Genomic DNA, 55,888 nt, shown 5'->3' with positions numbered 1-55,888 from the left:
GTCCTGGCCGGGTTATCAGAAATGAGGTCCAACAATGACAATGGCAGCATATCGTCGTGCCCAGAAATTGGCAGCGGCAAAGAGGGCTGGGTCTGAAGCGCTGGCGACAGAACAGATGGTCCAAGCACGGGAGTGGATTGCGCCGAGCGACTTCAATGAAGAGCCGGACTTTGCGCGATCTGCACATCTGACGTACCGATACATGAGTGCGTACGAGCGCACGCAGAGCTTCTATGAAGCGTATCGAAAACACTACGTCCATCGCTTCTTGCGACGTAAGGGACGCGAGCCGCAGGGGTTCCCGAGCCGTATTAGTGGCCTTGAGGCAGGTGACTTCACTAGCATCTGGCGGGCGCGCCAGCGCGCGGATGCGATGGGGGTCCCCTATGAGCGGTATGTCATTGAGCTGATGCTAGATGCTGACGCTAATGGGACGCGACAGCTGCCCCGACCGAATCAGCTTTGTAGTGACTCCAAACTCCCCATGCTGCTCGAGCGTCTGGAGGAGAAGCGGGCCGAAGGGTTCTTCGATCCCTTTGCGGGGGACTTCGATCCGCGCTTCTATGCCGTCAACTTCGTCGACGACCAGCAGCAGCTGGATACATTGGCATGGATCGAGGAGCAGATTGCTAAGGCCGGACGTGCTCGCAAACCGGTGTTGCTTCGCCGCTTCATGTGCATTGAGCAGGTGATTTCGGAAGCAGAGGCTACGCGCCGGTTTGGGCAGGAGCTCGTCGATGAGGCTAAGGCCCACCGAGGGGGTTACACGTCGCGCACTCCGGTGGTGCTTGATGCCCCCGGGCCCTCCGATCCAGCCTGCTTTGGTATGCGCACCGAAGGGCATGCAATCTGCAGCCAATGTCCGGTAGCCCAGCGTTGCACTGAATTTCGTGCCGAAGTCGAGGAAAGGGTCCAGGAGCGATTCGGGGTGCTGAACGTTCCGAAGGAGCGTGAGCGCGTTGCGGTCCGAGACCGCAAGCGTCGACAGCGCGAGCGAGAGCGCAGTGGGGCTGCCATGACGGATCAGGAGCTTCACCGGGTGCTGAAGGAGGCAGGGGATCCCAAGGTGATCCAGAGGCGCGAGAAGGACAAGCAGCGCCGGGATAGGAAGAAACCCAAGAGCCAGGAGTAGGCAAGGGTCCCGGTACTGGGCGAGATGTCACGCTTCCCTATATCTATTAGCTCTTACTTATAAGCTTTAACATATATAGGGAAGCGTGACATCGAGACCTCCCAGCCCGGAGATCCTAGCGCTCAAGAGGGCGGCTTCCGGCAGGCGCTGCCGTCCCGACGCCCCCCGAGAGGGTGTATCTCCTGACGAGTTCTCCCTCGGCTGGATCCCTCGTAGCCAATCCTCTGGTCTTCGCGTCCGTCAGGACCCTGTCTCGGGAGCTCTGCATGCCCTTGCGGCCTCTGCCATGTATGAAACCCTGCTTCCGATCCGCGTCATACCGAGCCTGTGCAACGTGATCATTAGCCGGAGATCTGGGTGATGCAGTTGTGGTTCAAGCACTGATAGCGCAAGTCTGTCTCTACCGGCCGGGTGCCGGTGCGGGCAGGGCTGACCGTCACTTTCGCGAGCGCGAGGAATGCTGCCGTTTGCCCCATGCTAAGCGCTACTAAAGCGCATGCTGCCTGAGTTCAGCACGCAGGACGCGGGCGGCGGTGTATGAGTCGATGCCTGCACTCGCAAGACATGGGGGCCATGTATGAAGCGTACGGTGGTGTTTGGCCTTGTAAGGGCGGTTAAAAATGTGTGCCCTTCAAGTCTCATCCCCTGCGACCGATATGCTCAAGGATGCATAAAACAATCACCGGGACGGCTACATGGATCGTTGGACGTGGATGATGGTAAGGATGTATGTGCCCGCACTTGGGGTCTTGGCGCTAGGGTTGCTACTGATGCTGCCTTTGGGAACGCTCCGGGAGAGTCCGGTGCTTGCAGGGGTGTATGCGATGGTGCGATGGCTCCCGGCGTTGGCTATCGCGGTATCGGTCACCCTTGCACTTATCGCTACTCTAAGGCTTTGGCGCTGGGATCAAGGGCGCAGCGCTTTGGTTTGCGAATGCGGTGGCTTGCTGGGACGGGAGCGTCCTGGGCGTTTCGGTGCATATCGAAAGTGTCTCGCCTGCAATCGCAACATCAATGAGAAGTACTACACGTAGGTTCGGTTCCGGGTCCGTACACCACAAGCCGCTGTCCGCCTTGAAAGCAGGCATGAGCCCCATCTGGCTTTCCCTTGGGGTTTCACGGGCCCGAATTAGCTCAAAGTGACGGCTCCCCGGCTTACAAGGCACTTATCGGCACCCTGGCGGCCAGTTGAGGTTGGCTAAGTCGTTGTTCCCAAAGGACATTAGGCTATCTCTGGTGCCATGAGTAACTGCATCAGTACTGCAAGGCTCCTTGAATTGGTTGCCCAGCATTCGATGTGAAGGTATCTTCACGAACACGCCCTGTCTTGGGCTCGGCTCAACTTTGATGCTGCGGTTCTGAGGATTACACCGGTTTCTGCTGGACGGACCGCTGAGGGGAAGGGGCGCTAGATGCGCTGGCCTGTATTTGATGGCTATGTTCAAAAATATCAAGGAATGAAATGTCTGCGTATGCTTTCTGGAACAACAAAGGTGGGGTCGGGAAGAGTTTTCTCTGCTTTTTGGCTGCTTGCGAGTACGCGCATAGAAATCCGAGCGCTGACGTCTATGTGATTGACCTGTGTCCGCAGGCAAATGTCTCCGAGATGATTCTCGGAGGGCAGGATAAAGGTGGTGCGGCGCTGCGGGGACACCTCGCTAATCCGGCATACAGGCGGAGCGTAGGCGGTTACCTTGAGCAGAGATTGAACTCGCCATTTCAACCGACCGGGGATGCTCATAAGTACGTCGTGAAGGCGCACGAGCACAACGCTAAAATTCCGAAGAACCTAGGGCTGGTGTGCGGAGATAATTTGGTTGAGGTGCTCGGGGAGGCAGTAAGGCAAACATCTCAATTGTCCGTCCCATTTGATGCGTGGCGTAAAGTTATCGGGTGGATCGATGATCTGAAGAATGAGATCGCCGAGAACAGTTTAGGTGACGCAGTTTTCTTCATTGATTGCAATCCTAGTTTTGCTGTCTATACCCAGCTTGCCATTGCCGCATCTGACTACCTTATTGTTCCGTTCACTGCGGATGAAAGTTCCCGGCGTGGAATGGAGAATATTATCGCTCTGCTGTATGGGCAGGGGGATGATTACCTGGCAAACTTCTCGAGACTAAGCTTCTTCAAAAGAGCGAAGGAGGAGGGGGTCTCCTTGCCAAAGCTCCATACGTTCATATCGAACAAGGGGATCGTTTTTGATGGGAAGCCAAGTAAGGCTTCTAAGGCGGCAAACACCGCAATCATCAAGACAGTTGAATCAGTGAGGTTGAAGCACCGTTCAGTATTCGCCTATCCTGGCGTTTCTGCGAAGGGGCGTTTTGTCGACTTCCCTGACTATCATGCAGCGGCAATTGTGTCTTCTCTGAGTGGTCTGCCAATGCATCAGCTGAAGGCTGGTCCAAAGGTCATCAATGGTCAGCGGATTCAGGTAAACCCTAGCCCTCTTGCCAAGTACAACGCTGCGCTGGAAGCGCTTGTTGAGGAGCTCTAAATGCCCTCGGCTTCTAAGGTGGAGTACGACGCACATCGTCGGCGTGCTGATCTAATCGTAAAACACGCTGGATCTCTCGTAAAAGCCTCGATGGCGGAGGACAAGGCCATCCTTTTACATGCTGCGCTTGCGGCTCATGTCGCAGCTTGGGACGCTTATATAAAAGCCGTGGTCATGAAGAAGTATCATAGTGTCGGCCGCGACCAAGATGCGGGATACGCTCAGCTGCGTTCGATCGCGGAAGATCGTGCGAAGGAGGCTGCGAAGAAGTTAAATACGCCTAACGCGGATAACGTAAGGGGATTTTTTCTTCAGTGTTCGCAATTCGATCCTTGGCCAAACTGGGCGAACATCAAATTCGGATCTGAGGTTCTGTCCTCTTCACTTAACGTGCGAGAGCGGGTTGATCAGGTCTTGAAGGTGCGCCACAGCTTCTCGCACGGATTTCCCATGCCTGTGTTCGAATGGAATCAGGGGCAGGACGGTGCGACAAAGCTTAACGTCGCAATCTTGAAAAGTGTCTCCGGGTTCTTCGCTGCATTGGTTGACAGGACCGATGTTGCCTACTCGAACCACATATCTACAACTTTCGCGATTCAGCGGCCGTGGTAGAGCTTCGTTGCATGGACTGGCTGCTTTGATGCGCTCTTTGGACGAAGGTTTGTTCGCTTGGCGCATGTTTCGGGGGGGGGGGGCAATTGGAAGTTGTGTCTGTCGCGAGCTTGCTGTAAGCGGCGCTTTGTCTTCGATCAGTCGATGTGGTGTGCTTGATGATCTCAAGCCCGGCATTCCGCGATTTATCTGCCCGGCTTAGGCCGCACTTACGGCCGACTCTTTAGGTTCGGCCGTGATGCTGGGATACGTCCGGTCACTCGTTCGAAAAGCTGTTGCCTGTGCTCTGCAAGCTTTGGTGCAGGACGGTGTGGTACTTGTCGTTTCTGTGCGCTACCGGAATTACCCTGGTTGACGTTGTCGCGTGAGGTAGAGCGGCGCATTCGTAATGCGTAGGTCGCAGGTTCGACTCCTGTTTCCGGCACCAGTTGTAGAAAAGCCCCGGCCTTGGTCGCGGCTTTTTTTATGCTCTGGTAGTGCCGGCCGCTGGCCGGCAACCCCAGGAGTGCCAGCCCATGGCTGGCACTCCGCGATTTCTGAGTCTCGCGATCTACCCGCCCCTCCGGCTTCCCAGGCGCTTGGCTCCTTGCACAGTTCCTGACCTGGCAACTGCAGCCGGTCATTCCTGTGCTATGAATACCCAGCCTTGCTTCAAGGCTCTTTCAGAGATTGGAAGGATGCGCAGGTTCGGGGGAACTGCAGGCGGCGTGTTTACCCGCTTCAGGAGATGTGGAGATCGAATTCGCAAGCTGGGGGCAACAGGCGCCTGGCTGTCCTGCGTGCTGCTGATCGGCCTTGGCCTGTCGCCATCCGCAATCGCCCAGACGACAGTCACCTACATCCACACGGACGCCTTGGGCTCGGTCGTGGCTGAGAGCGATGCCAACGGCAATGTGATCAAGCGCTATGACTACGAGCCCTACGGGGCCGTGGTCGGTGGTCAGGTCACGGACGGGCCGGGGTATACCGGGCATGTGAGCGACTCGGCAACGGGCCTGATCTACATGCAGCAGCGCTACATGGATCCGCAGTTGGGTGTGTTCCTGTCGGTTGATCCGGTCACGGCGTATGAGCAGCCGGTGGGGCAGTTCAACCGGTATAGGTATGCGAACGGGAATCCTTACAGGTTCACGGATCCAGATGGGCGAATCGTCAAGTACGCATTTGAAGGCGGAGCGACGCTGCGTGATGGTGCTGCCGTGCTCAACCATTGGATGAAGTCAGAAACCATCAGCTCTGAACTGAAGCAGATTCTCCTATCCGATGAGACCTACACCATACAGTTCAATCGCAATGGTGATTTTGGATATGACGAGAACAAAAGAATCATCAGCATTGATGTCACCTCTGGACTTCGCGTCAAATCCTCCGGGGAGATCCAGTCTCCTGCTCTGGGGGGCGGTCACGAGGTGAGCCATGCTGCCCAGCATGATCGGGTTGGATTGTCCGCTTTCCAGGCTTCGCTTGTTGCGCCACAGTCCAACTCGGAGAGCAACGGCGTGATGCAGATCCGAGTCGGCGTATCTTCGGAGGAGGCGCGGGCTACGGGGGTGGAGACCCGGGCCGCGCGTGAGCTGGGGGAGCCTGCCCGGAAGAGCTACAGCGACACGAACGGCACGGTTAATGTCTGCTCCCCCACCAGCAATCGGGAGTGTTGAATGAACCGCGTTCTGATGCTTGCGTTGGCCTTGTCCAGTGCCTCATGTCGCGCCGGTGAGGAGCTCCCTGGGCCTTGCCAGGCGGCAAGCAGTCCGGTGGAGTCCATTGCGCCGGTCGTTCCCGCCGCGACTGAGATGCAGGTGCGTGGCTCTGTCGTGGCGACCGTCGTCGTTGAAGAGGATGGGCGGGTGACAAATCCCGTCATCACGCGGTCACAGTTTGAAGCGCTGGACCGGGGGAGGGTCGACAATGCTGCTTATGAGCGCGCAGCCTTGGTTGCCGTGGCGAAGTGGCGTTTCCCTCCGGTCCCATCCCGCTGCACCAGGAAGGTCACATTCGATTTCCAACGTCTGGATTGAATGAGCCCGGTCAACCTGCTGAAACAGCAACGGCAGCGAGCAGGTGTTGAAGACCCTCATCGAGGACGACAAGAGGAAATGATCATGCGGATTGCTTCTTCAGTCGTCATTCTGGCCGCCTCGCTGCCGGCTGCAGCATCCGCTGCGCCACCTGTCTCTGTGCCGCAGGCCTGCGCGCCGACCTACTGCATTGAGGTCGGAGCCACGTTGCCCGACCGGCCGGTGACGATCCGGGTTGAATCGACGGTTCCCGCAGACGCCTCGACGACAACGGTGGACATGGGGCGTGGATTTTCAATTGGCTTCCATTCCCGGTATGTCGAATGGAAAGCCGGGCGAATGGGCCTTCCGCCCGCGCGATGGACACCAGGCAAAGCCAAGGCGAGCGCGGCAGCTTGCCTGAAGTGTGGCGCGCCGGGCTGGAATGAAGTCATGGGCATTGCCATGACCGGCATCCCCGAAGACTATGGCAATGACCTTTCCGGTATCAGTGTCTGCTTTTGGCCGCTTGATCGTTCATCGGCAGGGCACGGGGACGGCAAGTCCCTGCGCCTTGGGGAGAAGGTCTGCATCGCAGATCCGGCCCCGAGGCGCTGAGCAGCACGTCTGCGCGGAGTGCTGTCTCAATAGGCAAGGTCGAAATAGTAGATCTTCTTTGCTCCGAACACGCCGCAACCTTCGCTGGTGAGTGCGTGGAAGCCGATCGGTGTCCGCGATGACGCCGCCGACAGGATGGCCGCGTACTTTTCCCGTCCGGATTTGTCGCTGGCAAGATCGATTGTCCAGCGCCCGTCGGAAGCACACTCGTTGTTGGTGGGCTGGCCTTCCAGCCACACGGAAACGAACGTGGATTCGACAACCAGTTTGGTGATTTTTCCGGTCTGGTGTGTATCGGCCCATGCGCTGCCGGACAGCAGCAGTGCACCGAGTGTGATAGCGAGCTGTTTCATGTCTTCCCTGCAGGCCCGGGGCATCAAGCCCTATATATAGCGCAGCAGGTGCCGGATCTGATGAGCACGAGCATCACCAGTTGCCGCAGATAGCCGCCGATCACCCCGGCCAGCACCCCGGCCGCGATCCGCATGGCCAGCCGGAACCATCGCCCGGCGCGTTCCCGCAGCCAGGGCAGTACCACCGTTACCTGTGCAGCCAGCAGCAACATCACCACATCCATCCCCAGTGCATCGATCAGCGACAGCAGCGGCAGCAGGTCGGGATTGCAGGCCAGTACAAGCAACAACACGCTGCACAGCAGCGCGAAGGCGCGGCGCCCGGTGGGCAGGGTGGTCCAGCGCAGTAAACGATCAATCAGGGGCATGAATCTTCTGCTCCTTGTCAGAGCGGTGCTCGCAGGCGGTCATTCCGCGCGGACGGGCTGCCGCAGCACGGTCTTCAACCGCGCCGCGTCGGTCCTGCGCGGGTCGCTCAGGTAGATCTCATGATGGGGGCCGGCAAAGGTGTAACCCAGTGCGGGCATCAGTTCGTCGTGCAGATGGGCCAGGGCCGGACCCTCGTCATCGTAGGCGCCTACATGCAGCGTCTGCAGGCAGAGGCCTTCTTCGAGAATTTCGTGGCGAAGGCTGGCTGGAACGTCGCCCAGTTTCTTCGCCGCCTTGGCAATGGCAGCCTCCAACTGCGCTGGACTGATCCCATCCGGCGTGCGGATCATCGCCGTCCACCTCCACTCATCCTTGCGGCGTGCCACAAAGCTCGACGGATCCTCGGCGGTCCAAAGCGCTTCCAGCGGTGGCACCACGTAGTCCTGGCCCCCGGCCTTCAGGGCGAACTTCAATGCATAGCTCACCGAGTACAGCCATTGCACCGCCTGCAGGTAGGCCGGGGCGGTGTTCGGGTCGCCGCGGCCATCGACCATCAGGTAGGGCAGGGGCGGTACATCGACCGGTACGAACTGGCCGGTGGGCGGGTGATAGAGTGCCCGGTCGCGCTTCTTGAAGTCGATCTTGTCCATCGGGGTCTTCCTCCTGTGCCGAGCATCCCATGCTAGGCACCCGTCAGCACGCCTGAACCGATTCAGGTGACTTTGCCGAACGAGGGCGAACGGCCCGCGAACGTCCAGGGCCGGAATGCCGCCCTGGGTCATGCGCCCCGTCATGCCCGCGCGGTGCGACAACGTGTCGCAGCCAGAATCGGGCCTTTCCTGCGCTCGATCAATGTCAATGCCTTTCTTAAATGGTGGGTGACGGCCTAAAATTGAAAGGCTGACTCGACCCACCTCCCTACCTGTCTTCCGGACCGGTGGGACCGGCTTTGGCCGGAACAGGCAGGACGGGGAACGGCATTCCCTCGCAATTGGATCGACCGATGATTCCGTTGAAAACCCTTGGGCGCTGGTTGCGCCCGGGCCTGCTGCTGTCGTTGCTGGTGATGCTCACCGGCTGCGATGCCGTGGCCATCCTCAGTCCGAAGGGCCAGATCGGCCAGGATGAGAAGACCCTGCTGATCACGGCCACCGTGCTCATGCTGCTGGTCGTCATCCCGGTCATCATCATGACCCTGACCTTCGCGTGGAAGTATCGCGCCTCCAACACCAAGGCCCGTTACGAGCCGAAGTGGTCCCACTCGACGGCGATCGAGGTGGTGGTGTGGTCCATTCCCTGCATGATCGTGCTGGTGCTGGCGGTCCTGACCTGGCGTTCGTCGCACGCGCTGGACCCGTATCGTCCGCTGGAATCGGACGTCAAGCCGGTCACCATCGAGGCGATCTCGCTGGACTGGAAGTGGCTGTTCATCTATCCGGAAGAGAAGGTGGCGGTCGTCAACGAAATCAAGTTCCCGGTCAACACGCCGCTGAACTTCAAGATCACGTCCGATTCGGTGATGAATGCCTTCTTCATCCCGCACCTGGGCAGCATGATCTACTCGATGGCTGCGATGGAGACCAAGCTCCACCTGATCGCCAACGAGACCGGTGAATTCCCGGGCATGTCCTCGCACTACAGTGGCGCAGGCTTCGCCAAGATGCACTTCACCGCCTACTCGGTCACCGATGCCGAATACCGCCAGTGGCTGGACCAGGTCCGTGCCGGTGAGCAGACCCTGGACAAGGCCTCGTTCAAGGCCCTGGGTGAAGCACGCAACGCCGAGTGGTATCCGGTCACCTACTTCGGCAAGACCGAAGAAGGCCTGTTCGACTGGGTCATCGCCAAGCACATGGGCGACAACAAGCATTACGGCATGAAGCACTCGCACGCCGGTGCCGCCGCTGCCGATGCCGCCAGCCATGAAGCGCACGAGGGGCATGCCCCCAGTGACGCGCATGATTCCAAGGAATCGGGTGAAAACCTGGATGCCACCGAACACGAACACGCTGGCCATGCTGGCCACGCGGGTTCGGGAGAATGAACATGTTGGGAAAACTCTCTCTTGAGTCGATCCCCCACGATCCGATCGTGCTGACCACCCTGGTCGGCGCGGTGCTGGGTGGCCTGGGCGTCATGGCCCTGATCACCAAGTTCAAGCTGTGGGGCTATCTGTGGAAGGAGTGGTTCACCTCGGTGGATCACAAGAAGATCGGCGTGATGTACCTCATCGTCGCCTTCATCATGCTGCTGCGCGGCTTCTCCGACGCGATCATGATGCGTACCCAGCAGGCGCTTGCCGTCGGCGGGTCCGAGGGTTACCTGCCGCCGCACCACTACGACCAGATCTTCACCGCCCACGGCGTGATCATGATCTTCTTCGTGGCGATGCCGCTGATCACCGGCCTGATGAACCTGGCCGTGCCGCTGCAGATCGGTGCGCGCGACGTCGCGTTCCCGTTCGTCAACTCGCTCAGCTTCTGGCTGTTCGTGTCGGGCGCTGTGCTGATCATGCTGTCGCTGTGGATCGGTGAGTTCGCTGCCACCGGCTGGCTGGCGTTCCCGCCGTTGTCGGGCATCGAATACAGTCCAAGCGTCGGCATGGACTACTACATCTGGGGTCTACAGGTCGCAGGCCTGGGTACCACGCTGAGCGGTATCAACTTCTTCATCACCATCCTGAAGATGCGTACCCCCAGCATGAAGCTGATGCAGATGCCGGTGTTCACCTGGACCGCCCTGGTGACCAACGTGCTGATCGTCGCTGCCTTCCCGGTGCTGACCATCACCCTGGTGCTGCTGACCCTGGATCGTTACCTGGGTACGCACTTCTTCACCAATGACGGTGGCGGCAACGCCATGCTGTACATCAACCTGATCTGGATCTGGGGTCACCCGGAGGTGTACATCCTGGTCCTGCCGGCGTTCGGTGTGTTCTCCGAAGTCATCGCGACCTTCTCGCGCAAGGCGCTGTTCGGCTACAAGGGCATGGTCTACGCCACCGCCTGCATCGGCGTGCTGTCGTTCATCGTGTGGCTGCACCACTTCTTCACCATGGGCTCGGGTGCCAACGTCAATGCCTTCTTCGGCATCACGACGATGATCATCTCGATCCCGACCGGCGTGAAGATCTTCAACTGGCTGTTCACCATGTTCCGCGGCCGCGTGCACTTCACCACCCCGGTGCTGTGGACCATCGGCTTCATGGTCACCTTCGTCATCGGCGGCATGACCGGCGTGATGCTGGCGATCCCGGCCATCGACTTCGTGCTGCACAACAGCCTGTTCCTGATCGCCCACTTCCACAACGTCATCATCGGCGGCGTGGTGTTCGGCATGTTCGCCGGCATCACCTACTGGTGGCCGAAGATGTTCGGCTTCCGCCTCAATGAGTTCTGGGGCAAGTGCGCGTTCTGGTGCTGGTTCATCGGCTTCTACGTGACCTTCATGCCGATGTACGTGCTGGGCTTCATGGGCATGACCCGTCGCCTGCAGAGCACCGTCAACCCGGCCTACGAGCCGCTGCTGCTGATCGCCGCCGCAGGTGCCTTCATCGTGGGTGCCGGCATCCTGTGCCAGATCATCCAGGTGGCCGTGTCGATCCGCGACCGCAAGAAGACCGTCGACCTGACCGGCGACCCGTGGGATGCCCGTACGCTGGAGTGGGAAACCTCTTCGCCGCCGGCCTTCTACAACTTCGGCACCCTGCCGGAAGTCACCGAACTGGACGATTTCTGGGAGCGCAAGCAGCGTGGTGAAGCCTGGCCGAAGCCGGCCAAGTACACCGACATCCACATGCCGCGCAACACCGGCACGGGCGTTGTCATCGGTGCCTTCAGCCTGGTGTTCGGCTTCGCGATGATCTGGCACATCTGGTGGCTGGCCATCGTCGGCTTCGTCGGCATGATCGCCACGTTCATCTACCGCACCTTCGACCAGGACGTGGACTACTGGGTCCCGGCCGCCGAGGTGGAACGCATCGAGAACGAACACCGCAAGCACCTGGAAGCCCAGGGCTTGGTGAAGTCGGAGCTGAAGGCATGAGCACCAATACCTCGACCCTGAGCCACGGGCACGCCGCGCATGCGGCGGCCCATGGCCATGACGACCACGAGCACCACGACACCGGCGGCAACACCGTCTTCGGTTTCTGGGTGTACCTGATGAGCGACTGCCTCATCTTCGCCTCGCTGTTCGCCACCTACGTGGTGCTGGCAGGCGGCACCGATGGTGGCCCCACCGCGAAGGACCTGTTCGAACTGCCGTTCGTGGCATGGGAAACCGCGCTGCTGCTGACCTCGTCGCTGACCTTCGGCCTGGGCATGATCGCCATGCACCGCAAGCAGATGGGCCAGATGTACCTGTGGCTGGGCATCACCTGGCTGCTGGGCTTCGGCTTCATGTGCATGGAAGTGTGGGAGTTCCAGCACCTGATCCACCAGGGCTACGGTCCGGACCGCAGTGCCTTCCTGTCGGCGTTCTTCGCCCTGGTCGGTACCCACGGCCTGCACGTCAGCGCCGGCCTGCTGTGGCTGCTGGTGATGTTCGTGCAGCTGAAGAAGTACGGCCTGACCCCGACCAACAAGACCCGCATGGCGTGCCTGAGCCTGTTCTGGCACTTCCTGGACCTGATCTGGATCGGCGTGTTCTCCGTCGTCTACCTCAATGGAGCGCTGTAATGGCACATGACAACCATGCACACGACCACGGCACCGGCGGCGAAAGCCATGGCACCGTGAAGTCGTACCTGATCGGCTTCGTGCTGGCGGTGGTGCTGACCGTCATCCCGTTCTGGATGGTGATGTCGGGCGATTTCTCGCGCACCGTCAACGGTGTGGTCATCGCCATCACCGCGGTGCTGCAGATGCTGGTCCATCTGGTGTTCTTCCTGCACCTGGACCGCTCTTCGGAAAGCCGCTGGAACGTCAACGCTGCGGCCTTCACCGTGGTGGTGATCGGCATCATCGTGGTCGGTACCCTGTGGGTCATGCACAACATGAACGTGCACATGATGCACTGACGTCCGCGCGACGTTGCCACGCAGAAAGGCCGCCCTCGGGCGGCCTTTTTGTTTGTCGCGCCCACCGGGAATGGCACGCGCGGTGGTAGTGCCGGCCGCCGGCCGGCAATTACGGGAAGCCGGCCAGCGGCCGGCTCTAACATGAGATCCACGCTGTACGGGGATGGGGTCAGAGCCCTTGCCTGCGGCAAGGGATCCGACCCCAAAGCCATCGGCCTCATCCCACCCGGCATGGCCGGCACAGGGGGGTAGTGCCGGCCGCTGGCCGGCAGTTGCGGGAAGCCGGCCAGCGGCCGGCTCTACCAGGATCCACGCCATGCGTGGACGGGGTCAGAGCCCTTGCCTGCAGCAAGGGATCCGACCCCAAAGCCATCGGCCTCATCCCGCCTGGCATGGCCGGCACAGGGTGGTAGTGCCGGCCGCTGGCCGGCAATTGCGGGAAGGCGGCCAGCGGCCGGCTCTACCAGGAGATCCACGCCATGCGTGGATGGGGTCTCACCCCACCCGGCGCAGGAATTCCTCGGCGTCCATCGGTCGGCCCAGGTGGTAACCCTGCAATTGATCACACCCCAGTTCGCTCAGGTACTCGCGCTGTGCCTGCGTCTCCACACCCTCTGCCACCACCTGCAACTGCAGGGTGCGCCCCAGCGCGATGATCGACGAGACGATGGCGGCATCCTCTTCATTGCATTCCAGATCGTGCACGAACGCGCGGTCGATCTTCAGTTCGGTGGCAGGCATGCGCTTCAGGTAGAGCAGGCTGGAATAGCCCGTGCCGAAGTCGTCGATGGCAATGTGCACGCCCATCGCGGTCAGGTCGTTGAGAATCGCCAGGCTGGCGTCCACGTCCTTCATCGCCGTGGTCTCGGTGATCTCCAGGGTCAGGCACGCCGGCTCGATGCGGTGCCGTTGCAGCACCTCGCGCACACTGTCCAGCAGCGCCGGCGAGGCGAACTGCAACGGTGACAGGTTCACCGCCATCGACCATTCGGAATGTCCGGCATCGTGCCACGCGCGCAGCTGTGCACAGGCACGGTCCAGTACCCAGTCACCGATCGGCAGGATCAGACCGCTGCGTTCGGCGATGGGAATGAACACATCCGGCGCCAGCAGGCCCAGCTCGGGATGCTGCCAGCGCAGCAGCGCTTCGGCGCCGGTGGCCGGTGCGCCGGCGGCAGGGAACTTGGGCTGGTAGTGCAGCACCAGCTCGTCGCGGGCGATGGCCTTGCGCAGGTCCTGCAGCAGGCGCAGCTGGCGGTTGGCACTGAGCTGCATCGAGGGGGTGAAGAACGTATAGCCGTTCCGGCCGGTCTCCTTGGTGTGGTACATCGCGGCATCGGCGTGTGCCATCAGCTCGCGCTCGTTGCCGGCATCAGCCGGATACAGGGCGATGCCCAGGCTGGCGCTGACCTGCAGCTCGGCTGCATCCAGCAGAAATGGTTCGCCTGCCGCCGCGATGATCCGCTCGGCGACCACCACTGCATCGTCGGGAACATCGATGGCCAGCACGATCACGAACTCGTCGCCGCCGAGGCGGGCGAAGGTGTCCTGCGGCCGCAGCAGGCCGCCGATGCGCTGCGCCACTGCCACCAGCAAACGGTCGCCGAGCTGGTGGCCATAGGCATCATTGACCGCCTTGAAGCCGTCCAGGTCGCAGAACATCACCGCCACCGCCTGGTTGCGCCGCCGCGCCTTCTCGATGGCCTGCTCGATGCGGTCCTGCAGCAGCATGCGGTTGGGCAGCTGGGTCAGCGGGTCGTGCAGGGCGGCCTGGATCAGCCTGTCGTTGGCGTGTGCCAGTGAATCGGCCAGCAGCCCGGTGCGCACGCGCATCTGCCGGTCGAACAGCGAGGCCACCAGGGCGATGCCCAGGGTCGCCACCGTGGTGACGATCACCAGCACCGCCAGCCAACGCGTGTCGATGCCGCCGCTGCCGACCGCGCCGCAGATGCTGCCCTCCGGGAAGCGCGCCGCGGCCATGCCGGTGTAGTGCATGCCGACGATGGCCAGGCCCATCACCAGTGAGGCGAGCAGGCGCAGGCGCGTGGTGTTGCGCTGCTCGGCACGCAGGCGGAAGGCAATCCACAGCGCCGCACCGGCGGCGCCGATGGCAACCGCGATGGAGGCAGCGAACCAGCCCGGGTGATAGTCGATGCCCGGCTGCATGCGCATCGCGGCCATGCCCAGGTAGTGCATGGTGGCAATGCCCAGGCCCATCAGCACGGCGCCGGCCAGCAGACGTCGCCAGGGCAGGCTGGACCGCGACACCAGCCACAGCGCATAGGCCGAGGCGCCGATCGACACGGCCAGCGAGTACAGGGTGATGCCGAGGTCGTAGCCGACCGGAATCGGCAGGTCGAAGGCCAGCATGCCGATGAAATGCATCGACCAGATACCCAGGCCCATCGCCGCCGCGCCGCCGGCCAGCCACCAGCGGGCCACGCGGCCCTCGGCGGTGGCCAGGCGGCCGGCCATGTCCAGCGCCGTGTACGAAGCAAGAATGGCCACCAGCAGGGAGATGGCGACCAGGCTCTGACTGTAACTGCCAGTCATGTTGAATCCAGAGGGGGAGGGAGGGGGCGCCCGCAAGGCGCACGCCCGCGACAGCTATCGGCGCGGGCAGGCGGGACTTGAGCGGTCGCAGCACCTGCGACCCGGCTCGGCTATCCTGCCACGCCTGTTCCCGTTGCTGGAAATCATCCGATGGCCAAAGCCCGCACCGCCTACGTCTGCAATGAATGCGGCGCCGAATTCAGCAAGTGGCAGGGCCAGTGCACCGAGTGCAACGCCTGGAACTCGCTGTCGGAAATCGTGCTGGAGAGCGCGGCGGCGGCCAAGGCGCCGGCGTCGCGCCGGGCGGGTTGGGCGGGCAAGATCGATCCGGCGAAGATCACTGCGCTGAAGGACGTGGAGCAGACCGAGCACCGCCGGGTCAGCACCGGCATCGGCGAGTTCGACCGTGTGCTCGGCGGTGGCCTGGTCGAGGGCGCGGTGGTGCTGGTCGGCGGTGACCCGGGCATCGGCAAGTCGACCCTGCTGCTGCAGGCAGTGGCAAAGATGGCGGCCGAACTGCCGGTGCTGTACGTCACCGGCGAGGAGTCGCTGGCGCAGGTGGCCGGTCGTGCGCACCGGCTGGAACTGCCACTGGATGGGGTCAACGCGCTGGCCGAGACCGGCGTCGAGTCGATCCTGCAGCATGCCTCCAGGGCGGGCCCGCGGCTGATCGTGGCCGATTCGGTGCAGACCCTGTGGACCGAGAGCCTGACCGCCGCGCCGGGTTCGGTCAGCCAGGTGCGCGAGAGCGCGGCGCGGCTGGTGCGTTTCGCCAAGGAGACCGGCACCGCGGTGTTCCTGGTCGGCCACGTGACCAAGGAGGGCGGCATCGCCGGCCCGCGCGTGCTCGAACATATGGTCGATGCGGTGCTGTACTTCGAAGGCGAGAGCGGCAGCCGCTTCCGTTTGCTGCGCGCGTTCAAGAACCGCTTCGGTGCGGTCAACGAACTGGGCGTGTTCGCGATGGGGGACAAGGGCCTGAAGGAAGTCTCCAATCCATCGGCCATCTTCCTGTCCGGCGGCAGCACCCATCAGCCGGGCAGCTGCGTGATGGTCACCCGCGAGGGCACGAGGCCCCTGCTGGTGGAGGTGCAGGCACTGGTCGATGCATCGCCGTTGTCGAACCCGCGCCGTGTCGCGGTCGGCCTGGAGCAGAACCGCCTGGCCATGTTGCTGGCCGTGCTGCACCGTCACGGCGGCGTGCTGGTCGGCGACCAGGACGTGTTCGTCAATGTGGTCGGGGGTATCCGCGTACAGGAGACCGCGGCCGACCTGCCTGTGCTGCTGGCGGTGCTGTCCTCGCTGCAGGACCGGCCGCTGGCGGAAAAGACGATTGCCTTTGGCGAGGTTGGCCTGTCCGGCGAGATCCGCCCGGTGCCCAACGGCGAGGACCGCCTGCGCGAGGCGGCCACCCATGGTTTCAAGCGCGCCATCGTGCCCAAGGCCAACGCGCCCAAGGGCGGTTCGGTGAAGGGCATGGAAGTGATCGCGGTGGAGCGCCTGTCCGAGGCCATCGACGCGGCGTGATGCGCGGGGCTCTGCCTCTACAAGCGTCGTATACGGCAACGGTCAGCCTGCCTGTGCTAGTTTTTCCCGCTCGACGAAGGCGCCCTCTGGCGTCTTTCCGTGCCCAGGAGTAAACGATTACATGCAGGACACCACGCTCACCGCCCCCAACGCCGAAATCCGTCGCGCAGGGGTCGATCTCAATGGATTGATGACGGTGCTGGGCAAGCACCTGTATTCCACCCCGGTGGTGGCGCTGCGTGAGCTGGTGCAGAACGCGCATGACTCGATCATCCGTCGCCGCATCGAGCAGCCTGGCATCGAAGTGCCGTCGCGCATCTCGGTGCAGGTCGATGCCGCTGCCGGCGTGCTGCGCATCACCGATACCGGTGCCGGCCTGACCCGCCAGGAAATCCATGACTACCTGGCTACCGTGGGCGTCGGCTACACCCGGGGCCTGCGCCAGGGCGGGGAGGACGATGAAGGCCTGATCGGCATGTTCGGCCTCGGGTTCCTGTCGGCCTTCGTGCTGGCGCGCAGGGTCAGCGTGCGTACCACCTCGTACCAGACGCCGGAACTGGGTCATCTGTACGTGTCCAGCAATGCCGAGCAGTACACCGTCAGCGAAATGCCGGCGCGCGCGGTTGGCACCGAGGTGGAACTGGAGCTGCATCCGGATTTCCTGCCGCTGGCCAACGAGGCGCGCCTGCACGAGGTGCTGGGCCGCTATTGCGCGCTGCTGTCCGAGCCGATCTTCATTGGTGCTGCGGCCGAGGCGCTCAACCCCGAGCCGCCGCCGTGGCGCAGCCAGGGTGACGTCGTCGTGCATCCGGTGCAGGCGCGTCGCCAGGCGCTGCAGTTCGCTGCGCGCTTCGAGCACGATTTCGAGCCGATCGTCACCGTGCCACTGCGCGCGGATGGCGACAGCGATGCCACCGGCCTGTTGTGGGTCCAGGATGGCGCTACCTACGGCACCAGTGACAACCGCAATCTTTCGGTGTTCGTGCGCGGCATGCTGCTGGACGACGATGCGCGCGACCTGCTGCCGCCGTGGGCCGGTTTCATCGGCGGGGTGATCGAATCCTCGCGGCTGACGCCCACCGCCAGCCGCGAAGACCTGCAGCGCGATGACCAGTACCGGGCCGTGCAGCACGCGCTGCTGGAGGCGCTGATTGATGGCCTGGCCGACGTCGCACGGCAGCAGCCGGAAGCCTGGCGACGCGTTCTCACGCGCCATAATGAGGCCTTGCTGGGCGCGGCGCTGTGCGATGACCGCCTGTTCGACCTGCTGTTGGAGCACGTGCGCGTGCCGACTTCGCAGGGCGACCTGCCGGCCAGTGCGCTGCCGGCGCGTGGTGCCGTGCATTTGATTCTCGACAATGGCGGTGGCTTCGAGGAGATGCTGTTCCGCGCGATGGGGGTACCGGTCGCGCATGGCCACCGCTATGCAGTCGTGCCGTTCCTGCGTCGCTGGGCCCAGGCCAAGGGCCTGCGCCTGGTTGAACTGGGGACCGAGCAGGGTAACCGTGCACTGTTCCGAAGCGATGACAGCCTCGACGAGGCGCAGCTGGCATGGCTGCGCGAGCAGCTGGGCGACGGCGAACAGTTGCTGCCGGCACGCTTCAGCCCCGAGTCGCTGCCGGTGGTGGTGGTGCCCGACCGCGAAGCCGAGCTGAAGCAGCGCCTGGAAGACGACGAGAACGACAAGCGCGTGTCGATGGCCGCGCTGCGCCTGGCCCGGCAGTTCACCGCACGCATCGAGTCGCGCGCGCCGTCGCGGCTGTACCTCAATCTCGACAACCCGGCAGTGCAGGCGCTGCTGCGCGCCCAGCGCGAGGGGCATCCACAGGCCGAAGCCGCAGCCCGTCTGCTGCGCTCACTGAAGATCATCGTCGCCGCGCAGGGCCGCCCGCTGGCACGCGCGAACGCTACGCCCGGCCCGGATCTCAACGGCGCCTTTACCGATATTGCCGGTGCCCTGCAGCAGATGCTGCGCTGAGCACCGTACCTTCTCATCCAGCCTTTGCTAGACAGGAGCACTTACCCCATGGACATCTGGAACTGGGTCGAAAAACTGCAGGGTGACCTGCGCCAGGCCGGCCAGGCGCAGAACGCGCACCTGCTGAACCGTCTCGCCGACGAGGTGAGTGAACTGCAGATCGACCGCGTCGATGCATTGCTGCCCGAAGCGCGTGCGCTGGGCAAGGCGCTGGACAACCCGTGGGTCGACGTCTATGTCGGCCACTGGGCGCTGCGCAACCGCGTCGGCAACCGCGTCGAAGGCGAGAGCGCGCTGGGCGAAGCGGTGGCGCTGTTCGAACGTGCGCACCGTGAGGACACGCTGGAATGCCCGCAGTCGATCTGCGTGACCCAGGATCTGGCTGCCTGCTATGGCAACATCGATGGCCCGGGCTGGGTGCCCGAGCGCATCGAGGTCTGCGATGAAACACTGGGTCGCATCGACCCGAGCTGGGCCTGTTTCCAGTGCCTGAGCTGCGAGAAGGCCGATGCGCTGCTCGATGATGGTCGTGGCCAGGCGGCGCTGGATTACCTGCAGGCGCAGGCCGATGCCGTGGAGGCCTGTGGCAAGGAAGTGTTCGACAGCTTCCCGGAGATGCAGATCAAGATCCTGCTGGGAATGGGCCGTGCCGATGAGGCACTGGCACTGATCGAAAAGCGGGAGGCCGAAGTTGCTGCGTCCGGAGAATACGAGCCGGCCAACTGCACGGTGCCGCGCCGCCTGTCCAAGGCCTGGGCGCTGGCCCAGCTGGGCCGCGACGAAGAGGCGCTGCAGCAGCTGGTGCCGTGGAGCGAGCTGACTCCGAACTACTGGCGCCTGTGGGCCAACACCGCCGCCGCGCTCTGCCAGCGGGATCCTGCGCGCAATACCTGGGATCTGGGCACGCGCTTCAACACGATCATCGAGCACTTTGCCCGGGTCGGATCGCATCGCCTGCTGATCGAAGTGGCAGCGCTGAGCCTGGAGCTGGCACTGCAGCGTGGCGCGCGCTGGGTGGCACTGCGGCAGCTGGAACTGGCCCGCACCCATCTGGCGCAGCTGCGCCAGGATCGTGGTGCTGCGGCGCTGGTGGCCGGCCTGGCCGCGCGCATCGACGCGTTGCCGGATGTCGCACCGCTGCCGGCGCCGGCGGGCGAGCTGTTGGCATGGCTGGACGCGCAGGGCGAACAGAACCAGTCGCGCGATCCCGAGCGCGAAGCGCAGTGGTTGCTGCAGGCGCATGCCGAGTTGCCCGATGACGAGGCGCTGGCCGAGATGGCGGCCAGCGCACTCAATGCCTGCGGCGCACAGCCCGAGGCGCGCGCGCTGCTGTGGCGGTTCGTACGCGGCCATGCGCAGCACGATGGTCCCGCGGCCTACACGCTGATGCGCTGGCTGGCCGAGCAGGGCGACGACGATGGCCTGCGCCAGCTGGCCGATCTCTACCGTGGCAGCGTGCCGGTGTTCGCGCACTGGTGCGAGGTGCAGCGTGCCCGCCGCGTGTCCGACTGGCCGGCGCTGGAGCAGGCGGCCCGATCCCTTCTGGAGCTGTCTCCGGGCTCGCACGGCGCGCGCGGCACGCTGGCGCGCATGTACATGGAAACCGGCCGCTTCAGCGAAGCACAGGCCTGCTATGCGCAGCTGGTTGAATTGCTGGAAGAGCCGAATGCCGCGCATTGGGACCACATGAGTGCCGCCAGCGCGGCGCGGGATTGGGACGCCGTGCGTCGCTCGGCGAAGGCGATCGGCATGGAGCTGTCCAGCCAGGAAGGCGTGGTCGAAGAGCCGTGGGGCTGGGTGATCATCCGCAGCGAAGAGAACGGTGAGCCGATGGAGTACTACGCCCGTCGCAGCGGACCGGTGACCGCGCGCATCGTCGAGAACGCGCCTTCCAACCGCGCCCAGCAGGTGGGCGACTGGGTGGTGTTCGATGCCGCGCTGGTGCATCCGGCACCCGAGGAGGAGGAAGCACGCGAGCATTTCATCCCGACCTATGCGCAGGTGCATGTGCTGGAACGCGGCGGCTACGCCCGCAGCTGGATGATCGATGGCGCGCACCCGGGCGAAGAGGCCTGGAACGTCTTCGTCGAGGCGGCCGAAGCACAGGGTTGGAAGGTGTGGTCGCACAGCCGCCCGGACTACACCGTCACCGACCCCGATGTGGAAGACGGCACGCTGCCCGGCCTGCTGTTCACCGTGGCCCAGCCGCAGGACCATGCACCGCTGGCGCTGCACCGCTTCCTCCAGCAGCAGACCGCGACGTGGCCGCATCCGCATTGCTGGCTGCGCCTGGCCGAAGCCTGCAACCAGGATCGCCAGCCGCACCTGGACGTGATCGAGCGTTACGGGTTGTAAGCCGGGTATCGGGTAGTGCCGGCCGCTGGCCGGCAGCACCGGGATATCCTGTAGTGCCGGCCAGCGGCCGGCACTCCCTCAAGGAGAAATACATGCGAAAGACAGGGATGCTCGTGATCACCGGGCTGCTGCTGGCCCCCACCGTGCAGGCTGCTCCCGCCTGCCGGGAGCCTGCGGCTGTGGCCCGCGCCTTCTACGAGGCGACGACTGGCAACGGTGATCTGCTGGATCCGCCGGCCGCGCTGGTCAGCGCGGCCTTCGGCAAGGCGCTGCGTGATGAGCGTGCCTGCCAGCAGCGCGAGGAGGGCATCTGCACGATCGATTCCGATCCGTGGCTGGATGCGCAGGATGGCGACATCGACAGCCCCGTGCGTTACAGCTGGAAAGAGGCCTCGGCGACCACCGGCCAGGTAGAAATGCGCTATTTGGTCTGGAAGAAGGCCTACGTGACCCGGTTGCCGATGGTGCGCCAGGGCCAGGGCTGCTGGCAGGTCGATGACATCCTCACCAACAGCGGCCGTTCGGTGCGGAAGATCCTGGCGCAGCCGGTGCCCTGACCGGCGGCAGCATCCACGCAGGGTGCGGTCCAGTTGCCGGCCAGCGGCCGGCACTACCAGGTGATGTTGGGTGGGTGCCGACCGTTGGTCGGCACGCTTCTATCGCGTATGCCCGAACACCAGTTCGATCACGAACTGGCTGCCGAAGAACGCCAGCAGCAGCAACAGCATTGCCGCCAGCGTCCAGTGCACCGCCTTCATGCCGCGCCAGCCGTAGCGGCGGCGGCCGACCAGCAGCACGCCGAACACGACCCACGACAGCACGCTCAGCACGGTCTTGTGCACCAGCTTCTGTGCCAGCAGGTCATCGACGAACAGCACGCCGGTGACCAGGGTCAGGGTCAGCAGCGCGAAGCCGACGATGATCACCCGGAACAGCAGTGATTCCAGGTCGGCCAGCGGCGGCAGCGCCCGCAGCCACGGCCGGAACTCGCGGCGACGCAGTGCGCGTTCCTGCAGCCACAGCATGATTGCCAGCAGCGCGGCGATGCTCAGCGTGGCGTAGGCCAGCAGCGCCAGCCAGGCGTGGCTGGCCAGGCGCCAGCCCAGCACTTTGCTCGGTTCGTGGCCGTAGCCGTGGTAGGCCAGCAGCAGCACGGCAGCCAGCGGGAACACCACCACGCCCAGCGCCGACATCCGCCCTCGTGCGCCGACCAGCGAGGTCAGCCAGGCCATGCCCAGGCCGACCAGCGACAGCGCGGCGAAAAAGTGCATGTCCGGCCCGCCGTTGGTGCGCATCGCCACCATCACGTGGTAGCTGCCATGCAGCAGCATCGCCGGCAGGGCCGGCCACAGCCAGGTGGGCGAGCCGGTGGTTTCATCGCGGCCGAGCGCGCGCACCAGCAGGGCACTGGCAGCCAGGTAGAGCAGGACGGCGATGAGAACGATTGTCATCGTTGCAGTTTCGCATACCCCTGCGGTGGTGGCGACGGTCCCGTGGCCGCAGTCCGGGGAGACAGCCGGACCCGTTATACTGTCTGCCTTATTGTCCCCCGCTTTCAGACAGGTTGCGCCGCATGTTCGAGTCCCTGACCCAGCGCCTTTCCGGCACCATCGAGCGCCTGCGTGGCCGTGGCCGCCTGACCGAGGAGAACATCCGCGAGGCGACCCGCGAAGTGCGCATCGCGCTGCTCGAAGCCGACGTTGCGCTGCCGGTGGTGCAGGCCCTGATCGAGCGCATCAAGGTACGAGCGGTTGGCCAGGAAGTGCTGAAGTCGCTGACCCCGGGCCAGGCGCTGATCAAGGTCGTGCGCGACGAGCTGACCGCGGTGATGGGCGCCGAAGCCAGCGACCTGAACCTCAATGTGCCCGCGCCGGCCATCATCCTGATGGCGGGCCTGCAGGGCGCCGGCAAGACCACCACGGTGGGCAAGCTGGCCAAGCACCTGAAGGAAAAGCGCAAGAAGAAGGTGATGGTGGTCTCGGCCGACGTCTACCGTCCGGCCGCGATCGAACAGCTGAAGACCCTGGCCGAGCAGGTCGGCGTGCTGTTCTTCCCGTCCAGTGCCGACCAGAAGCCGGAAGCCATCGTCCGTGCCGCCATCGACGACGCGCGCAAGTCGTTCGTCGACGTGCTGCTGGTCGATACCGCCGGCCGCCTGGCCATCGACGAAGCGATGATGGCCGAGATCAAGGCCCTGCACGCTGCGGTGAACCCGGCCGAAACCCTGTTCGTGGTCGACGCCATGACCGGCCAGGACGCGGCCAACACCGCCAAGGCCTTCGGCGACGCCCTGCCGCTGACCGGCGTGGTGCTGACCAAGACCGACGGTGACGCCCGTGGCGGTGCCGCGCTGAGCGTGCGCTACATCACCGGCAAGCCGATCAAGTTCGTCGGCGTCAGCGAAAAGCCGGAAGGCCTGGACGTGTTCCACCCGGACCGTATCGCCAGCCGCATCCTCGACATGGGCGACGTGCTGTCGCTGGTCGAGCAGGTCGAGCAGCAGGTCGACAAGGACAAGGCGGCCAAGCTGGCCGAGAAGGTCGCCAAGGGCAAGAAGTTCGACCTGAACGACATGCGTGACCAGCTCGAGCAGATGCAGAACATGGGCGGCATCGGCGGCCTGATGGACAAGCTGCCGGGCCTGGGCAACATCCCCGACCATCTGAAGCAGCAGGTCAGCCAGGGCAAGGAAGTGCCGCGCATGATCGCCATCATCAGCTCGATGACCAAGAAGGAACGGCGCAACCCGAACCTGCTGAACGGCTCGCGCCGCGCGCGCATCGCCAAGGGCTCGGGCGTGACGCCGGCTGACGTCAACAAGCTGATGAAGCAGTACATGCAGATGGAAAAGATGATGAGCAAGATGGCCGGCGGCGGCATGAAGGGCATGTTGCGCAGCATGAAGGGCATGATGGGCGCCATGGGCGGCCGCGGCATGCCGTTCCGTTGATGCAGCGACGGGGCCGGCGCGCATTGCGACGCGGGCCCGGTCACAATGACTGGCGTATGCTGGATGGCGACTTCTCCAACAGGTATGTCGCGTGAATGCATCGCCGATTCTTGAACGCGCCGACACCTTCTGTCGGCGTTTTTCATTGCAGCTTCCGATCCTGCTGGCACCGATGGCCGGTGCCTGCCCGGTGCCGCTGTCGGCCGCGCTGGCCAATGCCGGCAGCATGGGCGCGATGGGTGCGGTGCTGTCGCCGGCCGCCGATATCGGCCGCTGGATGGATGACTTCCGCGCCGCTTCCAATGGCCCGGCGCAGGTGAACCTGTGGGTGCCGGATCCGGTGCCGACCCGTGACGTTGCCGCCGAGGCTGCCAGCCGCGCCTTCCTGACGCAGTGGGGCCCGGACGTGCCGGCCAGCGCCGCCGATGCCACGCCCGCCGACTTCGAAGAACAGTTCGCCGCACTGCTGGCCGCACGCCCGGCGGTGGCCTCGACCATCATGGGTGTGTTGCTGCCGCGCCACGTGCAGCAGTTGAAGGATGCCGGCATTGCCTGGATCGCCTGCGCGACCACCTTGTCCGAAGCGCGTGCAGCACAGGACGCCGGTGCCGATGCGGTGGTGGCGCAGGGCATGGAAGCGGGCGGCCATCGCGGTGCGTTCGATCCGGCGATGGCCGAGCGCCAGCTGGTCGGCCTGTTCGCGCTGCTGCCGCGCCTGGCCGATCACCTGCAGATCCCGGTGATTGCCGCCGGCGGTATCGCCGATGGCCGCGGTATCGCGGCCGCGCTCACGCTGGGGGCCAGCGCGGTGCAGATCGGCACCGCGTTCCTGCGCACGCCCGAAGCCGCGATCGCCTCGGCGTGGGCCGATGGGCTGGCCGCCAGCGAACCGGAAGACACCTGGCCGACCCGCGCTTTCAGCGGCCGCCTGGGCCGCGGCCTGGCGACCGCCTATGTGCGCGCCGCTGCCGCAGAAGGCGCCCCGCCGCCACGCCCGTACCCGGTGCAGCGCGGGCTGACCGCGCCGATGCGCAAGCAGGCCGCGCAGGAAAACCGCCTGGCGGCGATGCAGGCCTGGGCCGGGCAGTCGGCGTGGATGGCGCCGGCACAGCCGGCCGCCGACGTGCTGCGCGGCATGTGGAGCCAGGCGCAGGCGCTGCTGCGATGACGGTGACCTGCAACGGCCTGCCGGCACAGGTCGAGGATCTGCTGCCGGCGCTGGTCAACTACGGCCATTTCACCTCGCTGCAGGTGCGCGACCACGCGGTGCAGGGACTGGACCTGCATCTGGCGCGGCTGTCACAGGCGACGCGTGCACTGTTCGGCAGCGAGCTGGATACGGTGCAGGTACAGACCTGGATGGCACAGGCCCTGCAGCAGGCCGGCCTGGCCGATGCCTCGCTGCGGGTGACGGTGTACTCGCGCCGGTTCGATTTCCGCAACCCGCTGGCGGCGGTGCCGGTGGACGTGCTGGTGGCAGTATCAGCGCCGGTGGCCCTGGTCGCGCCCAAGCGCGTGCGCAGTGTGCTCTGGCAGCGCGAAATGCCGCGGATCAAGCACGTGGGCACGTTTGGCCTGTTCGCCGAGCGCCGCGCGGCGATGGCCGAAGGATTCGACGATGTGCTGTTCGTGACCGCTGATGGCGACGTGAGTGAAGGCAGCACCTGGAACCTGGCCGTGCACGATGGTGAACGGCTGCTCTGGCCGCAGGCGCCGGCCCTGCGCGGTACGGCCGAAGCGCTGCTGAAGCGGCATTGGCCCGATACGCAGTTGGCGCGGCCGTTGGCGCTGGCTGAACTGGGCAGTGTGAAGGCCGCTTTTGCCTGCAACGCCAGCGGCCTGTGGGCGCTGGAGGCCATCGACGGGCATCTCCTGCCAAGCTCGCAGGCGCTGGCTGAACAGGGCAGGGCGGTGCTGGCGGCGGTAGCTTGGCAGGGGCTGGGGTCAGATCCCTTTTGCGCCGCAAAAGGGATCTGACCCCAGCCCCCCCCGGGGGTTGGCTCGGCCGGACTCTACCGCTATAATCGCCCGCTTACCTCGCCATCCTGGCGACTGGGCAATAGGAAAAACACCATGGTCAAGATTCGACTGACCCGCGGCGGCGCCAAGAAGCGTCCGTTCTACCACATCATCGTCACCGACGTGCGCAGTGCGCGCGACGGCCGCAACATCGAGCGCGTTGGTTTCTACAACCCGGTCGCCCAGGGCGGCGAGAAGCGCATCGAGCTGGACCTGGCCCGCGTTGACCATTGGGTCAAGAACGGCGCCCAGCCGACCGACAAGGTCCGCAACCTGATCAAGGAAGCGACCAAGTCCCAGGCCGCTGCGGCCTGATCCTGACGGGCCACGCTTCGGCGTGGCCCTCTTGGTTGAAGCAGATGAAAGATATCGAGCGCCGCATCCTGCTGGGCAGGGTTGTCGGCGCTTTTGGTGTGCGCGGCGAGATCAAGCTCGAGTCCTGGACCGAGCCACGTTCCGCCATTTTCCGTTACCAGCCGTGGATCGTGCGCAGCCCGTCCGGCGTGGAAACCACGATTGAAGGTGTGCGTGGCCGCGACAGTGGCAAGCACCTGGTCGCCCGGTTCCCCGGCGTCGAGGACCGCGATACCGTCGAAGCGATGCGCGGCACCGAGATCTACGTGGCCCGCAGTGCCCTGCCACCGCCGAAGCCCGATGAGTATTACTGGGTGGACCTGGAAGGCCTGGACGTGAAGACCACCGAGGGCGTTGCCCTGGGCCAGGTCTCGCACCTGTTCAGCACCGGCGCCAACGACGTGGTGGTGGTCCGGGGTGACCGCGAGCGGATGATCCCGTTCGTGCAGCCGGACTTCGTCAAGTCGGTCGATTTCGAGGCCAACCTGGTCGTGGTCGACTGGGATCCCGAGTTCTGAGTGTGAGCATGCGTTTCGACGTCATCACCCTGTTCCCCGAGTTCCTCGCCCAGTCCGCTGGACTGGGCGTGGTCGGGCGCGCGCAGGAGAAGGGGTTGTTCAGCCTGCATGGCTGGAATCCCCGTGATTACGCCGAAGGCAACTACCGCCGGGTGGACGACCGTCCATTCGGTGGCGGCCCGGGCATGGTGATGCTGATCGAGCCGTTGCAGGCCTGCCTGCAGGCGATCCGCGATGCTGATCCGACCCCGGCGCGGGTGATCCATCTCAGCCCGCAGGGGGCGCCGTTGACTCAGGCCAAGGTGCGGGAACTGGCGGCGTTGCCGCGCATGGTCCTGCTCTGTGGCCGCTACGAGGGCATCGACGAGCGTTTCCTGGAAGCCAATGTCGACGAGGAAATCTCCCTCGGCGACTATGTGCTGTCGGGTGGCGAGCTGGGTGCGGCGGTCATCATCGACGCCGTGGCCCGCCTGCAGGACGGGGCCCTGAATGACGCTGAATCAGCGGCCCAGGACAGCTTCGAAGGTGATCTGGGCCTGCTCGACTGTCCGCACTACAGCCAGCCGGCCCAGCACCCTCTGGGCGACGTGCCGGACGTGCTGCGCTCAGGCAACCATGCGGCCATCGCCGCGTGGCGCCGCCAGCAGTCGCTGGTCCGTACCGCCCAGCGGCGCCCGGACCTGCTGGATGAACAGGCCCTGGGCAAGGCCGACCGCACGCTGCTGGAACAGGGCCGTCAGGCCCAGAAACAGAAGGCCGACCCCTAGCGCAGGGCCGGCTTTATCGGCTATCATGGCCAATTACCGCCAGCCCAGGCCGGCGCGCGCAGTACCCACAACAAACGTGCAGCACAGTCCGGTGACTGCATGAGCCCACGTTGTCTACATGACACGCCCACCCGAACAAGAATCGGTGTAACCCATGAGCAAGCTGAACAAGTCCATCGTCGCGGAATTCGAATCCGCCCAGATCACCCGTGAACTGCCGAAGTTCAGCCAGGGCGACACCGTTGTCGTCAACGTGAAGGTGAAGGAAGGCAGCCGCGAGCGCGTGCAGGCCTACGAAGGCGTCGTCATCGCCACCAAGAACGCCGGCCTGAACTCCTCGTTCACCGTGCGCAAGATCTCGCACGGCTACGGCGTCGAGCGCGTGTTCCAGACCCACAGCGCCATCATCGACTCGGTCGAAGTGAAGCGTCGTGGTAAGGTCCGCGCCGGCAAGCTGTACTACCTGCGTGGCCTGGAAGGCAAGGCTGCCCGCATCAAGGAAGACCTGGCTGCCGCTGCTGCCGCCAAGGCTGCCCGTCTGGCCGAAAAGGCCTGATAAACAACTTCGGTTGTTGCCGCGACGGCCACCTTCGGGTGGCCGTTTGCGTTTCCGGCATCGCATCGGCCACGATCAGGTGATGAACGACATCAACCCGCGCTATCCCGCCGTGATCCAGTCGGCGTTGCGCTTCCTCGACGGCAAGGGACTGGCGCGTGTGCAGTCGGCGCCGTTGCTGCATCGCCTGCTGTGGCGCATGGGCATCGCACTGCCACCGCCGATCCTGGCCGGCTTCGGTACCAATGCGCTGGTGCAGGGCCTGTTGTTCGGGCTGTTCTGGACCGCGCTGATGTGGCTGATGCTGTGGCAGGGCAGCGAGCGTCCGCTGGCCTTGCTGCTGGCGGCCGGCCTGTTGGCTGGTGCGCTGTTCGGCGTGGTGATGGCCGGCTTGATGCGCTCGCTGCGCCGTCACCGCAAATTACCGGAGTGGCGCCAGTTCCGCGCGGGGCAGGCGGACTGAGCCGATGGCGCACTGCGCCGTGACCGCCCGGCACAGGCCGCGGTAGGCTGCCGGCATCATCCCGATGGACGTGCCGTGCGATGCCTGCCAAGCGAACCGCACCTTCCGCTGCGCCCAAGCTGTTGTCAGGCGGTAATCCGCAGATCGCCAAGGGCGAGGGCGATGCCACGGTACAGGCCTATATCGCGGCGATGCCGGACTGGAAGCGGCCGATCGGCGCACGGCTGGATGCGCTGGTCGAACAGGCCGTACCTGGGGTGCACAAGGCGGTGAAGTGGAACTCGCCGATGTATGCGGTGGCCGCGGGCGAAGGCTGGTTTCTCAGCTTCCATTGCTTCACCCGCTATATCAAGGTGGCGTTCTTCCGCGGCGCTGCGCTGAAACCGGTGCCGCCGGAGCCGTCCAGGAGTGCCGATACGCGCTACCTGCACATTGCACAGGATGGCGTACTGGATGAAGCCCGGTTTCTTGACTGGGTGCGCCAGGCCGCGGCATTGCCCGGCGAACACATGTAAGCCCACCGTTCTGATCTCCTTGCCGACGAGAGCCGCTGATGGCCACGCATGCACCCAACCCGGCCGATGCCGGAACCCCGGCCGCCGAACTGATCGATGCGCGCATCGCCGAACTGGGCGACTGGCGTGGCGAAGCGCTGGCACGCGTGCGTGCGTTGATCCATGAGGCGCTGCCCGACGTGCAGGAAACCTGGAAATGGCGGGGTACACCGGTGTGGGAGCACAACGGCATCCTGTGCACCGGCGAGACCTACAAGCAGGCGGTGAAGCTGACGTTTGCCAATGGCGCGGCGCTGGCCGACCCCAAAGGCCTGTTCAACGCCAGCCTGGAGGGCAACACGCGGCGCGCGATCGATATCCATGAAGGCGCGATGCCGGATGCCGCCGCGTTCAAGGCGTTGATGCGCGCGGCGGCCATGTTCAACGCGGCGAAGAAGAAGCGGTAGAGCCGGCGCCGCTGGCCGGCTGTGCCGCGATGCTGCTGGAGAGGTGTGAGGTTGCCGGCCAGCGGCCGGCACTACCGTGGCGTTCACTGGCCCATGAGGTTGCCGGCCAGCGGCCGGCACTACCGCAGCGGTGCGGCATCCGGGTCGGCCACCGGCGACGGCGGGCAGGCCGGAATTTCCGACGGCGTGGCCAGTTCCTGGGCGTGCGAGGGCTTGCTGATCATCTTCGCCTTGCGCCAGCCGCCCCAGCGGTAATACGCCAACGACAGCAGCATCGACACCAGCGAGCTGACCGGGAAACTCCACCAGATCGCATCGGCGCCCCAATACGGCTGCAGCAGCTCGGCGAACGGCACGCGCACGCCCCACAGCGAACCCGCCAGGATCAGCAGCGGCGGGATCACCGCGCCGGTGGAGCGCACCACGCCGGAGATCACGAAGCTGACGCCGAAGAACAGGAACGAGCCGATCACCACGTGGTTGAGGTGACGGGCAATGTCCAGCGCCTGGCTGGTCGGCGGCAGGAACAGCGCCAGCAGCTGGCGATCGAACAGCACCAGCGGCAGGATCAGCGCGCCGGTCAGCAGGAAATTGAACAGCACGCCCTGGCGTGCGGTGCCGCGTACGCGGTCCCAGCGCTGCGCACCGACGTTCTGCGCCGCCATCGAAGAGCACGCCGCACCGATCGCCATCGCTGGCATCTGCAGGTAGTTCCACAGCTGCAGGGAAGCGCCGTAACCGGCGGCGGTGTCGGTGCCGTACTGGTTGACCATGGTCATCAGCAGGATCACCGACAGCGAGATCAGCACCATCTGCAGGCCCATCGGCACGCCCTTGAGCACCAGCGCTTTCAGGATGGTCAGGTCGAGCTTGAACAGCCGCATGTCGGCGCGGCCCAGCCACAGGGTGTGGCGCTTGTGCCGCATGTACAGCAGCAGGCCGGCCAGCGACAGCGTCTGCGCGACCAGCGTGGCCCAGGCCGAGCCGGCAATGCCCAGCGCGGGGAACGGCCCCATGCCGAAGATCAGCACCGGGTTCAGCACGATGTCCAGTGCCACCGACACCATCAGGAAACGGAACGGCGTGCGCGAGTCACCGGCACCGCGCAGCGCGGCGGTGAGGAAGGCGAACGCATACAGCGTCGGCATCGCCAGGAAGATGATCTGCAGGTAGGCCTCGGCCAATGGCAGCGAGGCGGCCGGCGTGCCCATCGCCGCCAGCAGCGGATGGGCCATGAACCAGCCGGCGATGGCGATGATCACTGACAGGCCGATGAAGAAGGTGGCGCTGGTACCCACCACGCGCCGCGCCTGCGCGATGTCGCGCGCGCCGATCGCCTGGCCGATCAGGATGGTCGAGGCCATGCCGAAGCCGAACACCGAGCCGATCAGGAAGAACATGATGTTGTTGGCGTTCGCGGTGGCGGTCAGTGCCGCCTCGCCGAGGAAGCGCCCGACCCAGACCGCATTCACCGAACCGTTCAGCGACTGCGCGATGTTGCCGGCCAGGATCGGCAGGGAAAACAACAGGAGATTGCGGCCGATCGGGCCGGAGGTCAGGTCAAGCGGCGCTTTGGCCATGGAGTGGTGATCGAATCCCGGGAGGCGCACACTAGCACCAAGCCGGTTTGCGGGATGTGGCAATGCGTCAACGACTGCAGGTGAAGCGAAGGCTGGCGCTGGCCTTGATCGGCGCCGCGCTGGCCGCATGTTCGACAGGTGACCGGCTGGGCGATACCCAGGTGCGGCCAACCGACCGCCCCGAGTGCCTGGTCGGCAGCCAGCGCCAGGATCTTTCCGCCGGCGTTCCCACCCTGATCGGGGGCAGCGGCTGCCGCACCGACCCCGACAACCCGCGTCCCCTGAACAAGCGAACGGAGTAGTCCCTGCCGATGACCGAGCTTTCCGCGCTGTCGCCCAGTGTCCGCCTGGACATCTGGCTGTGGGCGGCCCGTTTCTTCAAGACCCGCAGCCTGGCCAAGCAGGCCATCGAAACCGGCAAGGTCAGCGTCGCCGGGCAGCGCCCGAAATCCTCACGCGCAGTGCGCGTCGGTGAGCAGCTGCAGGTCGACCGCGGCGAAGAGCATTTCGAGATCCAGGTGCTGGGCCTGAGCGACCAGCGCGGGCCGGCGCCGACGGCGCAGCAGTTGTATGCCGAGAGTGAGGCCTCGAAGGCGCGCCGTGCCGAACAGCGCGCGTTGCGCATCGCGGCGCGCGATGGTTTCCAGCCGCCGGAGCACAAGCCGGACAAGCGCGCACGGCGGTTGATCCGCGCGCTCGGCGATATCGACGCGTTGTAAGCAGCAGGGCGCCAGACCGGATCCGGCGCCCCCTTGGCTCAGCGCTTGCCGCCCAGCAGGCTGCCGCCGATCTTCAGCAGATCGCCCACGCCGAGCTGGCCGTCACCGTCCTGGTCCAGCAGGCTGCCGAGCAGGCCACCGGCAAGACCGCCCTGCTGCTGCACCTGCTGCTTTTCCTGGCCGAGGGCCTGGCTGAGCGAGCCGGCGTCGGCCTGGCCGCCACCGAGGCGCTGGGCGAGGAAAGCCATCACGATCGGTGCGAGGATCTGCAGCAGCTGGCTGGTGCGGCCACTGTCGAGCTGGGTGGCCTGGGCCAGGCCGGTTTCCACCTTCTGCTGGTTGCCGCCGAAGATGTGACCGAGGATGCCGGCGCCATCGCTGGCGGCACCACCGCTACCGCCGCCCAGTACCGAACCGAGCACGCTGCCCAGGTCCAGCCCACTGTGGTTGTTCTGCAGCGCGCCGAGCAGCGCCTGCGCGCCCTGCGGCTGCGAGGCGTTGTTGCCCAGCGCGCCCATCAGCACCGGCAGCGCGGCACTGATCGCACCGGAAGCCTGGGTGTCGCTGATGCCGAGCTGCTGCGACACCTGCTGCAGCGGTGCGCCCTGCAGTTTGGCGAGAAGTTCGTCGGTGAGGCTCATCTGCGGAATCCTTGATTGGGGTGGGGCGTGCAGAAGGTACGACGCGGACCGTTAAAACGGCGACGCCGCCTCACGGGGAGGCGGCGTGCTGTTCACGGGGCAGGGCGATCAGAGCTCGATGTCTTCGGCGCCCGGGGTCGCGGTGGGGAAGTCCGCTTCCGGCTGCGCCGGCTTGAACGGATCCGAAGGCTGGCTGGCCAGCGCCTTCAGCGCTGCGGCAACGCCAGCGCCATAGGCCGGGTCGGCCTTGCTGCAGTTGTCGATGTGGCGCTGCTTGATGAAGTCCGGCGCATCGCCCAGGGCGCGGGCGGTGTTGGCGAACAGGCGGTCCTTCTGTGCCTGGTTGTAGCTGCGGAACAGCGCACCGGGCTGGCTGAAGTAGTCGGCGTCGTCCTCACGGAAATTCCAGAAGTCGGCGTCACCGCGGATCTTCATCGGCGGCTCGCGGTACTGCGGTTGTTCCTGCCACTGGCCGTAGCTGTTCGGCTCGTAGTGCGGCAGGCCGCCGTAGTTGCCGTCCACGCGCATCGCACCGTCGCGGTGGTTGCTGTGCACCGGGCAGCGTGCGGCGTTCACCGGAATCTGGTGGTGGTTTACGCCCAGGCGGTAGCGCTGCGCATCGGAATAGGCGAACAGGCGTGCCTGCAGCATCTTGTCCGGCGACGGGCCGATGCCCGGCACCAGGTTGCTCGGTGCGAACGCGGACTGCTCCACGTCCTGGTACCAGTTGACCGGGTTGCGGTTCAGTTCGAACTGGCCCACTTCGATCAGCGGGTAGTCGCTCTTCGGCCACACCTTGGTCAGGTCGAACGGATGGATGCGGTAGGTTTCCGCCTCCAGCTCGGGCATGACCTGGATGAACAGCTTCCACTTCGGGAAGTCGCCCTTCTCGATTGCGGCGAACAGGTCGCGGCCGTGGCTTTCGCGGTCATGGCCGACCAGGATCTGCGCCTGCGCGTCGGTCAGCGATTCGATGCCCTGCTGGCTGACGAAGTGGAACTTCACCCAGAAGCGCTCGCTGTCGGCGTTGGTGAAGCTGTAGGTGTGCGAGCCGAAGCCGTGCATGTGGCGGAAGCTGCGCGGGATGCCGCGGTCGCTCATCACCACGGTCACCTGCAGCAGGGCTTCGGGCAGCAACGTCCAGAAGTCCCAGTTGTTGCGCGCGCTGCGCAGGTTGGTATGCGGGTCGCGTTTCACGGCCTTGTTGAGGTCGGCGAACTTGCGCGGGTCGCGCAGGAAGAACACCGGCGTGTTGTTGCCGACCAGGTCCCAGTTGCCTTCTTCGGTGTAGAACTTCAGTGCGAAGCCGCGGATGTCACGCTCGGCGTCGGCGGCGCCACGCTCGCCGGCCACCGTGGTGAAGCGCGCGAACATCTCGGTCTGCTTGCCGACCTTCTCGAACAGCTTGGCACGGGTGTACTTGCTGATGTCGTGGGTGACGGTGAAAGTACCGAACGCGCCCGAGCCCTTGGCGTGCATGCGGCGCTCGGGAATGATCTCGCGGTTGAGGTTGGCCAGCTTCTCCAGCAGCCAGACGTCTTCCATCAGCAGCGGGCCACGTGGGCCGGCGGTCTTGCTGTTCTGGTTGTCCACCACCGGTGCGCCGAAGGCCGTGGTCATCGGCGTGACCGGATCATCGCCGTGCTTCTGCTTGGGCGTGGTGCTCAGTTCACGCTGCTGCTGGGTGCCTTCCGCAGGCGACGGCGCGGTGTGATACGGGCACTTGGGGCTGTTGTTATCGGACTGGCTCATGGCTGGCTCCTGCGGGTGAAGACGGGGTGGAACATCTTCACTCGACTTTAGCTATGGCCAGATGAAATGAATAATCGAATGAATCATTCACTTCTATAGCTTCTGTCTATCGATTGTCGGGAATTCATTGCCGGGGCCTTGTTCCGGTCGCCCGGCGGCTCGCATCCCGACACGCTCCGATCATGGGCCAGCAGTGCTCGATTCGACGATGCGCACCGGGCGCGCTAGGCCGTCGAATGCATCCACATAACGACGATGAAGCATCCCGTCCCGGCGCAGCTGGGTGTCCTGCATCGGCCGGATCTGGGTGGTCAGCGGATTCCCGCGTGGCGCCAGTTGCGTTCCATAGCGTGCGGGGTAGGGCCCCGATGCGGCTGCCTTCACATACCGGGTTTCCTGTACCACCAGGCCGGCACGGCGAAGGCGCTCGATCTGCAGGTCGCCGATGTTGGCGGTGTAGTCGTTGCCGAAGACATACTCGGCCTGCACGCCGTCGGGCCGGTTTTCCCAGGTTGTTGAAACGCAGTTGGAGGTGCAGCCACCGGTGAATGACCAGTGTGGTGAGTATGTGTACGTCCAGGAGGCGGGCTGGATGCCGGGCCCGGACAGGGTCTTGGATACCAGCGACTTGGCCATGTAGGCATTGGGAATGCCGAATGAGCCAAACCCGAAGTTGGAGGAACTAGTGCCGATGATGCCGCAGCTGCCAGGCGTGTTGTCCGATCCGTGGATCAACTGGCGAAGCGAGAACACCCCTTGTGCGCCGCTGGGATGGCGCATGGTGATCACATCGTTGAAGGCCGGGTCGCCGGCATCTTCCGAGCGGAATCCCGTTGCATTCTGCGCGCAGGAATTCATGTAGAAGCCTGGATTCAGGACGGGGGGCACCATCGTCCACGGCATGGCGCCCACATGGCGGTCGGTGGAGAAGGTCCAGCGCGACTGGTCGGGAAGTACGACTTCGTTGAGCGTGCGCCCCCAGTAGCTGTCGACGTAGTTGTAACGCCAGGTGCGATCCCCGGCCCGGACGGCGCCGATCTTGCCCTGCGCGTCATAGTCGATATCGATCCGGGCTCCGTCATTGGAAATGATCGCCAGCAGGCGGGTCGGGTTGGCACCGTCGTAGCTGTAACTGACCCAGTTGCCGTGGCGGTCCTCGACACGTGTCGCGTAGAGGAAGACATCGACGACCGGAACCAGCAGGTAGGGCTGCGATGTGCCATTGCCATTGCCATCACGATAGTACTCGTTGGCCAGCACGTCGTGCTGGTCGCGGACCGCCATCCAATCGAAGAAGTAACGGGTGCCATCGGTGGTCCGCACCACAAAACCTTCGCCGGTTCCATTCCTGATGGCTGGCAGGCAGCTGACGCGCCACTGGCTGGCCGAGGTGCCAATGTAGGTTGCCCCATCCTGGGGCAGGCTTGCCCCTGCTTCCTTCAGCAAAAGGGATTCATAACCGACCGCAGGGAGGTTGATGAAGATGCCGCTCCAATAGGTGTGCTTCGGGATGACCCGGGTGTTGAAGTCCGGTGACGGGCCCACCCACTCGGTCGGGGACAGGTTGCTGCCGCTGCAGCGGCCGCCGCCCGCCGCATTCCAGCCCCGGCGTTGATCGTAGGAGCCCATCATGTAGGGGGCATCGATCTCCCAGGACGCCCCCAGCGGGGCGGCAGCGCGATCCAGTCCCTGTTTCTGCTTCGGCGTTGTGCGGGTGAATGCGACCCGCATTCCACTGCTGGTCGGCACCACGACATCGGTCTGCGAGAACTGCAGCGTGCCATCCTTCCTGTTTAGGGAATCACCAAACAGATCATCGCCGAGCGCCGCGACCCGCGCACCCCGCAGGCGTTCGTCGTAGGTACGCTCGCTGCTTACGAATTCCTGTGCATCGGCCACGCCACACACCAGCAACAACGCTAGAACCGTACGCCGCATGTTCGTTCCCTCGTGATCGAATCCCCTCGCTTCGATGCCGCGGCATGTTGCCCGGCCCCATTGCATGCCGCTGGGATCGCAGTTTCAGTGACTGTGCGGAACGGCGCCCCAGCTCCCCTGTGGCGGTCTGCGTGGCCGAGTATGCAGGATTCTCCGCGGTGGCTTCCAGGGGGGCATGGTGCCCCCTGGCCAGGCGCACTTACAGCAGCGTTTTCAGCCGATACAGCGCTTCCAGTGCCTGCTTTGGGGTCAACTCGTCCGGATCGATCGCCGCCAGCGCTTCCTGCGCCTTGCTGGACGGTGCCGCGAACAGCCCGAACTGCTGCGGGGCATCCAGCGCCTGCGGCGCCAGCTCGGCGGCGTGGCTTTCAGCGCCGCGCTGTTCCAGCTCGGCCAGGCGACGCCGTGCCTGCGCCACGGTGGCGCGCGGCAGGCCGGCCAGTGCGGCCACCTGCAGGCCAAAGCTGCGGTTGGCCGGGCCGTCCTTCACTGCGTGCATGAACACCAGCGCTTCGCCGTGCTCGACCGCGTCCAGGTGCACGTTGGCGATGCCGCTGCGGCCGCCCTCGTGCTGTTCGTCGGCCAGCGCGGTCAGCTCGAAGTAGTGGGTGGCGAACAGCGTGTAGCAGCGGTTCTGGTAGGCCAGGTGGCGGGCCACCGCGTCGGCCAGCGCCAGGCCATCGTAGGTGGAGGTGCCACGGCCGATCTCGTCCATCAGCACCAGCGAATGGGCGGTGGCGTGGTGCAGGATGTAGCTGGTCTCGGCCATCTCGACCATGAAGGTCGACTGCCCGCGGGCGAGGTCGTCGCCGGCGCCGATGCGGGTCAGGATGCGGTCGATCGGGCCGATCACCGCCCGGCTGGCCGGCACGAAGCTGCCGATGTGGGCCAGCAGCACGATCAGCGCGTTCTGCCGCATGTAGGTCGATTTACCGCCCATGTTCGGGCCGGTGATGACCAGCATGCGACGGTCCGGATGCAGGTCCAGGTCATTGGGTTCGAACGGCTGTTCGCGTACCGCTTCGACCACTGGATGGCGGCCGCGTTCGATCTTCAGGCACGGCTCGGCCTGCAGCTCCGGGCGCGCCCAGTCCAGCGCCTGCGCGCGTTCGGCGAAGGCGGCCAGCACGTCCAGTTCGCTCAGCGCAGCGGCACATTGCTTCAGCGGTTCCAGCTGGTCGCCAAGGGTGTCCAGCAGCTGCTCGTACAGGTACTTCTCGCGCGACAGCGAACGGTCGCGCGCGGACAGCACCTTGTCCTCGAATGCCTTCAGTTCTTCGGTGATGTAGCGCTCGGCATTGGTCAGCGTCTGGCGGCGGGTGTAGTGCACCGGCGCACGATCGGACTGGCCCTTGCTGATTTCGATGTAGTAACCGTGAACGCGGTTGTAGCCCACCTTCAGGGTGGGAATACCGCTGCTCTCGCGCTCGCGCAGTTCCAGGTCGACCAGGAACTGGTCGGCATGGGTGGACAGCCGGCGCAGCTCGTCCAGTTCTTCATCGAAGCCATCGGCCAGCACGCCGCCGTCGCTCAGCTTCAGCGGCGGCATCTCGGCGATGGCGCTGGCCAGCAGCTGCGCGCACGCGTCGTGTTCGCCCAGCGCCGCATGCAGGGCCTGCAGGCGCGGCGAGTCCAGCGGGGCCAGCACTTCGCGCACCGCCGGCAGCAGGCCCAGGCCGTCACGCAGGGTGGAGAAATCGCGGGGGCGCGCCGAGCGCAGCGCGACGCGGGTGAGGATGCGTTCCAGATCGCCGAGGCGGCGGAACTGCTCGCGGATGTCGGCGTCCGCACCGCGATCGATCAGGGTTTCCACCGCGTGGTGGCGCTGCACCAGCACCTCGCGCAGGCGCAGCGGGCGGTGCAGCCAGCGGCGCAGCAGGCGCCCACCCATGGGTGTCACCGTGCTGTCGAGCACGCCCAGCAGGGTATTGCGGGTATCACCGTCGACACGCGTGTCCAATTCCAGGTGGCGGCGGGTGGCGGCGTTCATCGCGATCGCCTCGCCGGCGGTTTCCATCGCGATCGAAGTCAGGTGCGGCAGGCGCTGCTTCTGGGTTTCCTCGACATAGCCGAGCAGGGCGCCGGCGGCGGCGGTGGCACGGGACTTGTCATCGATACCGAAGCCGCTCAGATCGTGCAGCTTGAAGAAGTTCAGCAGCTGGCGGCGGCCGCTGTCCGCGTCGAACAGCCACGGCGCACGGCGGCGCACGCCGGTGCGCTGGCGCAGGAACTCCGGCCAGTTCTCCTCGTCGGGCACCAGCAGCTCGGCCGGCTCCAGCCGTGCCAGCTCGGCTTCCAGGGCGTCGTCGGTCTCCACTTCGTTGACCAGGAAGCGGCCACCGGCCAGGTCGGCCCAGGCCAGGCCGTAGCCCTGCTTGCTGCGCGACAACGCCATCAGCAGGGTGTCGCGGCGCTCGTCCAGCAGCGCTTCGTCGGTGACCGTGCCGGGGGTGACGATGCGCACCACCTTGCGTTCGACCAAGCCCTTGGCGAGCGCCGGGTCGCCGATCTGCTCGCAGATCGCCACCGACTCGCCCAGCGCCACCAGCCGTGCCAGGTAGCCTTCGTAGGCATGCACCGGCACGCCGGCCATCGGGATCGGTGCGCCGCCGGAGCTGCCACGCTGGGTCAGGGTGATGTCGAGCAGCCGCGCAGCCTTGCGCGCGTCGTCGTAGAACAGCTCGTAGAAGTCGCCCATGCGGAAGAACAGCAGCAGGTCCGGGTAGTCGGACTTGGCTGCGAAGAACTGCTTCATTAGAGGCGTGTGTTCTGCGCTGGCCTTGATCTGTTTCTTGTTTTCTTTTGAATCAGTGGTTTGCAAAATTGACGCCTCGATTTGTAACGGCCACTTCCGGTCAGAAACGGCAAGTAACGGTGTTTTTTGTTGCGATCCTGTTGCGACGGATCTTGGTTGAGGTCAGAATCCTGTTGCGACAGAAAAAGGAGCGCTTGCATCCATGGCAAAAAATGTTGCGACGGAAACGGGCGCCCGACGAGCAGCGTTCAAGTTTAGTCTGACCCATGCTCAGCTGCTGCAGCTTTCAACCCGCGTCATTCCCGAGCGCGTCGGCGATCGCATCAAGCTGGTCCCCCGCTCGCAGGCCGACATTGGGAAGCCCTATCGGATCGTGGATGCGGGCCAAGGCGCCCCTGTCGGATTTGGGTTCTACGTGGGGAAGACGAAGGTCACCTACGAGGTGGTGAGGCGAGGCCCTAAGGGGGTGCGCCGATTCGCCTTGGGCAACGCAACGGATATGGGCTTGGCTGAGGCCTATGAGAAGGCACGGGCCCATCTGGCTATCCTGATGGACACCGGAGAGAACCCCAAGGCCCACCAGGCCAAGGTCCGGAGGGTCGAAGAGAGCATCGAGCGTTTGGCAAGCATCACCGTGCGCCAGTGCATGGCCTCCTACCTGGCGGACATGGAAGACCGCTTGGCAAGGGGCTTGGTCAAAGCCAACAGCGTGTCTGCCTACAAAGACAGCATGGCTCGCTTGGCCCGACCTGAAGTGGCTTTGGCGGACAGGACGGTGCAGGAACTGCGCGAAGCGGACATCCGAACGGCCTACGAGGCCATGCGCCGCAGCGCCATGGCCCGCTCCAATCGGATCCCCACGGCGATGCGCAACGCGTTGATGGGACACGACGACTGGGCCGAGCTCGACACCGCTACCTTGGAATCCTTGGGCATCACGGGGAAATACATCCAGCGGGTGAAGGCCTCTGGAGTTGCTGCAGCTGAGCACACCTTCACCGATGCCTACCGGGGCGTGAAGCACGTGGTGCTCAAAGAAGTGGAAGAAGCCAGCATCTCAGGGCGCCAGCCGCTGCTGTCGTTCAATCCGTTCTCCATCATTTTCAGCAAGAAGTTGGTGCGCAGTGCCCGCGAATTGCGCAAGCATTACGAACGGGCGGCGGTCAGAAACCCGCTGGACGACGACACGCTGCCTCGGGTGATGAAAGCCATTTTGGCCCGACGGGACGAGCAGGGCGGCCACAACGCCGGAGCGGCTGACTACCTTATGTTGACCTTGCTATGGGGCACCCGGCGAAACGAGGCAGTGGAGTTGCGCTGGTTTGATCGATGCACCAAAGGCGAGCTCTCCCAGCGTGAGGTTTCTTGGGTCTGGCTCGGTGAACCGGACGCGGTGAACCCTTACACCGGCCGGACCGGGCCGCAGGTCTTCATGAGCGACACCAAGTCCGGCGAGAGCCGTTTCTTGCCTGTTTGCTACTTCGCCCAGCGGATCCTGCGACGACGCTTGGACACCCGAATGGACGAGGTGGGTCCCAAGAAGGAGCTTGCTGCAGCCCGCCAACTGATGGAAGCAGCGCGCAAGAGCGGCGCTTCAAAAGCCGTGGTCGCAGGGCTTCAGGAAGCGGTGGAGAAGGCAGAGCACGAAGTGCTGCGCTCAAAGTATGTCTTTCCTGCCCGTTCCAATCGCAGCAAGACGGGGCACTACTCTGACAGCAAGTCCATCCTGGCCAATGTGCGCCGGGACGCGGGCCTGACGGACGTCCGGAACGACGTGGATCAGGGGCTGACCCCGCACGATCTCCGCCGGACGTTGGGGCGCTACGCGAGCCTCCACCTGGGCGTCAGCAGGGTGGTCTCACAGATGCTCCACCACCACGTGTCCCAGCCTGGGGATCGCAGCATGGCTGAGGTGAGCAAGCTCTACACCGATCAAGAATGGAAACGGTTGCGGGAGGCCTTCACGGAGGTGGAGGAGCTGATGATTGCCCGAAGCCCCCGGGTGTGGAACCGGCTCAAGGGCGCCGACAAGCCGCGGCTCGATGAATCAAAGGACGAACCGGTTACTATTTTTGCTCCTAGAAACCAGATCACCGCCTTGGATGACGATTGAGCTTCAGCGCACCGAAGAACAATACTTGGCACTGCAGGCCACTGCGGTAGGCCGGGAGTTGGAGCGAGCCGCGGCTGGCCTGCCGCCTCCCACAGTGAGCACCAAGGCCGCTGCCAAGTTCCTGGGGGTCCACTTCGACACCTTGGGCGAATGGCGGCGGCGCTCGCCTCCCCTTGGCCCCCCTTTTCAGAAAGGGGCGGGGCAGGTTGGGGCAGGGTTGAACCAGCATGTCCGTTACCTCTACAGCGACTTGGTTGAGTGGCAGAACGCCCGGTTGGGCAAGTCGCCGAAAGAACGCCGCCTGCAGAACGACCTGGATCTGACCCAGCAGCGCGTGCGTGAGTTGGAACTGGAGCTTGCACTTCGCCAAGCGAAAAACGAGCTGGCGAAGCTTCAAAAAAAATTGGGCCGCATCGCGAACCTGACCACTTTGCATGACGTGGCGGTGGTGTCGCACGACTGGGCCATGCTCCACGGACGCATCGCTGGCCACGTCCTCACCGTGGAAGATGCCACCCTTGAACGGGCCTTGGCTGATGGCCACGTGTGGGAGGGGACCGTCGAAGACGCATTGGCCCAGCCTTGGACAAGCACGGAGGCACGTGAGGTTTACCAGAACGCCTTCGTGGCCGTGCTCACCAGCACACAGCACCTGATCAATGCGGCACGGTCGCGGCAGCTTGCCAGTGATCTGGAAGAACGGTGGGACAGTGCCACCCACGAGGCAAAGCCAGTGCGGCCGTTCGATAAAGGAAGTGGAAGGCTGTGAGCCCGCGTGATCCAGACATTCTGGGAGGGCGTCCTGGCCGGCCATCGAAGGATCCCAAGCCCCTGGCGTTGACAGCGGCTGAAGAGGACGAGTTTTCCAAAGCAAGGTCAGGCAAGCTGGAATGGGTCGGCCCTGGGGTGGCCGCCTACGTGTTGGGCATTTCAAAAGACGCGCTGAAGAAGCGCCGGCAACGAAAGGAAGGGCTGGTCCCGGAGCACAAGCAGGTCAAGAGCAATCGCCAAGGGGCGCAATACCGGTGGTCATCGGTGGTGCGTTGCGCCGGTGCCGAACGCATTCAATCCGACGTCCTGGCGCAACGCCTCGACGACGTCGTGGCCGCGCTGAAGAAACTTGGCTTTGAAGGCCTGGAAAAGGACCTTCCCTGGGCTTACAACCGCGCCGATCGCCTGGTGGGGTTTGCTTCCCTTCACCCACAACTGCCCGCGCGTGCGCTCACGGTGCTTGAAGCCTTGGATGCCCCGTGGGTGAGCAGCGAAGCACGTCAGCCCTTCCACGACTGGGCCATGGGCGTGCTCCATTCCGCGGCCGAACGCGCCGCGAAAGCCGCCGATTGATCCTTGTTCCCGCTTTTTATCGGGAAACATCCAAGCGAAGCGCACCAATGCACTGTGGCCGTTGTCGGGACAATTGTCCCGATAAAACGGCGTTTTCGCGTGGATGGCCTACAGGGTCAGAACTGCAATCTCGTGTCCGTTCCGATTGGGAACGATATGCGAATACAGCAATGAAGAAATTCACTTTCGAGGTGGTCAAGGCTGCAGAAGTCTTGATGATTGGCGAGATCAGTGTCGAGTCCGAAGACGAAGCTGGTGCGAAGGATCTCGTTCTTGAGTCGGATTGGGAAAATAAGGTGTTTTGGGACCTCGGACCCGGCATGCATTTCGTGGGTGATCTTGATGAAGACGACCTCGAACTGCTGCGCGTGGAAGAGATGGTGGATGGGGAGGGGGTCGCATGAGCGCGACGGCCAACACTCGTCCGCAGAAGCTTCAGCAATCTGGCTATGGCTCAAAAAAGCGTTTGAGCCCTGCACGCGTGATGTGCATCGACGCGAGGAGGCGCGCGTGAGCACGTCGCAATAGCAGACCACAGGGCATCCCTCTTCTCGGGCCCATTCGAGCCCAACCCTCTAAACCCAATCTTTCAACGCGGCAACGCAGCCGTGCTGGCGGAGCTTTGCCTGGAGATTTCTCATGCAACCCAAAACCAATGTTGTGCCGTTCAAGACTGCAAACCGCCCCAACCGCCTCGCAGCGGCCAAACCCACCCGGCTCACCTCCGCTTGCTACAAGGCCAGCGACAAGGCCCACACGAGCGTGGATTGGTATACCCCGCCTGCCATCGTCAAGGCGCTGGGAGGAAAGCGCGGCTTTGACCTCGATCCTTGCACGCCCGAAGACCCTTCGCGGCTGCCGGCACCCACGGCCCGCCGAATGATCCCGCCGAGCCAGGACGGCCTACTCACGCCGTGGCCCAAGCAGGCATTCGTCTGGATGAACCCGCCCTATGGCAAGGGCATGGAGAAATGGCTGAGCAAGCTGGCCAACCACCCCGGCGGCGGTATCGCCCTGGTGCCGGTCAACATGGAGACGGGATGGATGCACGACTGCGTGCTTTCCCACCCCAGCGCTACGGCGATCCTGTTCACCCGTGGGAGGATGAAGTTTGTGCGTCCCGACGGATGCACCGGCAGTGCGGCGCCTTCGGGATCGTTGGTGGTGGCCTACGGCAAGCGCGCCGCGGGTCACCTTCAGCAAGCGCACGCAAGCGGCGTGCTGCGCGGGAAGTTCTTTGCCATCCAGCGGGTAGTGCAGGTGGCCAGTGCGAACCAGGGGAGTGCGAACGAAGAATGATCTTCTCGGGGACGGAACAAGCACCCGTTACACCCATCACAGGTGCTTGTTACGGCAGTTTGTCCAATGGATTCAATGGCTTTGCAGCGGCGAAGGCGCGTGTAACGGGTGTAACGGGTGGGTAGGTATTAATTGCAGCTGCATCAGAGTTTTTGGCTTCAAGGGTCAATCACTTTTTCAAATCAATGGATTCACTCGTTACACCTGTTACACCCGTGACAAACCTTGTCTGGTCAGGGTTTCAGCCGTAACAAGGGGTGTAACAGGCACCTGTTACACCTTGGCTGAAAAGCGTGAATTGCCTCTCGTTTATGCAAAAAATGCTGTTGAGGCAACAGATATTGGTTTTAGTCAAGAAGTCGATCTGGACAAGTTCGTGGGCTCTGTTTGGATGGGGTTGTGGCCACAACGGGACCACATCACCCAGGAAACGAGCAATGACGAACTCCCCCACATCGAAGAAGGCGACGCAACCGCGAGACGAAATGTTGAAGGCGCGGGTGAGTCGAGCGTTCAAGCGGCGGCTTCAAGCGGCGGCTGATGCCCAGGGCAAGACTTCATCGGAAGCCATGCGTCAAGCGCTGGTGGAATGGATGAGTCGCGTCCAGCAGGCCGCGTAATCAACAAAAAACCCCGGCGCCAACCGGGGTTCGAAAATGGACAACACACACATGAACGATACAACATCAGCCTCGGGTGTCAACGGGCGCCCCAGCAACGTCCTTTCCTTCCGCGGGAATGCAGCCCCCAAGGCAGCTTTTGGAGCACCAGCGCCCAAGGCAACCTTGAGCGATCAAGCATTCGAGGCCGACTTTGCCGACTACTTGAAAGCGACGGAGGAGTATGCAATCGGAGGCAAGTTGCCGGATGGCGACGACGACTGCAGCTTCTTCCGTTGGCTTCCAGAGCAAGGCTACTGGGACCGTTGCTCGGAGAAGGACATGGCGGCCAAGGCGCTTTCCTGGCTGCGATTGGAGCGCAAGGACAAGGCGAACGCAGGTCATGCAACCAGTTGCATGAACACGGCGGTGCTTGAGCTGATGGGGGACCGGAAATGCTGGTTGCCCAAGAAGTCCGATCGCAGAGCCATCGTTCCCCTCAAGGGAGGTTACCTTGAGATCGTCAAGCCTGACGAACCGCGTTGTGCTCGCGCAGAGGCGGATGGGGAAGAGGTCGTTGATCAGGACGTTTTCTCTGCGACCTGTGGGCAGAGTTTGGGCCCGCGCCAAGCACTCCTGTTTCAAAACGACGAGACGCCGTCCAGGGCGCGCATTCGGGTGCTGGCAGCCGCCAAGGAGCATGGAATCACTTACCAGGTCCCTGCCACGCTGCGGATGGACCAGGTTGACGGCGATGGCTACTACACTCCCAAGCCGCTGGATCCCAACTCGAAGTTCGGTCAATACCTGGATCTCTTTCAGCCCGACCTGGAGGTGCGTGCACTCCTTCAGGAGGCGGTGGCCAGCTCGTTGATGTCGATCTGCTTTGAGAAGGCGTTCTTCCTGGTCGGGTCGGGCAGCAATGGCAAATCCACGTTCCTCCACATCCTGCGCGCCCTTCACCCCCGCAACGTGTCGCTGCGTCTGGAGAAGCTGGACGGAACCTTCGCCATGGCCCCACTGGTGGGCAAGAGCGCCTACATTGTCACGGAGACGCCAAAGGTCCTTGCTGCGTCTATCCAGGAAGTCCTGAAGGCGCTCATTTCCCGTGACCCGATCCAAGTCGAGGCCAAGCGCAAGGACGCATACACCACGCTCCCGATCGGCACCTTGTTTGCCAGCGTCAACTCCTGGTTCACGGTTTCCGGGCATGAGCACGGGTTCTGGCGAAAGGTCCTGGCCATCCCCTTCAATGTTCGGATGGGTGAGAAGACCCATGAGGGAGCGAAGGGTGGAGATGGAAAGAAGCGTGAGCCTGACTTCCACCTTCAGATCACCGAAAGCGAGGAGGAGATGGCCCAGGTGCTGGACTGGGTGCTGGAAGGAGCGCTGCGCCTCATGGATCGTGGAGGGTTTTCCGAAAAGCTGCCCGACGCCGTGCTCGCGCTAGCCGAGCAAAACCGAATGGAATCGGACACGACCATGGCCTACATGGCGGACCGCGACGCTTCCTACGACAGCGGTGTTTGCACCGACAAGACGGCCATTTACGCCGACTACCGCCAATACGTGTTGGAAGAACTGGGCAAGAAGCCTGTCAACGCGGAGGACTTCTGGAAGCGCGTTCGCGAGAAGTTCCCCGAGGCCGGCATCTACCAAATCTCCCATGGAGGAAAGAAGCCTCGCGTGGCCGAGATTCGAATTGCGGGGATCAAACCACTGCGGGACATGGCAGATTTGGAAACGCCTGTGTGAGCCAGTTCCACAGCAATCGTTTTGCGGCTCACTGGCTTGCAGAGAGGCGGGGCCTGAATGCCGTCAACGGCGGGAGGAAGCGTTGGCCCCATCTCTCATCCAGACCTAGATGCCCCCTGTCAGCAGGTGCAGCCGGGGCGGGGGCTTGCCAAATCCCCATCCTGTCGCATGCTGAAACCATGACTCCTTCCGATGCCTTCGTAGACGACAGCATGGGCCGCCAAGACGCTTTGGCGGCCTCCCCCCGTTTCACCGTGCAACGAACCCCGGATGGCGTCCGTGTGCGACTCCAGGAGGGCGACGGGGACCCTAGCACTGGTTTTACCAGCGACCTGGTCCTGGCGCTGCTGAAGAACCTTCTGGAGCGGGGCAGCGCCGTCACCATTCACGATTGAAGTTTCCAGATCAACCCCTTGGCGTTGCCGACAGGCGCCTTTCCTTGCCTTCCAGGAGAGCCTGTCCGTGTCCGATGCCACCCCCAACGAGAGCTTCCTTCAGCGCCATTCCCGCGACGCCGTCGAGCGCTTGATCCGTCAGATGGAGGAGGGCACCGGTCCCTTCCTCAAGCCTTGGGACGCCCGCGTGGACCTCGGCTTGCCCATGAACCCCACGACGGGCAAGAGCTACCGGGGCGGTAACTTGCTCCACCTGTGGGCCCTACAGAGCGCCTGGGACACCCAGGACAACCGGTGGATGACTTACAAGCAAGCCGCGGCCGTGGGCGCTCAGGTGCGCAAGGGCGAGAAAGCCAGCGTGATTGAGTATTGGGATTGGTCGCCGGTGGAGGAGGCCAAGAAGAGCGGGGACCCCGAGCTCATCGCCAAGGCCCACCCCAAGGTCTTCTTCCCACGCGTGTTCAACGCGATGCAGATCGATGGGTTGCCGGCACTGGTCCTGCCACCCCCGCGCTCAGAGCCCGACATCCACCAGGCCTGCGAAGCGGTGCTGAGAGACAGCGGAGCCGAGATCCATCACGACGGGGGCAACCAAGCGTTCTACCGTCCGATGACCGACAGCATCCACTTGCCCCAGCGCAACACCTTTCACTCGGCCAGCGGCTACTACGCCACCGCGTTGCACGAACTGGGTCACTGGACCGGCTTTCCCACCCGCCTCAACCGCGATCAGAAGGGGGCTTTTGGGAGCATCGACTACGCCAAGGAAGAACTGGTCGCGGAGGTGTCATCCATGCTGATGGGCGAACGCCTGGGCATTGGCCACGACCCTACCCAGCACGCGGCGTACGTGAAATCCTGGATCAAGATCCTCCGGGGCGACCCCCGGGAGCTCTTCCGAGCTGCGGCGGCGGCCGAGCGGGTGGTGGAGTTCCTGAAGGTGCCCGAGTTGGTTCGCGAGCCGCTCCCGAAGGTTGAGCAGGAGCGGCAGCCTGTGGCGGCCAATCAGCAGGAGCTTGAAAAACCTAACGGCCCGAAGGCCCGCACGAAAGCGCGTGAGGAGGCCAAGCAGAGGAGCCACGTGATGGTGGCCTGAACCCCCTTGCGCATTTCCAGAATCGATCTATGCATAGGTGAACCTACTCACGAAATGGAGGTGCACCTTGAAACCCATCGTCCTGGCCCTTGCACTGGCGTTGTCTGCTCCGGCCGCCTTTGCCGCCGATTCCACCTCCGCTCGCCGCTATGGTTCGTCCGAAGCCCTGTCGGTCCAGGACACCCGACTGGGCGAGGTCCTGATGGTTCGCACGGTTCAACTGAAGTCCGACCAGCGTCTGAACGCCGGCTCCGCCATCGGGGCGGCCGTTGGTTATGGGGCTGCGAACCAGGTCAAGAGCCGGGACTACCGCAATGCAGCCCGGGTGGCCGGTGGCGTCATCGGTGCGGTTGCCGGAACCGCGGTTCAAAAGGGCCTCCGCGGCCGCACCGCAGTGGAGATTTACGTGCGCGACCTGTCCGATCGCCGCCAGCGCATCCTCTCGGTGGTCCAAGACGCCGACGTGGACGTGCGCGAAGGTGATCGGGTGTTCCTGGTGGGGAAGGGAAGCAAGACCCGGGTGGTGCCGATTGCGCGGATGGATGATTCGCCGTGGGGTGGTGGTGAGAACGCAACGAATCACTGTAGCCCTTGCTTCACCCTTGGGTCTGGGTTCGTCGATTGAGATGCGCTGATCATGAAGCAACCCTCCGTGGCCCACCGCCGCTCCAAAGTCGCCCGGATGTTTCGAGAGGGACACCGCCGGGCGGCCATCGCCCAAGCCCTGGGCGTTCCATCGCCCGTGGTGAGCGCCGATCTGGCCCACCTGGGGTTGCGTCAAAAGCCCCGGCGCCCACTGGCTGACCAACACGCCCTGGTGGTGCGCCTCCTGGAGCAGGGGAACAACGGCCCTGCAATTGCCAAGCGCCTGGGCGTGACCCGGCAGGCGGTCCATGCATACCTGCAGGCCCATGGCCTGCTTCCAACCGAGAGGAGAATGCCATGACCCTTTTTCTGGTGGTCGTGCTGTCTGAGCTTGTCCTCTCCGCGGTCACTTTCGGGAACGCGTGGCTGTGCGCCTCCAAGGCACGCAGCGCACGCAGCGGCTGGGAGGCGTTCCAAGCCGGCCAAGAGGACGCCCCATCCGTGGCTGCATTGCTGTGGCGGTTGGCCCTGTTCTACGCGTGCTTGGCACTGCTGGCTTACCAGCTACAGCATGTGGTGAGCCACGTCTGGTTGGATCCTTCCAACCTATACCTGTCATCCACGCTGGCGCTTGTCGTCTATTCGATCACGTGTGGGCTGCTTCAGGGCAGCGGGCTGACCCGGAGGCGGGCATGAGGACCAGTCACGGGCGGTTCCGCCCAGACGCCGTCGACGCCCGCCCTCGCGACGATGGGCTTTTTCAGGGCGAAGGCACGGGCGAGGAAGCTCATCAAGAGCGTGATTCGTTGCTTCAAGCGCTTTACACCGAATCGCTCCATGCCCGCGGGGACGTGGACGCCATTGATCGCATGCTCGATGCCCACCGGGAGGCGTTTGGGGAGCCTGAGCAAGTCGCCTATGCCCGTCAACAAGACAAACGCCATGATCGGGCGTTGCCCTTGCCGAGCGGTGGCTTGCACTTGAAGCCGTCCATGGAGCGCTACTTGGAGGAGCATCGACCATGGAACACGCCGACCGCCAAAGAGGCCGCCATCGCACGTTCCAGATGTCCCGCGATGGTGCTCGAAGGGAAGGCATGGCGTGCTGCAGACGACGTTGCCGAGGTTACGGTGGAGGCACCCAAGGACGCCCCGCGGCAGCGGATGTAATGAGCGCGTCGCGTCTCAACTAGAGAGACAGTCCAGTGCGATCATTGTTGCCGAGGTGACATCGTTGCCGTAGCTCAGCCCTCGGCTATCCTATCGAGGGTATCCATCAGTGGTTTTACTAACAACAGGGGGCGTTATGGCAAGCGTGACAGTAAGGACGCGGGATGAGCTGGAAGCGGCCAAGAATGCAAAGGCGCAGCAGATTGTGGTTGTGGGCAAGTTGGCAGATGATCTGAAGAAGACACGCAAGTTCGCCAAGCTTGGTGCCGTCGGTGTTGCAGCAATCGTTGCTGCGGTTGGACTCGCTCCAGTAACGGCTGGGCTCAGCACGCTCAGCCTGGGAGCGGTCGCGGCGGTCACTGGAGTCGAGATCATCGGCATCATCACCGCCGCAAGCCTAGGTCTTTCTTTGATCCTCGCAATCTACAAAGGCTACGATGTGGAATACGAGGCTGGCGGAAAGGTCATTTTCAAGCGCAAGGAAGGAAAGTGATGCCCGGCTTCGTTCCAGGGGCGCCTTACCTTTTTGTTTGCAAGAAGTGCAATCATCACTTTCAGCGGAAGATCAACTTGGGCCTCTTCTGTCCGGCATGCAAGTCGCTGTCGGTGAGTCCTCGTTTGGCCTGTAAGTAGTGCCCGGTGGCCGCCATAAAGTTGGCGGCCACTTCCAATGACCGGTCGAGCCGCGCTTTACATCGCGGCCTCAGGTGCCCCGCAACCCTTTTGCTTCAAAGCACTCCAGTATCGCTGTCACGGCTTCTGCAGCCCGGCCCGGTGATGCATCTATGCGTTCCAAGGCCTCCATGGCGGCGGGCACCGGCGCGTTCGGATCGGTCGTGGCCACCACCGTCAGAGCTCGCCCTCGGATGGTGTCTTCCACCGTGGTCCACTCGTCTGCGAAAAGCTGAGGGTTGTCGGTGAGCAGAATCACCATGACGGGCCCGGGTGTCAGCAGGCGGTTGGAACGCCCACGAACGGCGGCGCCATGGTGCACATGAATTGCTCTCGCGTGGCCCACCTCGTCGAGCTTTAACAGAAAGTCATAGCAGGCTGGTGTATCCATTTCATTGCAGACGATGTGGATTTGGCCCTTCGCCCATTCTTGAAACCCTACCGCAGAGGGCTCTAGCTCTCCGCCGGCGAAGCACGCTTCTACGAACTTCCGGCCCATCAGGCTCAGTCCCTTTTCATCAATGAGGGCCCATCGCTCAAAGGTTTGCCTATTGAATCCGGGTTTCTTGTGCAGTCCTAAGAATTCCTTAGGGTTCAAATTTCCCCCGCCTCTCCCTGGAAAGATTTGGTGGCGCTCGGCGATCCAAGCGCGACGCAGAAGATCGACCTGGCCAAACGACAGGTCGCTCAGCGCCTTAATGAAGTGGCGCTTGAGATGGCCTGCCGTTTTGCCGGTAGCGATTGAGCAGGCAAGGCGGCCATAGACGGTGGCCTTCTCGGCCTCGATGTCCATCTCTAATGCCCGCAGCATGGCCAGAAAATCTTCCGAGGTCATGGCCTCCGCGTTTTCGGGGAACACCTGACCCTCAAGCGCGGCACGGGTGAACTCCCGGTAGCGCTCCTCAGTGCGCTTGGCAAGCCAGGCGGCAATGAATTTTGGGCCCTTCGAAAGAAGGGCGAACGGACCGGAGATTTCCTCCAGTGGGGCAAGGTCAGGGTAGTCCATCGGGGTCTCGTGACGGTTTGCGGGTCCAGATAGCTCATCCTCAAGCCTTCAAGCCCGTTCTTCAATCCTCCGGTTGAATTCCCCATTGGCAACGCGCGTGAGCGCGAACAGGTTGAGCGCTGGGAGCGCTGCAAGGCTAGTCTGCGCGCGAAGGTCGAGCATCCGTTCCGGGTGATCAAGCGGCAGTTCGGCTACACCAAGGTGCGCTATCTCGGCTTGATCAAGAACACCGCACAGGTGCTCACCCTGTTCGCGCTGTCCAACCTGTGGATGGTGCGCCGGAAGCTGTTGGCGGCACAGGGGTAACTCCGTCTTGAGGTGCCCGCAAGGGCACTTCGAGAGCGGAAAACATGGCAGTCCGCCGCGTCTGAAGGCCCAGGATGACTCCGGCGCTGAAAACCCACGACTCAGTGTGAATTGATCAGACCATCCCTATTTCTACTTTTGGCCGCTGCTAAAAATGGGGGGATTACCCGACGAGCTCCGCCAGGCCGCTTTTGACGAGCATTGGGACGACGAGACAAATTAAGATGAGTGGAAGGAGGACGCCCGCATCGACAGCGGCAAGACTACGAGGCCTTCCTGACGGCCGCGACCGAGTATCCGCTCCACTTCGCTGTTGCATGCGGCGATGCAGAATGGGCCGGTGACCTGCTCAAGGCTGGACGCACGCCTCAGGATCCCGATTTAGAAGGAACAACGCCCACGGATCTTCTGGGGCGGCCAGGTAGTGATCAATCCGATCAGGTCATTCGTGCCCACAACCGATCCAAGCTTTTGGACGAGCTCCTTCCCGCTGCCAACGCTTGGAAGCCACCGGAAGGCGGATTTGGGGCCGACGCCCAACGTCAAGTCGGTGCGGCCATGAAAGCCCAGGGTGAGGAGAGGAAAGCCCAGAAGCCTCGAATCCGACAACGGTTTTGACATGGAAAAAGAAAGGCGGCAAGAGCCGTCTTCTTCTATTTAATTCACTTGCGAGGTTCTGATTTTCTGCTAATGGTGGGAGGTCAAAATACTATTGTGGAGGTGTGGGTTGGATATTTCGAATCTCAAAGACGTTCTTCTGAAGCAAATCGGGTTTACCCAAATCCCCGCTGATGTGAACGCAAGGGCTGAAGATTGGCTGGATCAAACGCCACTTCATGATGCGCATCACCCGCGCGAAGTTCGGGGGCTGTTGGATGCTGGGGCTGACATTGAAGCGAGGGATGGCCTTGGAAATACGCCGCTTCATTCTGTGACAAGCGAGGGAGCCGTGATTGAACTGATCAAGGCCGGGGCAGACATCAATGCGCAGAATAACCAAGGGGAAACACCGCTTTTTAACGCGAGAGGGCAAGGGGATGCCAGGGCGTTGATTGCGGCCGGGGCAGACATTCATGCGCGCGATAACCGAGGGAAAACGCCCCTTTTCGGAGCGAGCGAAGGGGCTTTAAGGGAGCTCATGAAGGCTGGCGCTGACATCAACGCTCGCGACACCCAAGGGAACACCCCGTTGTTTGGCGCACACAACGACAGTCTCAAAGCGTTGCTGAAGGCGGGAGCGGATGTCAGCGCGAGGAATAATGAAGGGCAAACCCCTCTCTTCCGAGCAACCGGGCAGACGGAGGCCCGCGCCTTGATTGCGGCCGGGGCAGACATCCAAGCCCGGGATAACCGAGGGCGAACCCCTCTCTTCGAGGCGAACACGGGCGCGCTTAAGGAACTTCTGAAAGCAGGCCTTGATCCCGCGGCGAGCGATGACCAGGGGAATCAACCGCTGCATATAGCCAGGGACCCCGAGGCGGTGGCCTTGCTCACCCGGGCAGGCGCAGACGTCATTGCACGGCGAATGGACGGCCAAGCGCCGATCCACCGTGCGATTTTTCCAGAGACGATTGAAGCGCTTGCCAAGGCAGGGGCGGATATGAACGCCCAAGACAACAACGGGAATACCTCTCTTCATGCGGGCCGCGATGCGACTGTCTGGAGTGCGCTGATTGAGGCGGGCGCAGATCCCCACATCCAAAACCAAAAGGGCGAAGCGCCGATCAACAGCGGGAAGCCATTTTTCAACGACTTGCGGGCTCAAGAGAGGGCCAAGCTCCTGGTCAGTCTGCACCCGCCCGCCAACGCTTGGAAGCCACCGGAAGGCGGGTTTGGGGCCGATGCCAAACGCCAGGTTGGTGCGGCCATGAAGGCCCACGGGCAGGACAGCCAAACCCAGGAAGCCCCTCGCTTGCGAGCGCGCTTCTAAGGCCAAGGGAAAGGCGGCGAAAGCCGCCTTTTTCTTTTCTAGATCCCCTTGCGCAAACCAAACCTTTTGTTATGGGTAGTGCAACCCATTCATAAAAGGAGGCCTCATGCGCGTCTTGGTTCTTTCTCTGGCCCTTGTCGGCCTGCTCCCACTGACGGCCTCCGCCGCAGACACCACGTCCGCCCGTCGCTAATCCCGCGCCGGTGGAGAAAGCAAATGAAGCGAGCCAACGACATTCGGGCCCAATACCAGCTGGCCATGGACGAAGAGGGCATCCTCCTGGCCGCCTCGCACATGCTGGAGCGTCGCCTCCTCCGCCAAGGAGCCATCACCGACCCCAACAGCGCCAGCAGCTACCTCACTGCCCGCTGCGCGCACCTGGATCACGAAGTGTTTGGCACGGTGTTCCTGGACACCCGCCACCGCATCCTGGCCACCGAGCACCTCTTTCAAGGCACCATCGATGGGTGCGAAGTCCATCCCCGCATCGTCGCCAAGAAGGCGCTGGACCACAACGCCGCCGCGGTCATCTTCTTTCACAACCACCCCAGCGGAAACCCCGAGCCCAGCGCGGCCGACCGCGCCATCACCGACCGCCTCAAGCAGGCCCTTGCCCTTCTCGACATCCGAGTGCTGGATCACCTGGTGATCGCGGGCGCCTCGCACGTGTCGATGGCCTCAAGGGGGTGGGTGTGACCACCCCCGTGGGAGAAAAAGCCTGTGCCGGAGGCCGACGCCGGCCGCTGCGCGCCGGCATCTGAAAAAGCATCCGCATGGATGGCAAGCACCAACGCCTTCGGCGCGATAAGTGATGTTAGGAAAAACTGCGGCCTAGCCCCGCGGTTTTTACTTTTAGTCAAAATTTTGTCCGCTACAGACGTGGACAAATTTTCAGGGCGATCTACCTTGGATTCAGGGGTAGGCACTGCCGCCGACCAAGACAAGAGGTGTCAAATGAGCGGAACCTTCACAGTCCATGAAACCAAGATGATCGCGTTGGGATTGAATCCCGGCTTGATTGAAGATTATGCAGCGGTCTCGTTGGAGCCCGTCAGCTTTGAAGAAGAGGACAGCCTGGGCTGGGCGAGCACTTGGAGTGCGGTTCATGCCGTCGAGCTTCACAACGGAGGGAAGGTCTACGTTAACGGCCGATCCTTCCACGTCTCTCAAGCCAAGCCCGGTTACAAACACCTGCTCAAGTGCTGGCGAGAAGAGCAGGGGCGGCGCGCAGAACTGGCTAATGATGGGTGACGTGACTCCTCGGATGAACGGTTACTGGGGAGACGGGGGGCTCGGAAAGAGAGAGAGGGCATCCGTGCTCCACGGCATCCATTTCGTCAGTCCCTCGGTGGGTGGCCCGCTCTTCAATACGGTGTGGCTTCCCACACTTGCCGACTTGCGGGCTCTGCTCACCGACGCAGACCTCTGCAAAGCAGCCGAAACCGAGGTGAGCGCGTTCATTGACACGTTCGTGGACCCGTTGCCCCCTGAGCTCGACGAGGTCATTCACCAGCCATCGATAAAACAGATTTCCAGCTTGCCGGATGATCTCGGGATCGGCGTGGACGTTTTTGTGACTGACGCTTTTGCGTTCGTCCTTCAGCGCATGATTCAGGAGGCAATGGCTCAGCACCGGGCGCGTGAGCTGGATCGGGTATGGGAGCAGTCAGCCGCCGGTGGCAAACGAGCCAGGCTCTGACCGCTGGCTCAATGCCCCCCCCTTGCGCGTTTTCAGATCCGAGGTATCGGTAAGGGGATGGCCCTTGCTGGAGCTACTCATCCCCACTCAATCCCTCTCAAGGAGACGATACCCATGACACGCAAGACCTTCCTTCGCGCCCTGCTGCCCGTCGCCCTGGCTTCGCTGGCCCTGCCTGCGTTCGCCGCCGACACCACCGCAGACCTGACTATTCAGGGCACCCTGACCAACACCTGCAACTTGTCCGTTTCTCCAGTCACGGACATGGATTGGTCGGGCACTTCTGACAACTCCACCCGAACCTCTGCGTTGAGCATCGTGTGCAACCAGGGAACCACTTACTCCATTTCCCCAGGACAGGGACAGAACTTCGGAGCGTTGGCGGGTTACGAGACCTACCGCGCCGTGAGCAACGGTTCGGGTGCCTTCATTCCGTATGGGTTGTTCAAGGACATTCCCGGCACCCAGGCATGGGGCGATGATGCCGATGCGTTCGCGGGCACGGGTAACGGTGCTGTGCAAACCCACGAATTCGCGTTGAAGTTCTTCGCCCTCAAGCAGGCCGTGGGTGGCAACTACACCGATACGGTCACCGTCACCGCCACTTACAACTGATTACAACTGATCCCCATCGGTTGTCCCGAAGCCCCCGGTTCGCGCTGGGGGCTTTTTGTTGTCGAAAAGATGAGTAGGTATGGGTTGACGTAATAGCATTCTGATCTAGCTTGAAAGGAGACCCCCAAAGGAGATCCCATGACCCATTCCCAACGCTCCCTGGCCGCGGTCGCTGCGTCCTTGCTGTCCTTTTCGGTGTCCGCCGGTTCCATCTCCGTGGGCCCCACCACCCTGATGGCCGATACCTCGGCCAAGCACGTCGCCGTGACGCTGCACAACAGCGGCGACGCGTCGGTGCGTTACCAGGTGAAAGCCGTGGGG

At 63.6% G+C, this 55,888-nt stretch carries 56 protein-coding genes and 1 pseudogene (1 of these 57 only partly in view); 46 read left to right on the top strand and 11 right to left on the bottom strand.

The genetic code is table 11. The annotated features are described in order from the left end of the window. Positions 1-484: 484 nt before the first annotated feature. From AC5P78_RS15755 to AC5P78_RS15730, 6 genes are all read left to right on the top strand, one after another. Positions 485-1,132 (top strand): hypothetical protein, encoded by a 648-nt coding sequence (locus AC5P78_RS15755; RefSeq protein WP_141650948.1) that lies wholly within the window; start codon positions 485-487, stop codon positions 1,130-1,132. A 1,462-nt stretch (positions 1,133-2,594) separates the two neighbouring features. Next, positions 2,595-3,629 (top strand): ParA family protein, encoded by a 1,035-nt coding sequence (locus AC5P78_RS15750; RefSeq protein ID WP_414498551.1) that lies wholly within the window; start codon positions 2,595-2,597, stop codon positions 3,627-3,629. After that, entirely contained in the window at positions 3,630-4,241 is a 612-nt protein-coding gene (locus AC5P78_RS15745; protein WP_423666641.1) for a hypothetical protein, read from the top strand. 707 nt (positions 4,242-4,948) lie between these two features. After that, positions 4,949-5,899: an RHS repeat-associated core domain-containing protein gene (locus AC5P78_RS15740; RefSeq protein WP_414487324.1), complete on the top strand. Its 951-nt coding sequence runs from the start codon at positions 4,949-4,951 to the stop codon at positions 5,897-5,899. Then, positions 5,900-6,259 carry a TonB family protein gene (locus AC5P78_RS15735; RefSeq protein WP_032966499.1) on the top strand — a complete coding sequence of 120 codons (360 nt, stop codon included), beginning with the start codon at positions 5,900-5,902 and terminating at the stop codon, positions 6,257-6,259. It abuts the gene before it with no gap. Further along, positions 6,260-6,856, top strand: coding sequence for a hypothetical protein (locus tag AC5P78_RS15730; RefSeq protein WP_062606747.1), 597 nt, complete (start codon positions 6,260-6,262; stop codon positions 6,854-6,856). Positions 6,857-6,882: 26 nt separating this feature from the next. Here the strand turns inward: AC5P78_RS15730 and AC5P78_RS15725 are convergent, their stop codons facing one another. Genes AC5P78_RS15725 through AC5P78_RS15715 form a run of 3 tightly spaced genes read right to left on the bottom strand, consistent with a single transcriptional unit; the run spans position 6,883 to position 8,228 of the window. After that, complete coding sequence (locus AC5P78_RS15725) at positions 6,883-7,209, bottom strand: hypothetical protein (RefSeq protein WP_005408578.1); 327 nt, start codon at positions 7,207-7,209, stop codon at positions 6,883-6,885. 23 nt (positions 7,210-7,232) lie between these two features. Then, complete coding sequence (locus AC5P78_RS15720) at positions 7,233-7,577, bottom strand: hypothetical protein (protein WP_062606749.1); 345 nt, start codon at positions 7,575-7,577, stop codon at positions 7,233-7,235. Positions 7,578-7,616: 39 nt separating this feature from the next. Continuing rightward, positions 7,617-8,228, bottom strand: a complete 612-nt coding sequence (locus AC5P78_RS15715) for a GyrI-like domain-containing protein (protein WP_062606751.1) — start codon at positions 8,226-8,228, stop codon at positions 7,617-7,619. A gap of 353 nt (positions 8,229-8,581) precedes the next feature. On the opposite strand from AC5P78_RS15715, the gene cyoA reads away from it, so the two are divergent. From cyoA to cyoD, 4 genes are read left to right on the top strand one after another with little or no spacing between them, the layout of a single operon-like run. Further along, positions 8,582-9,622 (top strand): ubiquinol oxidase subunit II, encoded by a 1,041-nt coding sequence (gene cyoA, locus AC5P78_RS15710; RefSeq protein ID WP_005408581.1) that lies wholly within the window; start codon positions 8,582-8,584, stop codon positions 9,620-9,622. Between the two features lie 2 nt (positions 9,623-9,624). Further along, on the top strand, positions 9,625-11,622 hold the full coding sequence (gene cyoB, locus AC5P78_RS15705) for a cytochrome o ubiquinol oxidase subunit I (protein WP_032966504.1): 1,998 nt from the start codon (positions 9,625-9,627) through the stop codon (positions 11,620-11,622). After that, the gene (cyoC, locus tag AC5P78_RS15700; protein ID WP_005408583.1) at positions 11,619-12,257 is read left to right on the top strand and encodes a cytochrome o ubiquinol oxidase subunit III; all 639 of its coding nucleotides are present in this window, start codon (positions 11,619-11,621) and stop codon (positions 12,255-12,257) included. Before cyoB ends, cyoC begins: the two co-directional genes overlap by 4 nt. Continuing rightward, complete coding sequence (cyoD, locus tag AC5P78_RS15695; protein WP_005408584.1) at positions 12,257-12,598, top strand: cytochrome o ubiquinol oxidase subunit IV; 342 nt, start codon at positions 12,257-12,259, stop codon at positions 12,596-12,598. Before cyoC ends, cyoD begins: the two co-directional genes overlap by 1 nt. 495 nt (positions 12,599-13,093) lie before the next feature. Here the strand turns inward: cyoD and AC5P78_RS15690 are convergent, their stop codons facing one another. Then, complete coding sequence (locus AC5P78_RS15690; protein WP_005412645.1) at positions 13,094-15,151, bottom strand: putative bifunctional diguanylate cyclase/phosphodiesterase; 2,058 nt, start codon at positions 15,149-15,151, stop codon at positions 13,094-13,096. Between the two features lie 150 nt (positions 15,152-15,301). Here AC5P78_RS15690 and radA point away from each other — a divergent pair, with 150 nt between their 5' ends. From radA to AC5P78_RS15670, 4 genes are all read left to right on the top strand, one after another. Then, entirely contained in the window at positions 15,302-16,678 is a 1,377-nt protein-coding gene (radA, locus tag AC5P78_RS15685; protein WP_188246383.1) for a DNA repair protein RadA, read from the top strand. Positions 16,679-16,799: 121 nt separating this feature from the next. Beyond that, a complete protein-coding gene (locus tag AC5P78_RS15680; RefSeq protein ID WP_414498602.1) occupies positions 16,800-18,656 on the top strand; it encodes an ATP-binding protein in 1,857 nt (618 codons plus the stop codon). A 48-nt stretch (positions 18,657-18,704) separates the two neighbouring features. Then, positions 18,705-21,011, top strand: a complete 2,307-nt coding sequence (locus AC5P78_RS15675) for a tetratricopeptide repeat protein (RefSeq protein WP_111196852.1) — start codon at positions 18,705-18,707, stop codon at positions 21,009-21,011. A gap of 92 nt (positions 21,012-21,103) precedes the next feature. Then, the gene (locus AC5P78_RS15670) at positions 21,104-21,568 is read left to right on the top strand and encodes a YqhG/Tai3 family protein (RefSeq protein WP_005408589.1); all 465 of its coding nucleotides are present in this window, start codon (positions 21,104-21,106) and stop codon (positions 21,566-21,568) included. Between the two features lie 99 nt (positions 21,569-21,667). Here AC5P78_RS15670 and AC5P78_RS15665 read toward each other — a convergent pair whose 3' ends face one another. Then, positions 21,668-22,462, bottom strand: coding sequence for a cytochrome C assembly family protein (locus AC5P78_RS15665; RefSeq protein WP_012479528.1), 795 nt, complete (start codon positions 22,460-22,462; stop codon positions 21,668-21,670). Positions 22,463-22,584: 122 nt separating this feature from the next. Between AC5P78_RS15665 and ffh the strand changes: the two genes are divergently transcribed. From ffh to AC5P78_RS15615, 10 genes are all read left to right on the top strand, one after another. Further along, positions 22,585-23,961, top strand: a complete 1,377-nt coding sequence (gene ffh / locus AC5P78_RS15660) for a signal recognition particle protein (RefSeq protein ID WP_005408591.1) — start codon at positions 22,585-22,587, stop codon at positions 23,959-23,961. A 91-nt stretch (positions 23,962-24,052) separates the two neighbouring features. Then, a complete protein-coding gene (locus tag AC5P78_RS15655) occupies positions 24,053-25,129 on the top strand; it encodes an NAD(P)H-dependent flavin oxidoreductase (RefSeq protein WP_076739557.1) in 1,077 nt (358 codons plus the stop codon). Continuing rightward, on the top strand, positions 25,126-25,938 hold the full coding sequence (locus AC5P78_RS15650) for an aminotransferase class IV family protein (RefSeq protein WP_099527206.1): 813 nt from the start codon (positions 25,126-25,128) through the stop codon (positions 25,936-25,938). Before AC5P78_RS15655 ends, AC5P78_RS15650 begins: the two co-directional genes overlap by 4 nt. 96 nt (positions 25,939-26,034) lie before the next feature. Beyond that, positions 26,035-26,295: a 30S ribosomal protein S16 gene (rpsP, locus tag AC5P78_RS15645; RefSeq protein ID WP_005408594.1), complete on the top strand. Its 261-nt coding sequence runs from the start codon at positions 26,035-26,037 to the stop codon at positions 26,293-26,295. A 44-nt stretch (positions 26,296-26,339) separates the two neighbouring features. Next, a complete protein-coding gene (rimM, locus tag AC5P78_RS15640) occupies positions 26,340-26,852 on the top strand; it encodes a ribosome maturation factor RimM (protein WP_005408595.1) in 513 nt (170 codons plus the stop codon). A gap of 8 nt (positions 26,853-26,860) precedes the next feature. Further along, on the top strand, positions 26,861-27,619 hold the full coding sequence (gene trmD, locus AC5P78_RS15635; protein WP_005412653.1) for a tRNA (guanosine(37)-N1)-methyltransferase TrmD: 759 nt from the start codon (positions 26,861-26,863) through the stop codon (positions 27,617-27,619). 154 nt (positions 27,620-27,773) lie between these two features. After that, positions 27,774-28,175 (top strand): 50S ribosomal protein L19, encoded by a 402-nt coding sequence (gene rplS, locus AC5P78_RS15630; protein ID WP_005408597.1) that lies wholly within the window; start codon positions 27,774-27,776, stop codon positions 28,173-28,175. An 82-nt stretch (positions 28,176-28,257) separates the two neighbouring features. Then, on the top strand, positions 28,258-28,638 hold the full coding sequence (locus tag AC5P78_RS15625) for a DUF6404 family protein (protein WP_012479532.1): 381 nt from the start codon (positions 28,258-28,260) through the stop codon (positions 28,636-28,638). Positions 28,639-28,718: 80 nt separating this feature from the next. Continuing rightward, complete coding sequence (locus AC5P78_RS15620) at positions 28,719-29,153, top strand: DUF1801 domain-containing protein (protein ID WP_005412655.1); 435 nt, start codon at positions 28,719-28,721, stop codon at positions 29,151-29,153. A gap of 38 nt (positions 29,154-29,191) precedes the next feature. Then, positions 29,192-29,599 carry a DUF1801 domain-containing protein gene (locus AC5P78_RS15615; RefSeq protein WP_005412656.1) on the top strand — a complete coding sequence of 136 codons (408 nt, stop codon included), beginning with the start codon at positions 29,192-29,194 and terminating at the stop codon, positions 29,597-29,599. Positions 29,600-29,718: 119 nt separating this feature from the next. On the opposite strand, the gene AC5P78_RS15610 is transcribed toward AC5P78_RS15615, so the two are convergent. Then, positions 29,719-31,179 carry an MATE family efflux transporter gene (locus AC5P78_RS15610; RefSeq protein WP_138969749.1) on the bottom strand — a complete coding sequence of 487 codons (1,461 nt, stop codon included), beginning with the start codon at positions 31,177-31,179 and terminating at the stop codon, positions 29,719-29,721. Between the two features lie 62 nt (positions 31,180-31,241). On the opposite strand from AC5P78_RS15610, the gene AC5P78_RS15605 reads away from it, so the two are divergent. Next, the gene (locus AC5P78_RS15605; RefSeq protein WP_005408602.1) at positions 31,242-31,481 is read left to right on the top strand and encodes a hypothetical protein; all 240 of its coding nucleotides are present in this window, start codon (positions 31,242-31,244) and stop codon (positions 31,479-31,481) included. Positions 31,482-31,490: 9 nt separating this feature from the next. After that, positions 31,491-31,898 (top strand): RNA-binding S4 domain-containing protein, encoded by a 408-nt coding sequence (locus AC5P78_RS15600; protein ID WP_024956742.1) that lies wholly within the window; start codon positions 31,491-31,493, stop codon positions 31,896-31,898. 38 nt (positions 31,899-31,936) lie between these two features. Here the strand turns inward: AC5P78_RS15600 and AC5P78_RS15595 are convergent, their stop codons facing one another. The 4 genes from AC5P78_RS15595 to mutS all read right to left on the bottom strand — a co-directional run bounded on the left by AC5P78_RS15595 (position 31,937) and on the right by mutS (position 38,984). Then, positions 31,937-32,539: a DUF937 domain-containing protein gene (locus tag AC5P78_RS15595; RefSeq protein ID WP_049406738.1), complete on the bottom strand. Its 603-nt coding sequence runs from the start codon at positions 32,537-32,539 to the stop codon at positions 31,937-31,939. A 108-nt stretch (positions 32,540-32,647) separates the two neighbouring features. Further along, positions 32,648-34,291: a catalase gene (locus AC5P78_RS15590; protein WP_043035634.1), complete on the bottom strand. Its 1,644-nt coding sequence runs from the start codon at positions 34,289-34,291 to the stop codon at positions 32,648-32,650. Positions 34,292-34,471: 180 nt separating this feature from the next. After that, positions 34,472-36,295, bottom strand: a complete 1,824-nt coding sequence (locus AC5P78_RS15585) for a hypothetical protein (RefSeq protein ID WP_012479537.1) — start codon at positions 36,293-36,295, stop codon at positions 34,472-34,474. Between the two features lie 133 nt (positions 36,296-36,428). Then, entirely contained in the window at positions 36,429-38,984 is a 2,556-nt protein-coding gene (gene mutS, locus AC5P78_RS15580; RefSeq protein ID WP_495217293.1) for a DNA mismatch repair protein MutS, read from the bottom strand. 202 nt (positions 38,985-39,186) lie between these two features. Here mutS and AC5P78_RS15575 point away from each other — a divergent pair, with 202 nt between their 5' ends. The 13 genes from AC5P78_RS15575 (at position 39,187) to AC5P78_RS15515 (ending at position 49,832) form a co-directional block, all read left to right on the top strand. Further along, positions 39,187-41,097, top strand: a complete 1,911-nt coding sequence (locus AC5P78_RS15575) for an integrase (RefSeq protein WP_495217292.1) — start codon at positions 39,187-39,189, stop codon at positions 41,095-41,097. Continuing rightward, positions 41,087-41,866 (top strand): nucleotide-binding protein, encoded by a 780-nt coding sequence (locus tag AC5P78_RS15570; protein ID WP_495217291.1) that lies wholly within the window; start codon positions 41,087-41,089, stop codon positions 41,864-41,866. Before AC5P78_RS15575 ends, AC5P78_RS15570 begins: the two co-directional genes overlap by 11 nt. Further along, entirely contained in the window at positions 41,863-42,441 is a 579-nt protein-coding gene (locus AC5P78_RS15565; RefSeq protein WP_495217290.1) for a hypothetical protein, read from the top strand. The genes AC5P78_RS15570 and AC5P78_RS15565 overlap by 4 nt, the downstream gene beginning before the upstream one ends. Positions 42,442-42,611: 170 nt before the next feature. Next, complete coding sequence (locus AC5P78_RS15560) at positions 42,612-42,845, top strand: hypothetical protein (protein WP_495217289.1); 234 nt, start codon at positions 42,612-42,614, stop codon at positions 42,843-42,845. A gap of 235 nt (positions 42,846-43,080) precedes the next feature. Beyond that, complete coding sequence (locus AC5P78_RS15555) at positions 43,081-43,740, top strand: DNA N-6-adenine-methyltransferase (RefSeq protein ID WP_495217288.1); 660 nt, start codon at positions 43,081-43,083, stop codon at positions 43,738-43,740. A 280-nt stretch (positions 43,741-44,020) separates the two neighbouring features. After that, positions 44,021-44,281 (top strand): hypothetical protein, encoded by a 261-nt coding sequence (locus tag AC5P78_RS15550; RefSeq protein ID WP_152905568.1) that lies wholly within the window; start codon positions 44,021-44,023, stop codon positions 44,279-44,281. Positions 44,282-44,411: 130 nt separating this feature from the next. Further along, a complete protein-coding gene (locus AC5P78_RS15545) occupies positions 44,412-46,094 on the top strand; it encodes a DNA primase family protein (protein WP_495217287.1) in 1,683 nt (560 codons plus the stop codon). A gap of 179 nt (positions 46,095-46,273) precedes the next feature. Next, positions 46,274-46,489, top strand: coding sequence for a hypothetical protein (locus AC5P78_RS15540; protein ID WP_107432846.1), 216 nt, complete (start codon positions 46,274-46,276; stop codon positions 46,487-46,489). 67 nt (positions 46,490-46,556) lie between these two features. Then, positions 46,557-47,585, top strand: coding sequence for an ArdC family protein (locus AC5P78_RS15535; protein WP_495217286.1), 1,029 nt, complete (start codon positions 46,557-46,559; stop codon positions 47,583-47,585). A gap of 67 nt (positions 47,586-47,652) precedes the next feature. Beyond that, positions 47,653-48,210 carry an outer membrane lipoprotein gene (locus AC5P78_RS15530; RefSeq protein WP_495217285.1) on the top strand — a complete coding sequence of 186 codons (558 nt, stop codon included), beginning with the start codon at positions 47,653-47,655 and terminating at the stop codon, positions 48,208-48,210. Between the two features lie 317 nt (positions 48,211-48,527). Beyond that, on the top strand, positions 48,528-48,866 hold the full coding sequence (locus AC5P78_RS15525; RefSeq protein WP_495217284.1) for a hypothetical protein: 339 nt from the start codon (positions 48,528-48,530) through the stop codon (positions 48,864-48,866). Next, positions 48,863-49,339 carry a hypothetical protein gene (locus tag AC5P78_RS15520; RefSeq protein ID WP_495217283.1) on the top strand — a complete coding sequence of 159 codons (477 nt, stop codon included), beginning with the start codon at positions 48,863-48,865 and terminating at the stop codon, positions 49,337-49,339. The genes AC5P78_RS15525 and AC5P78_RS15520 overlap by 4 nt, the downstream gene beginning before the upstream one ends. Positions 49,340-49,475: 136 nt before the next feature. Then, complete coding sequence (locus AC5P78_RS15515; RefSeq protein ID WP_049422125.1) at positions 49,476-49,832, top strand: PM1101 family membrane protein; 357 nt, start codon at positions 49,476-49,478, stop codon at positions 49,830-49,832. A 210-nt stretch (positions 49,833-50,042) separates the two neighbouring features. Here AC5P78_RS15515 and AC5P78_RS15510 read toward each other — a convergent pair whose 3' ends face one another. Then, positions 50,043-51,017, bottom strand: a complete 975-nt coding sequence (locus tag AC5P78_RS15510; RefSeq protein ID WP_495217282.1) for a hypothetical protein — start codon at positions 51,015-51,017, stop codon at positions 50,043-50,045. Positions 51,018-51,101: 84 nt separating this feature from the next. Here AC5P78_RS15510 and AC5P78_RS15505 point away from each other — a divergent pair. The 7 genes and pseudogenes from AC5P78_RS15505 to AC5P78_RS15475 all read left to right on the top strand — a co-directional run. Beyond that, positions 51,102-51,323: pseudogene (locus tag AC5P78_RS15505) on the top strand (transposase); the annotation flags it as partial. Positions 51,324-52,050: 727 nt separating this feature from the next. Continuing rightward, on the top strand, positions 52,051-53,253 hold the full coding sequence (locus AC5P78_RS15500) for an ankyrin repeat domain-containing protein (RefSeq protein WP_495217281.1): 1,203 nt from the start codon (positions 52,051-52,053) through the stop codon (positions 53,251-53,253). Positions 53,254-53,469: 216 nt separating this feature from the next. Continuing rightward, positions 53,470-53,949 (top strand): JAB domain-containing protein, encoded by a 480-nt coding sequence (locus AC5P78_RS15495; RefSeq protein ID WP_495217280.1) that lies wholly within the window; start codon positions 53,470-53,472, stop codon positions 53,947-53,949. A 258-nt stretch (positions 53,950-54,207) separates the two neighbouring features. Next, entirely contained in the window at positions 54,208-54,504 is a 297-nt protein-coding gene (locus AC5P78_RS15490) for a hypothetical protein (RefSeq protein ID WP_180843140.1), read from the top strand. A gap of 64 nt (positions 54,505-54,568) precedes the next feature. Further along, positions 54,569-54,952, top strand: coding sequence for a hypothetical protein (locus AC5P78_RS15485; RefSeq protein WP_495217279.1), 384 nt, complete (start codon positions 54,569-54,571; stop codon positions 54,950-54,952). A gap of 114 nt (positions 54,953-55,066) precedes the next feature. Beyond that, positions 55,067-55,567, top strand: a complete 501-nt coding sequence (locus AC5P78_RS15480; protein WP_088475686.1) for a Csu type fimbrial protein — start codon at positions 55,067-55,069, stop codon at positions 55,565-55,567. A 138-nt stretch (positions 55,568-55,705) separates the two neighbouring features. Further along, a protein-coding gene (locus AC5P78_RS15475; protein ID WP_107432833.1) for a fimbrial biogenesis chaperone crosses the window boundary here: on the top strand, positions 55,706-55,888 show its start. It continues 477 nt past the right edge of the window; the window shows 183 of its 660 coding nt (coding positions 1-183); it begins with the start codon at positions 55,706-55,708; its stop codon lies beyond the right edge, outside the window.

This window comes from Stenotrophomonas sp. YJH_SMC_133 (assembly GCF_059370655.1).
Note: the sequence above shows the minus strand (reverse complement) of the source record. Positions and strands in the feature narration are given on the sequence as shown.

What these genes read in the sequence shown, in the direction of transcription:
- AC5P78_RS15515 (WP_049422125.1), top strand. Translation starts at nt 49,476, where the DNA reads ATGGCAAGCGTGACAGTAAGGACGCGGGATGAGCTGGAAGCGGCCAAG.
- AC5P78_RS15600 (WP_024956742.1), top strand. Translation starts at nt 31,491, where the DNA reads ATGACCGAGCTTTCCGCGCTGTCGCCCAGTGTCCGCCTGGACATCTGG.
- AC5P78_RS15725 (WP_005408578.1), bottom strand. Translation starts at nt 7,209, where the DNA reads ATGAAACAGCTCGCTATCACACTCGGTGCACTGCTGCTGTCCGGCAGC.
- AC5P78_RS15680 (WP_414498602.1), top strand. Translation starts at nt 16,800, where the DNA reads ATGCAGGACACCACGCTCACCGCCCCCAACGCCGAAATCCGTCGCGCA.
- cyoB (WP_032966504.1), top strand. Translation starts at nt 9,625, where the DNA reads ATGTTGGGAAAACTCTCTCTTGAGTCGATCCCCCACGATCCGATCGTG.
- AC5P78_RS15605 (WP_005408602.1), top strand. Translation starts at nt 31,242, where the DNA reads ATGCGTCAACGACTGCAGGTGAAGCGAAGGCTGGCGCTGGCCTTGATC.
- rimM (WP_005408595.1), top strand. Translation starts at nt 26,340, where the DNA reads ATGAAAGATATCGAGCGCCGCATCCTGCTGGGCAGGGTTGTCGGCGCT.
- AC5P78_RS15570 (WP_495217291.1), top strand. Translation starts at nt 41,087, where the DNA reads ATGACGATTGAGCTTCAGCGCACCGAAGAACAATACTTGGCACTGCAG.
- AC5P78_RS15520 (WP_495217283.1), top strand. Translation starts at nt 48,863, where the DNA reads ATGAGGACCAGTCACGGGCGGTTCCGCCCAGACGCCGTCGACGCCCGC.
- AC5P78_RS15675 (WP_111196852.1), top strand. Translation starts at nt 18,705, where the DNA reads ATGGACATCTGGAACTGGGTCGAAAAACTGCAGGGTGACCTGCGCCAG.
- AC5P78_RS15525 (WP_495217284.1), top strand. Translation starts at nt 48,528, where the DNA reads ATGACCCTTTTTCTGGTGGTCGTGCTGTCTGAGCTTGTCCTCTCCGCG.
- ffh (WP_005408591.1), top strand. Translation starts at nt 22,585, where the DNA reads ATGTTCGAGTCCCTGACCCAGCGCCTTTCCGGCACCATCGAGCGCCTG.
- AC5P78_RS15730 (WP_062606747.1), top strand. Translation starts at nt 6,260, where the DNA reads ATGAGCCCGGTCAACCTGCTGAAACAGCAACGGCAGCGAGCAGGTGTT.
- AC5P78_RS15510 (WP_495217282.1), bottom strand. Translation starts at nt 51,017, where the DNA reads ATGGACTACCCTGACCTTGCCCCACTGGAGGAAATCTCCGGTCCGTTC.
- AC5P78_RS15540 (WP_107432846.1), top strand. Translation starts at nt 46,274, where the DNA reads ATGACTCCTTCCGATGCCTTCGTAGACGACAGCATGGGCCGCCAAGAC.
- AC5P78_RS15495 (WP_495217280.1), top strand. Translation starts at nt 53,470, where the DNA reads ATGAAGCGAGCCAACGACATTCGGGCCCAATACCAGCTGGCCATGGAC.
- AC5P78_RS15595 (WP_049406738.1), bottom strand. Translation starts at nt 32,539, where the DNA reads ATGAGCCTCACCGACGAACTTCTCGCCAAACTGCAGGGCGCACCGCTG.
- AC5P78_RS15620 (WP_005412655.1), top strand. Translation starts at nt 28,719, where the DNA reads ATGCCTGCCAAGCGAACCGCACCTTCCGCTGCGCCCAAGCTGTTGTCA.
- cyoA (WP_005408581.1), top strand. Translation starts at nt 8,582, where the DNA reads ATGATTCCGTTGAAAACCCTTGGGCGCTGGTTGCGCCCGGGCCTGCTG.
- AC5P78_RS15610 (WP_138969749.1), bottom strand. Translation starts at nt 31,179, where the DNA reads ATGGCCAAAGCGCCGCTTGACCTGACCTCCGGCCCGATCGGCCGCAAT.
- rplS (WP_005408597.1), top strand. Translation starts at nt 27,774, where the DNA reads ATGAGCAAGCTGAACAAGTCCATCGTCGCGGAATTCGAATCCGCCCAG.
- AC5P78_RS15480 (WP_088475686.1), top strand. Translation starts at nt 55,067, where the DNA reads ATGACACGCAAGACCTTCCTTCGCGCCCTGCTGCCCGTCGCCCTGGCT.
- AC5P78_RS15585 (WP_012479537.1), bottom strand. Translation starts at nt 36,295, where the DNA reads ATGCAATGGGGCCGGGCAACATGCCGCGGCATCGAAGCGAGGGGATTC.
- cyoD (WP_005408584.1), top strand. Translation starts at nt 12,257, where the DNA reads ATGGCACATGACAACCATGCACACGACCACGGCACCGGCGGCGAAAGC.
- AC5P78_RS15745 (WP_423666641.1), top strand. Translation starts at nt 3,630, where the DNA reads ATGCCCTCGGCTTCTAAGGTGGAGTACGACGCACATCGTCGGCGTGCT.
- AC5P78_RS15720 (WP_062606749.1), bottom strand. Translation starts at nt 7,577, where the DNA reads ATGCCCCTGATTGATCGTTTACTGCGCTGGACCACCCTGCCCACCGGG.
- AC5P78_RS15545 (WP_495217287.1), top strand. Translation starts at nt 44,412, where the DNA reads ATGAACGATACAACATCAGCCTCGGGTGTCAACGGGCGCCCCAGCAAC.
- AC5P78_RS15560 (WP_495217289.1), top strand. Translation starts at nt 42,612, where the DNA reads ATGAAGAAATTCACTTTCGAGGTGGTCAAGGCTGCAGAAGTCTTGATG.
- AC5P78_RS15575 (WP_495217292.1), top strand. Translation starts at nt 39,187, where the DNA reads ATGGCAAAAAATGTTGCGACGGAAACGGGCGCCCGACGAGCAGCGTTC.
- rpsP (WP_005408594.1), top strand. Translation starts at nt 26,035, where the DNA reads ATGGTCAAGATTCGACTGACCCGCGGCGGCGCCAAGAAGCGTCCGTTC.
- trmD (WP_005412653.1), top strand. Translation starts at nt 26,861, where the DNA reads ATGCGTTTCGACGTCATCACCCTGTTCCCCGAGTTCCTCGCCCAGTCC.
- AC5P78_RS15670 (WP_005408589.1), top strand. Translation starts at nt 21,104, where the DNA reads ATGCGAAAGACAGGGATGCTCGTGATCACCGGGCTGCTGCTGGCCCCC.
- AC5P78_RS15665 (WP_012479528.1), bottom strand. Translation starts at nt 22,462, where the DNA reads ATGACAATCGTTCTCATCGCCGTCCTGCTCTACCTGGCTGCCAGTGCC.
- radA (WP_188246383.1), top strand. Translation starts at nt 15,302, where the DNA reads ATGGCCAAAGCCCGCACCGCCTACGTCTGCAATGAATGCGGCGCCGAA.
- AC5P78_RS15615 (WP_005412656.1), top strand. Translation starts at nt 29,192, where the DNA reads ATGGCCACGCATGCACCCAACCCGGCCGATGCCGGAACCCCGGCCGCC.
- AC5P78_RS15755 (WP_141650948.1), top strand. Translation starts at nt 485, where the DNA reads ATGCTGCTCGAGCGTCTGGAGGAGAAGCGGGCCGAAGGGTTCTTCGAT.
- mutS (WP_495217293.1), bottom strand. Translation starts at nt 38,984, where the DNA reads ATGAAGCAGTTCTTCGCAGCCAAGTCCGACTACCCGGACCTGCTGCTG.
- AC5P78_RS15690 (WP_005412645.1), bottom strand. Translation starts at nt 15,151, where the DNA reads ATGACTGGCAGTTACAGTCAGAGCCTGGTCGCCATCTCCCTGCTGGTG.
- AC5P78_RS15490 (WP_180843140.1), top strand. Translation starts at nt 54,208, where the DNA reads ATGAGCGGAACCTTCACAGTCCATGAAACCAAGATGATCGCGTTGGGA.
- AC5P78_RS15735 (WP_032966499.1), top strand. Translation starts at nt 5,900, where the DNA reads ATGAACCGCGTTCTGATGCTTGCGTTGGCCTTGTCCAGTGCCTCATGT.
- AC5P78_RS15590 (WP_043035634.1), bottom strand. Translation starts at nt 34,291, where the DNA reads ATGAGCCAGTCCGATAACAACAGCCCCAAGTGCCCGTATCACACCGCG.
- AC5P78_RS15750 (WP_414498551.1), top strand. Translation starts at nt 2,595, where the DNA reads ATGTCTGCGTATGCTTTCTGGAACAACAAAGGTGGGGTCGGGAAGAGT.
- AC5P78_RS15555 (WP_495217288.1), top strand. Translation starts at nt 43,081, where the DNA reads ATGCAACCCAAAACCAATGTTGTGCCGTTCAAGACTGCAAACCGCCCC.
- AC5P78_RS15715 (WP_062606751.1), bottom strand. Translation starts at nt 8,228, where the DNA reads ATGGACAAGATCGACTTCAAGAAGCGCGACCGGGCACTCTATCACCCG.
- AC5P78_RS15650 (WP_099527206.1), top strand. Translation starts at nt 25,126, where the DNA reads ATGACGGTGACCTGCAACGGCCTGCCGGCACAGGTCGAGGATCTGCTG.
- AC5P78_RS15625 (WP_012479532.1), top strand. Translation starts at nt 28,258, where the DNA reads ATGAACGACATCAACCCGCGCTATCCCGCCGTGATCCAGTCGGCGTTG.
- cyoC (WP_005408583.1), top strand. Translation starts at nt 11,619, where the DNA reads ATGAGCACCAATACCTCGACCCTGAGCCACGGGCACGCCGCGCATGCG.